At 60.5% G+C, this 51349-nt stretch carries 52 protein-coding genes and 1 pseudogene; 34 read left to right on the top strand and 19 right to left on the bottom strand.

Annotated elements, in window-relative coordinates:
• On the bottom strand, nt 1-432 hold a 432-nt coding region (locus A2J01_RS14520), incomplete at its 3' end, for a sulfatase-like hydrolase/transferase (protein WP_156519278.1).
• A gap of 177 nt (nt 433-609) precedes the next feature.
• Between A2J01_RS14520 and A2J01_RS14515 the strand changes: the two genes are divergently transcribed.
• The 3 genes from A2J01_RS14515 to A2J01_RS14505 are packed head-to-tail and all read left to right on the top strand — an operon-like array spanning nt 610 to nt 2953.
• Nucleotides 610-1587, top strand: a complete 978-nt coding sequence (locus A2J01_RS14515) for an HAD family hydrolase (protein WP_064112959.1) — start codon at nt 610-612, stop codon at nt 1585-1587.
• 12 nt (nt 1588-1599) lie between these two features.
• On the top strand, nt 1600-2466 hold the full coding sequence (locus tag A2J01_RS14510; RefSeq protein ID WP_064112956.1) for a hypothetical protein: 867 nt from the start codon (nt 1600-1602) through the stop codon (nt 2464-2466).
• Between the two features lie 55 nt (nt 2467-2521).
• Complete coding sequence (locus tag A2J01_RS14505) at nt 2522-2953, top strand: PPOX class F420-dependent oxidoreductase (protein ID WP_064112955.1); 432 nt, start codon at nt 2522-2524, stop codon at nt 2951-2953.
• On the opposite strand, the gene A2J01_RS14500 is transcribed toward A2J01_RS14505, so the two are convergent.
• Nucleotides 2954-4330, bottom strand: coding sequence for a WS/DGAT/MGAT family O-acyltransferase (locus A2J01_RS14500; RefSeq protein ID WP_003945789.1), 1377 nt, complete (start codon nt 4328-4330; stop codon nt 2954-2956).
• Nucleotides 4331-4699: 369 nt separating this feature from the next.
• Between A2J01_RS14500 and A2J01_RS14490 the strand changes: the two genes are divergently transcribed.
• The 3 genes from A2J01_RS14490 (at nt 4700) to A2J01_RS14480 (ending at nt 7095) form a co-directional block, all read left to right on the top strand.
• Entirely contained in the window at nt 4700-5572 is an 873-nt protein-coding gene (locus A2J01_RS14490) for a hypothetical protein (protein ID WP_003945649.1), read from the top strand.
• A 70-nt stretch (nt 5573-5642) separates the two neighbouring features.
• Nucleotides 5643-6431: a hypothetical protein gene (locus A2J01_RS14485; protein ID WP_064112954.1), complete on the top strand. Its 789-nt coding sequence runs from the start codon at nt 5643-5645 to the stop codon at nt 6429-6431.
• A 49-nt stretch (nt 6432-6480) separates the two neighbouring features.
• Nucleotides 6481-7095 carry a hypothetical protein gene (locus A2J01_RS14480; RefSeq protein ID WP_047269291.1) on the top strand — a complete coding sequence of 205 codons (615 nt, stop codon included), beginning with the start codon at nt 6481-6483 and terminating at the stop codon, nt 7093-7095.
• 125 nt (nt 7096-7220) lie between these two features.
• Here the strand turns inward: A2J01_RS14480 and A2J01_RS37455 are convergent, their stop codons facing one another.
• The gene (locus A2J01_RS37455; protein WP_197494225.1) at nt 7221-7679 is read right to left on the bottom strand and encodes a MarR family winged helix-turn-helix transcriptional regulator; all 459 of its coding nucleotides are present in this window, start codon (nt 7677-7679) and stop codon (nt 7221-7223) included.
• Between the two features lie 62 nt (nt 7680-7741).
• On the opposite strand from A2J01_RS37455, the gene A2J01_RS14470 reads away from it, so the two are divergent.
• Entirely contained in the window at nt 7742-8617 is an 876-nt protein-coding gene (locus tag A2J01_RS14470) for a haloalkane dehalogenase (protein WP_064112952.1), read from the top strand.
• Between the two features lie 168 nt (nt 8618-8785).
• On the top strand, nt 8786-9424 hold the full coding sequence (locus A2J01_RS14465; RefSeq protein ID WP_037132380.1) for a PAS and ANTAR domain-containing protein: 639 nt from the start codon (nt 8786-8788) through the stop codon (nt 9422-9424).
• Between the two features lie 139 nt (nt 9425-9563).
• Here the strand turns inward: A2J01_RS14465 and A2J01_RS36410 are convergent, their stop codons facing one another.
• Nucleotides 9564-9710 carry a hypothetical protein gene (locus tag A2J01_RS36410; protein WP_164490549.1) on the bottom strand — a complete coding sequence of 49 codons (147 nt, stop codon included), beginning with the start codon at nt 9708-9710 and terminating at the stop codon, nt 9564-9566.
• 181 nt (nt 9711-9891) lie between these two features.
• On the opposite strand from A2J01_RS36410, the gene A2J01_RS14460 reads away from it, so the two are divergent.
• The 4 genes from A2J01_RS14460 (at nt 9892) to A2J01_RS14445 (ending at nt 13125) form a co-directional block, all read left to right on the top strand.
• Entirely contained in the window at nt 9892-11079 is a 1188-nt protein-coding gene (locus tag A2J01_RS14460) for a zinc-dependent alcohol dehydrogenase (RefSeq protein ID WP_064112951.1), read from the top strand.
• Nucleotides 11080-11191: 112 nt separating this feature from the next.
• The gene (locus A2J01_RS14455; protein ID WP_007734657.1) at nt 11192-11719 is read left to right on the top strand and encodes an SRPBCC family protein; all 528 of its coding nucleotides are present in this window, start codon (nt 11192-11194) and stop codon (nt 11717-11719) included.
• Between the two features lie 51 nt (nt 11720-11770).
• The gene (locus tag A2J01_RS14450) at nt 11771-12358 is read left to right on the top strand and encodes a TetR/AcrR family transcriptional regulator (RefSeq protein ID WP_007734655.1); all 588 of its coding nucleotides are present in this window, start codon (nt 11771-11773) and stop codon (nt 12356-12358) included.
• The gene (locus A2J01_RS14445; RefSeq protein WP_064112950.1) at nt 12355-13125 is read left to right on the top strand and encodes a glucose 1-dehydrogenase; all 771 of its coding nucleotides are present in this window, start codon (nt 12355-12357) and stop codon (nt 13123-13125) included. The genes A2J01_RS14450 and A2J01_RS14445 overlap by 4 nt, the downstream gene beginning before the upstream one ends.
• 13 nt (nt 13126-13138) lie before the next feature.
• Here A2J01_RS14445 and A2J01_RS14440 read toward each other — a convergent pair whose 3' ends face one another.
• The 4 genes from A2J01_RS14440 to A2J01_RS14425 all read right to left on the bottom strand — a co-directional run bounded on the left by A2J01_RS14440 (nt 13139) and on the right by A2J01_RS14425 (nt 17647).
• The gene (locus A2J01_RS14440) at nt 13139-13888 is read right to left on the bottom strand and encodes an enoyl-CoA hydratase/isomerase family protein (protein WP_099696961.1); all 750 of its coding nucleotides are present in this window, start codon (nt 13886-13888) and stop codon (nt 13139-13141) included.
• 23 nt (nt 13889-13911) lie between these two features.
• Nucleotides 13912-15159, bottom strand: coding sequence for a CaiB/BaiF CoA transferase family protein (locus tag A2J01_RS14435; protein WP_007734649.1), 1248 nt, complete (start codon nt 15157-15159; stop codon nt 13912-13914).
• A 38-nt stretch (nt 15160-15197) separates the two neighbouring features.
• Nucleotides 15198-16796, bottom strand: coding sequence for a bifunctional 3-(3-hydroxy-phenyl)propionate/3-hydroxycinnamic acid hydroxylase MhpA (mhpA, locus tag A2J01_RS14430; protein WP_042920183.1), 1599 nt, complete (start codon nt 16794-16796; stop codon nt 15198-15200).
• A 161-nt stretch (nt 16797-16957) separates the two neighbouring features.
• Nucleotides 16958-17647, bottom strand: a complete 690-nt coding sequence (locus A2J01_RS14425; RefSeq protein WP_064112949.1) for a DAPG hydrolase family protein — start codon at nt 17645-17647, stop codon at nt 16958-16960.
• 182 nt (nt 17648-17829) lie between these two features.
• Between A2J01_RS14425 and A2J01_RS14420 the strand changes: the two genes are divergently transcribed.
• The gene (locus A2J01_RS14420) at nt 17830-19065 is read left to right on the top strand and encodes an MFS transporter (protein ID WP_042920185.1); all 1236 of its coding nucleotides are present in this window, start codon (nt 17830-17832) and stop codon (nt 19063-19065) included.
• 113 nt (nt 19066-19178) lie between these two features.
• Here A2J01_RS14420 and A2J01_RS14415 read toward each other — a convergent pair whose 3' ends face one another.
• From A2J01_RS14415 to A2J01_RS14400, 4 genes are all read right to left on the bottom strand, one after another.
• A complete protein-coding gene (locus A2J01_RS14415; protein ID WP_042452480.1) occupies nt 19179-19916 on the bottom strand; it encodes an IclR family transcriptional regulator in 738 nt (245 codons plus the stop codon).
• Between the two features lie 2 nt (nt 19917-19918).
• On the bottom strand, nt 19919-20326 hold the full coding sequence (locus A2J01_RS14410; RefSeq protein WP_042452483.1) for a nuclear transport factor 2 family protein: 408 nt from the start codon (nt 20324-20326) through the stop codon (nt 19919-19921).
• On the bottom strand, nt 20323-21330 hold the full coding sequence (locus A2J01_RS14405; protein ID WP_257216902.1) for a DUF3500 domain-containing protein: 1008 nt from the start codon (nt 21328-21330) through the stop codon (nt 20323-20325). Before A2J01_RS14405 ends, A2J01_RS14410 begins: the two co-directional genes overlap by 4 nt.
• A 251-nt stretch (nt 21331-21581) precedes the next feature.
• Nucleotides 21582-22301, bottom strand: coding sequence for a FadR/GntR family transcriptional regulator (locus A2J01_RS14400; protein ID WP_047269287.1), 720 nt, complete (start codon nt 22299-22301; stop codon nt 21582-21584).
• 99 nt (nt 22302-22400) lie between these two features.
• On the opposite strand from A2J01_RS14400, the gene A2J01_RS14395 reads away from it, so the two are divergent.
• Complete coding sequence (locus A2J01_RS14395) at nt 22401-23252, top strand: fumarylacetoacetate hydrolase family protein (RefSeq protein ID WP_064112948.1); 852 nt, start codon at nt 22401-22403, stop codon at nt 23250-23252.
• Nucleotides 23253-23283: 31 nt separating this feature from the next.
• Here A2J01_RS14395 and A2J01_RS14390 read toward each other — a convergent pair whose 3' ends face one another.
• The gene (locus tag A2J01_RS14390) at nt 23284-23838 is read right to left on the bottom strand and encodes an RNA polymerase subunit sigma (RefSeq protein ID WP_042920190.1); all 555 of its coding nucleotides are present in this window, start codon (nt 23836-23838) and stop codon (nt 23284-23286) included.
• A gap of 384 nt (nt 23839-24222) precedes the next feature.
• Here A2J01_RS14390 and A2J01_RS14385 point away from each other — a divergent pair, with 384 nt between their 5' ends.
• Both A2J01_RS14385 and A2J01_RS14380 read left to right on the top strand, forming a co-directional pair.
• Nucleotides 24223-25110, top strand: a complete 888-nt coding sequence (locus A2J01_RS14385) for a class I SAM-dependent methyltransferase (RefSeq protein ID WP_064112947.1) — start codon at nt 24223-24225, stop codon at nt 25108-25110.
• 184 nt (nt 25111-25294) lie between these two features.
• Nucleotides 25295-26701, top strand: coding sequence for a serine hydrolase (locus A2J01_RS14380; protein ID WP_064112946.1), 1407 nt, complete (start codon nt 25295-25297; stop codon nt 26699-26701).
• A gap of 100 nt (nt 26702-26801) precedes the next feature.
• Here the strand turns inward: A2J01_RS14380 and A2J01_RS14375 are convergent, their stop codons facing one another.
• Nucleotides 26802-27755 (bottom strand): ornithine cyclodeaminase family protein, encoded by a 954-nt coding sequence (locus tag A2J01_RS14375; RefSeq protein WP_051649480.1) that lies wholly within the window; start codon nt 27753-27755, stop codon nt 26802-26804.
• Between the two features lie 150 nt (nt 27756-27905).
• Between A2J01_RS14375 and A2J01_RS14370 the strand changes: the two genes are divergently transcribed.
• Genes A2J01_RS14370 through A2J01_RS14325 form a run of 10 tightly spaced genes read left to right on the top strand, consistent with a single transcriptional unit; the run spans nt 27906 to nt 38459 of the window.
• Nucleotides 27906-29492 (top strand): ABC transporter substrate-binding protein, encoded by a 1587-nt coding sequence (locus A2J01_RS14370; RefSeq protein WP_156519277.1) that lies wholly within the window; start codon nt 27906-27908, stop codon nt 29490-29492.
• Nucleotides 29489-30520, top strand: a complete 1032-nt coding sequence (locus tag A2J01_RS14365; RefSeq protein ID WP_003945487.1) for an ABC transporter permease — start codon at nt 29489-29491, stop codon at nt 30518-30520. The genes A2J01_RS14370 and A2J01_RS14365 overlap by 4 nt, the downstream gene beginning before the upstream one ends.
• Complete coding sequence (locus A2J01_RS14360) at nt 30513-31406, top strand: ABC transporter permease (RefSeq protein ID WP_064112944.1); 894 nt, start codon at nt 30513-30515, stop codon at nt 31404-31406. Before A2J01_RS14365 ends, A2J01_RS14360 begins: the two co-directional genes overlap by 8 nt.
• Complete coding sequence (locus tag A2J01_RS14355; RefSeq protein ID WP_051649482.1) at nt 31403-32401, top strand: ABC transporter ATP-binding protein; 999 nt, start codon at nt 31403-31405, stop codon at nt 32399-32401. Before A2J01_RS14360 ends, A2J01_RS14355 begins: the two co-directional genes overlap by 4 nt.
• Nucleotides 32398-33378 carry an oligopeptide/dipeptide ABC transporter ATP-binding protein gene (locus A2J01_RS14350; protein ID WP_037132368.1) on the top strand — a complete coding sequence of 327 codons (981 nt, stop codon included), beginning with the start codon at nt 32398-32400 and terminating at the stop codon, nt 33376-33378. The genes A2J01_RS14355 and A2J01_RS14350 overlap by 4 nt, the downstream gene beginning before the upstream one ends.
• A gap of 59 nt (nt 33379-33437) precedes the next feature.
• Complete coding sequence (locus tag A2J01_RS14345; RefSeq protein ID WP_003945892.1) at nt 33438-34397, top strand: serine hydrolase; 960 nt, start codon at nt 33438-33440, stop codon at nt 34395-34397.
• A complete protein-coding gene (locus A2J01_RS14340; protein WP_231915788.1) occupies nt 34397-35188 on the top strand; it encodes a creatininase family protein in 792 nt (263 codons plus the stop codon). The genes A2J01_RS14345 and A2J01_RS14340 overlap by 1 nt, the downstream gene beginning before the upstream one ends.
• A complete protein-coding gene (locus A2J01_RS14335; RefSeq protein ID WP_064112943.1) occupies nt 35185-36279 on the top strand; it encodes a serine hydrolase domain-containing protein in 1095 nt (364 codons plus the stop codon). Before A2J01_RS14340 ends, A2J01_RS14335 begins: the two co-directional genes overlap by 4 nt.
• Before the next feature lie 52 nt (nt 36280-36331).
• Entirely contained in the window at nt 36332-37177 is an 846-nt protein-coding gene (locus A2J01_RS14330) for a M55 family metallopeptidase (RefSeq protein ID WP_064112942.1), read from the top strand.
• 13 nt (nt 37178-37190) lie between these two features.
• Nucleotides 37191-38459 (top strand): NAD(P)/FAD-dependent oxidoreductase, encoded by a 1269-nt coding sequence (locus A2J01_RS14325; protein ID WP_064112941.1) that lies wholly within the window; start codon nt 37191-37193, stop codon nt 38457-38459.
• On the opposite strand, the gene A2J01_RS14320 is transcribed toward A2J01_RS14325, so the two are convergent.
• Complete coding sequence (locus tag A2J01_RS14320; RefSeq protein ID WP_081305440.1) at nt 38419-39144, bottom strand: GntR family transcriptional regulator; 726 nt, start codon at nt 39142-39144, stop codon at nt 38419-38421. The two genes, A2J01_RS14325 and A2J01_RS14320, sit on opposite strands and share 41 nt — an antisense overlap.
• A 1273-nt stretch (nt 39145-40417) precedes the next feature.
• Between A2J01_RS14320 and A2J01_RS14315 the strand changes: the two genes are divergently transcribed.
• Entirely contained in the window at nt 40418-41599 is a 1182-nt protein-coding gene (locus A2J01_RS14315; RefSeq protein WP_064112940.1) for a carboxylate-amine ligase, read from the top strand.
• Here the strand turns inward: A2J01_RS14315 and A2J01_RS36405 are convergent.
• Complete coding sequence (locus tag A2J01_RS36405) at nt 41590-41745, bottom strand: DUF6131 family protein (RefSeq protein WP_197494224.1); 156 nt, start codon at nt 41743-41745, stop codon at nt 41590-41592. The two genes, A2J01_RS14315 and A2J01_RS36405, sit on opposite strands and share 10 nt — an antisense overlap.
• A gap of 145 nt (nt 41746-41890) precedes the next feature.
• Here A2J01_RS36405 and A2J01_RS14305 point away from each other — a divergent pair, with 145 nt between their 5' ends.
• From A2J01_RS14305 to A2J01_RS14295, 3 genes are all read left to right on the top strand, one after another.
• The gene (locus tag A2J01_RS14305; protein ID WP_003945456.1) at nt 41891-42094 is read left to right on the top strand and encodes a hypothetical protein; all 204 of its coding nucleotides are present in this window, start codon (nt 41891-41893) and stop codon (nt 42092-42094) included.
• 77 nt (nt 42095-42171) lie between these two features.
• Entirely contained in the window at nt 42172-43254 is a 1083-nt protein-coding gene (locus A2J01_RS14300; RefSeq protein WP_042452503.1) for a M48 family metallopeptidase, read from the top strand.
• A gap of 201 nt (nt 43255-43455) precedes the next feature.
• Nucleotides 43456-44490, top strand: coding sequence for a baeRF2 domain-containing protein (locus A2J01_RS14295; protein ID WP_007734628.1), 1035 nt, complete (start codon nt 43456-43458; stop codon nt 44488-44490).
• Between the two features lie 40 nt (nt 44491-44530).
• On the opposite strand, the gene A2J01_RS14290 is transcribed toward A2J01_RS14295, so the two are convergent.
• Nucleotides 44531-45697 (bottom strand): MinD/ParA family ATP-binding protein, encoded by a 1167-nt coding sequence (locus tag A2J01_RS14290; RefSeq protein ID WP_003945525.1) that lies wholly within the window; start codon nt 45695-45697, stop codon nt 44531-44533.
• Nucleotides 45698-46006: 309 nt separating this feature from the next.
• Nucleotides 46007-46714, bottom strand: a complete 708-nt coding sequence (locus tag A2J01_RS14285) for a hypothetical protein (RefSeq protein ID WP_064112938.1) — start codon at nt 46712-46714, stop codon at nt 46007-46009.
• Between the two features lie 220 nt (nt 46715-46934).
• On the opposite strand from A2J01_RS14285, the gene A2J01_RS14280 reads away from it, so the two are divergent.
• From A2J01_RS14280 to A2J01_RS14265, 4 genes are all read left to right on the top strand, one after another.
• Nucleotides 46935-47465, top strand: a complete 531-nt coding sequence (locus A2J01_RS14280) for a hypothetical protein (protein WP_007734626.1) — start codon at nt 46935-46937, stop codon at nt 47463-47465.
• 108 nt (nt 47466-47573) lie between these two features.
• Complete coding sequence (locus A2J01_RS14275; protein WP_007734624.1) at nt 47574-49004, top strand: PepSY-associated TM helix domain-containing protein; 1431 nt, start codon at nt 47574-47576, stop codon at nt 49002-49004.
• Nucleotides 49005-49029: 25 nt separating this feature from the next.
• Nucleotides 49030-49530 (top strand): copper chaperone PCu(A)C, encoded by a 501-nt coding sequence (locus tag A2J01_RS14270; RefSeq protein WP_003945769.1) that lies wholly within the window; start codon nt 49030-49032, stop codon nt 49528-49530.
• Nucleotides 49523-50740 (top strand): Dyp-type peroxidase, encoded by a 1218-nt coding sequence (locus tag A2J01_RS14265; RefSeq protein WP_007734620.1) that lies wholly within the window; start codon nt 49523-49525, stop codon nt 50738-50740. The genes A2J01_RS14270 and A2J01_RS14265 overlap by 8 nt, the downstream gene beginning before the upstream one ends.
• An 81-nt stretch (nt 50741-50821) precedes the next feature.
• Here A2J01_RS14265 and A2J01_RS14260 read toward each other — a convergent pair.
• Nucleotides 50822-51349 (bottom strand): annotated as a pseudogene (locus A2J01_RS14260) (GIY-YIG nuclease family protein); the annotation flags it as partial.

The raw sequence follows: 51349 nt of genomic DNA, 5'->3' as shown, positions 1-51349 counted from the left end.
GTCTTCTGCGCACAGGTGCCACTTGCCGACCATCGCGGTGCTGAATCCCTGCTCGACCAGAACCTCGGCGAGCGTGGCACATTCGGGAGGGATGTGACCGTTTCCGCCGGGAAAACCGACCGCGCACTCGCTGATGCAGGCCATGCCGTTGGTCGTGTGGTTTCTCCCGGTGAGCAGACACGATCGCGTCGGGGAGCACAGCGCTGTGGTGTGCCACTGCCCGTACCGCAATCCGTTGCCCGCGATGCGGTCGATGTTCGGCGTCTCGATCGGTCCCCCGTAGCAACCCATGGCGCCGTATCCAACGTCGTCGAGAACGATGTAAAGAATATTCGGTGTGCCGGCGGCGGCCTTCGGCTGCTCGTAGGGGCTCCAGTCGGGAATCGAATCGCGAATATCGAGGTTGACGACGCCTTTGAATGCGTTGGCCATGATCTGGCTCCTTGTAGGTCATCTGATTTCCAGCCTCTACGGCCGCATGGTCAATCGCATACCCCGATTGTGCTCACCGAAGCGCTGTCGCCCGAAATGGGCGATGCCACTTTCGGCAGGAAGTCCGAGTATGAAAGTGCCGGGTCTGTCATCACCTCACTGGAAGCCAGGGACCACATGAGCAGTCAATTCGTTGAAGCCTCCACCTCCGATAACCCTGACCCGCTTCCGAGCTGGCAGGACGGCACGCCGAAACAGGCCGTCCGGCAATTCGTCGAACGCGCGACGACTGAGGGAAGTCCGGACGAAATCGCACCGGAAGACAGGATCGCAGTCTTCGACAACGACGGAACCCTGTGGTGTGAGAAGCCGATGCCGATCCAACTCGACTTCATCCTGCGCCGCCTCGTCGAGATGACCGCCCAGGATCCGTCTCTTCGCAACCGTCAACCGTGGCAGGCTGCGTTCGAAAAGGACTACGCCTGGTTGAACGAAGTGATCTCGAAGCACTATCGCGGCGACGACAGCGCACTGAAGGTGCTCGCGGCCGGTGTCCTGGCGGCATTCGCCGAAGTCACGGTCGACGAGTTCGAAACCCACGCCGATACCTACCTGCGCACTGCTTCGCACCCCACTCTCGATCGCGAGTATCTGCACTGCAGCTATGCACCCATGGTGGAGTTGCTCGATTACCTTGCAGCCAAGGGATTCTCGAACTACATAGTCTCTGGAGGCGGACGTGACTTCATGCGTCCGATCAGCCAGGAGGTCTACGGCATCCCCCGAGATCGCGTCATCGGCAGCGGCGTGGCCTTGACGTGGAAGGACGACGGGCACAGCGGCACAATTCTCCGTCAGCCCCAAACCGATGTCGCCGACGACGGGCCGGCCAAGCCCGTACAGATCTGGAACCGAATCGGCCGACGACCTGTCATCGCGGCCGGAAACAGCAACGGTGACCTACCTATGTTGAAGTTCGCCGAACACCCGAACGTTCCGGCACTTCGCCTTCTGGTGCTCCATGACGATCCGGAACGCGAGTTCGACTACGTGGACGGGGCCGAGCACGCACTCGACGTCTCGCGCGCAAACGGGTGGACGGTGGTGAGCATCAAGAAGGACTGGAAGACAGTCTTCGAACGATTCGCCGAATGACAGTATTGATACGTGACCCTCGATGATGTCGCCGACGAACTCTACGGCCTCGACCCCGGCGAGTTCGTAGAGGCGCGTACAAAGCATGTGAAGGCTGCCCGGGACGACAACGACCGCGCACTGGCCGCAGAGATCGGAAAACTTCGGAAGCCGACCACCGTGGGGTGGTTGGTCAATCTCATCTCGCGCGATGCACCAGAGGATCTGGATGCACTTCTCGCGCTTGGCGAATCGCTACGCGACGCTCAACGCCATCTCTCGGGCCCGGACTTGCGACGGCTGACGACACAGAGGCAGCAGGTGGTGCGGAGTCTCGCCCACAAATCCGGTGAGATCGCCGCTTCACGGGGAAAAAGCGTCGGCGAGGATTCGTTGCGCGATGTCGCGCAGACTCTCAATGCCGCCCTGGCCGATGAGGAGACTGCCGCGCAGGTTCGACTCGGACGGGTCGTGACCGCTGCGAGTTACAGCGGTTTCGGACCGGCGGGACTTGCTGTAGTGGAGGAGGATTCTGCACAAGACGCCCCTGCGATCCCCACCGAAGAACACACTCCGGCCAAGTCCACTGCTCCGGATCGCAAGGCCGAACAAGCCAAGGCGAAAGCAGAATTGAAGGAAGCCAGGGCAGGCGTCGAGAAGATCCGACGACGGGTCAAGGCCGAGACCGCCCAGTTCGAGGACGCCAGGTCAAAGCTGTCCGACCTCGACCGTCGCATCGAAGAACTCCGCGCCGATCTCGAACACGCAGAACAAGAACGACAGTTCGCCAAGAACACCGAGAAGGCTGCCCGCGTCGCAGTTCGAGAGTCCGAGGAGGAACTTCGCGAGGCCGAGTGGCGGGTCGACGAAGCCGAAGAGGCCCTCGACGAGATGGAATGAGTTGCACGTTCGGAGATCTTGACCTCTACAGCAGTTCAGGTTCTAGCGTGATTTCATGACATTCACCCGAATCGAACTCGACTACCTGGCCACACAGACTCTCGGTCGCCTCGCGACGGTTCAACGGAACGGAACGCTGCAAGTCAGTCCGGTCGGGTTCCACTACAACCCGGATACAGCCACGATCGACATCAGCGGTTACAACATGACGGGCAGCCGTAAGTTTCACAATGTCGCAGACAACGGTCCGGTCGCGTTCGTCGTGGACGACATCGCATCCGTAGATCCATGGCGGGTCAGGTGCGTCGAAATCCGTGGACGGGCAGAGGCTTTGGATGCTACAGGTGCTGCTGCGCATGGTCTCGACGCGCCGATCATCCGTATCCACCCCGAACGCATCATCAGCTTCGGCCTCGACGACAAGGAGCTGGACGTCCACCAGTTGGTCGTGAACGGACGTGACGTCGGAAGGCGCGAGTCGAATTGATCAGCCTGCGGCGGCTTCGAGCTCACTCAAGGATTCCTCGAGATGGCCGAGGAGCCGCTGCAAGTGCGGAACATTGCGGCGGCAGCCGACGAGCCCGAACTGCATGGTGTCCGCGTAGCCGATGACGGTGATGTTCATCGCCTGCCCGTCCAACGGAATCGATGCCGGGTAACAGCTCTCGAGTTTCGCGCCATTCCAATAGCGCGTCGTTGTCGGGCCGGGGACGTTGGAAATCACCAGATTGAAGACTGGACGCCCAGTGATCAGTCGGGATGAACCAGGGATCAGCGGCAGCCCGAGACCCGCGACGTTCAATGCACTGAGCGCCGTGATCTGCAGGGGCGTCAGGCCCGACATCAGGGACTTGGCGCTACTCATCGAGTCGTGAACTCTCTGAAGTCGGGCCGCCGGATCTGCCAATTCGGTTGCCAGATCACACAACACCGCACCCACGGCATTGCCGGAAGCCTCACCCTCTTCGCCTTTGCGAAGGGATACCGGCACCATCGCGATCAACGGTTTGTCCGGCAACTCGTCCAGTTCGATCAGGTATCGCCGTAGCGCACCCGCGCACATTGCCAACACCGCATCGTTGAGCGTCACGTCTGCAACGCAGCTGACCTTGCGCAGGCGCTCGATCGGCCACGACTGCGCGGCGACACGCCTCGCTCCGGTGATCGGGACGTTGAAGATCGATTTCGGGGCAGCAAACGGCAACGGTGCGACGTGGTCCTTCACTGCCGAGGCAGCGGCGTTCACTATCGCAGGGCCGACCCCGACCACATCTTGCACGGTCTCGATCACGGAGCCCACCCGCCTCTGCAGGTCCAGCCCGCGACCGGCACGAACCCGCCCCGAAGAAGGTCGTTGCGCCCACGGAGGCATCGAATGTCGATCGTGCGGATCCGACGAGAGGCTGCGGTACCACGCCTGAACAGCAGACACACCATCCATGAGCGCGTGGTGCGTCTTCATGTACACGGCAACTCGGCCGTCGGCGAGACCTTCGATCACGTACGCCTCCCACAGCGGCCGATGCCGATCGAGCAGCGTGCCGTGGAGCATGGAGGTCAGCTCGAGCAACTCGCGGACTCGACCCGGCTTGGGCAGCGCGAGCAACCGGACGTGATACTCGAGATCGACGTCTGCGTCCTCCGTCCAACGCACCGGCGCGAAGTTCGACAAGAACTGCACCGGCTTGCGGCGAAAGAGTGGCCGAATCGAGTCGACGTCGGTGAGCGAACGGTAGAGCGACCTGGCGAATTCGCCGTCGTCCCCTTCCGGCGGAACGAAAAGCGACAGGCCACCGACGTGCATGGGATGCTCCCGTGACTCCATCAGTAGGAACATCGAGTCGAGCGGCAGCATCAGCGTCATGGCGATCCGTTCTCTCGGGCAGCTGCCCGGAGTACCGATCAGCCGCTGTTCGACAAAGTTACTCGCCCTGACTTCCCTCATTGGCGACTCCGACAAAACATTGCCCCCTCGATTTCGACAGGAGTCCGATATTCCCGTCGACGAACGCCTTTTCGGGTCGAAGCACCTCACAGCGATTCGCGGGTGAATGACGAGACACAGAGCACTGCAACAAATTTCAATCCTCACAGCCACAAGTAGTAGCGGAGGCGATCGCAGTAATACTTTTGTCGGAATTGTTTCAAATTGTCTGTACATCCAAGTCACACGTGACTACCGTCACTCATCATCACAATCCCGACTGGTCGGTTGTACCCAAAGGAGAAATACATGTCCCGACGTTCGACGTCGCGTGGCCTTTTCGGCGCACTCGCCACCGCAACTGTGTTCGCCACCGCCGCTGCGGTGGGAAGCTTGTCAGCAAGCATTGCAGGAGCCGCCCCGGCAGCGGAGATCCCCTTCGGCGGTTGGGATTCATGTCCGATCGACAATCCCGAGACCAGCACCTGTATGGACGTCACGGTCACCGGTGGAAACATGAAGATCGGCAAGCTTTCCGTCAACATTCCCGCCGGGGCGATGCGCATCGCAGGCGGAGTTGCATACCGGGAGAATCCAGAGGCTGAATTCGGATTCGACCAAGTATTCATCCCACCCAACGACAACAGTCGGGGGATCTACGCCAAACCCATCGACATCCCCGGGGGCGCACTCGGAATCGACCTGCCATTCAACAATCTCTTCGGACTGAACAAGGCTTCGGCCACCGTAGAGTCGACGTCTGCACTCCCCACCGTGGATGCATTTCAGCTTGGTGTGAAGCTACCCGTCAAATTGAAGATCGCGAACCCTCTCCTCGGCGGCAAATGCTACCTGGGCTCGGACAACAACCCCGTCCAACTCAACTTGGATGTGACCGAATACGGTGTCCTCGAAGAGGTTCCAGGTTTCCCGGATACTGCCGTCGTTCGAAACACCGGGCACACCGGACAGCCCTTCGCGGTCCCGACAGCTTCCGGGTGTGGCCCGTTCGGCGTTCTGAATCCAATCGTCAACTGGCGCGCCGGGCTTCCCTCGTCCACCACGTCCAACTCCCTCGCCACGACGAGTGACGTCTACAACATCGGTGCCGACAGCCTCAGGCCCCAGCCGGCCGGCTCACCCGAACCCGCTGCCGTCGTTGCCGAACGTAGTGCCAACTAGCAATCCAACCCACTGCCACAGAACCGTCATCGACGACAGATTGCCACCTCGAAACGGAGTTCACTTGTCCATGCGCACAATACGATTCAGAGCCGCGCTCGCCGTCGTCGCAGCGGGAGTCCTCACTCTCGGGGCGGTGTCAACCGCGACGGCGGCCCCGCTGCCCAATGCGCCGTTCGGGGGCTGGGGAAAATGCCCGATAGCCAATCCGGAGACAAGCACCTGTGTCGATGTCGTCGTCAAAGGCGGCGAAATGAACATCAACGGGCTCAAAGTACCGATTCCTTCCGGCTCGTTGAATATCGCCGGCGGTGTCGCCTATCGCGAGAACCCCGACGCTGAATTCGGGTTCGACCAGATCTTCATTCCTCCCACTGACGGCACCAAAGGCGTCTATTCCACCCCCATCGAGGTACCAGGAGGAATCTTCGGGCTCGGTATACCGTTCCCCGGCGGCTTGACCACCATCAAGGCAACAGTCGAACCGGTCGCGTTGCCAACAGTCGACGCATTCCAACTCGGTGTCACACTTCCGGCAAGATTGAAGATCTCCAACCCCTTGCTGGGCGGCAACTGCTATCTGGGTTCTGCGAGCAACCCGATCATGTTCAAACTCGGAGTGTCCGGAAATGGTGTCCTGGAGGAAGTTCCAGGATTTCCGGATACCGCCGCCGTCAGAAACGTGACGCACGCCGACCAGACGTTCGCGGTACCGGGCGCATCTGGATGTGGACTGTTCGGCGCATTGAATTGGGCAGTCAATCTTCGCGCCAACGTTCCGTCTTCGAGTGGTCACAACTCGTTGACCACCACAAGCGATGTGTTCAACATCGGCGCCGACAGCCTGCGGACGCAGTAGAGCAAGCACCGGCGACTCACGAAGTATCACCGACAACAAGGAGATATCGATGACCCATGCAGTTCGCCGCACCACCATCGTCACAGCTGCCGCCGCAGCCGCGATTGCGGTCGCAGCCGGCACCGCTCTGGCTTCGACCGTCGTCACTCCAGCGGGTCAAGCCGTGACTGCTTCGAGCAGCAATCTCAGTATCAAGACAGGAACGATCACACTTACCTGCTCCAGTACGACGGGCTCCGGGACCATCCCATCCGCGCCGGGTAATTCCAACACCGGCACCGGCGGAGTCAACGTCAATATCGGCACCCCCAGCCTGACCGGGTGCAAGGCTAACGGCCTACCCGCTGTGGTCACGACCTCCGGCTCGTGGCTATTGAACGTCTCGGCAGACACCGGATCGGCTCAGGGATCCCTGGTCATTCCTGCAGGAGGCGCAGTCGTCACGATGCCCGGATCAACATGCACAGTCACCGTCGGGGCCAGCACTGTCGGACCGCTGCCATTCGATATTCCCAACCAGCGCGTCGTGGCCAGCAACACCGGCACCGTGAACTACACACGCACCGGCACCGGACCCGTCTGCCCCGCCGCAGCCACTGGGACGGCAACAATGTCGGGCACACTGCAGTTCGCATCGGCCACACCGATCAACGTGACACCGTGACGATCGACAGCTAGACAATAGGGCTCGTTGGGGGATCGACGCTTCCGTCGCTCCTCCAACGAACGTCCTGTGAACCGGGTCCGCACACGATCGCCTTCGGTTTCGCCGCGAAGCGGACCGGCGCATTATCCATCTGCTGCTTCGGTGGCATCGAGTAACGCGTCAAGGGCGCGGTGGAGCTCGGCGAGTTCCCGCCCTCCGGTTTCCGTCAGCACTTCCGTATTCTTTGCATCCAATTGGCGGACAATGTCTTTAGCGAGCTCTATGACTCGTTTGCCCTCGTCACTGAGATCGAGGCGAACGGCTCGCGCATCGCGTCTATCGCGTTCACTGACAACAAACCCGCTCTTCTCCAACGCTCGCACGAGCTTGGATATGTAGATTCGCTGCAATCCTGTGTGCGCTGAGAGTTCTCGCTGACTCGGCCTCTCCCCCGCACTCACCAGACCATGCAGAGACGCGAGCACTGAATACTGGGCGTGAGTCAACCCCAGGTGCGCGATCGCTCGGTCAACCCCCGCCCGCCAGCGCAAGCCAAGGTGCCACACCAGCGACCCTGTCGTCCATGTTTCTCGATCTTGCATACAAATAGAATACATGGCTACTATCTCAATTAGAGTATATGGAAACTATTTGAGGAGTCGCAATGCCCACAATTCCCGTGCTCGACTCGACCATGGCCTACCGCTCGCGCGGCGAAGGACCACCCTTCGTACTCATCCACGGAAACCCCACATCCTCGCACTTGTGGCGAAACATCCTGCCGCAGATAGGAAATCTGGGCCGCGCACTTGCCCCTGACCTCATCGGAATGGGGCGGTCAGGCAAACCGCCATTCAACTACGGCTTCCTCGACACCGCCCGCTACCTCGACGCCTGGTTCGACCAGATGGAACTCGACGACGTCGTACTCGTCGGACACGACTGGGGCGGGGCACTTGCACTGGACTGGGCTGCCCGCCACCCCGATCGCGTCCGAGGTGTGGCCTTCTTCGAAACGATCCTTCGTCCGATGACCTGGGACGAACACTTCCCGGGAGAGGCACGGGCACGGGTGGAAGCTCTGAGGGACTCCGACACAGGAGAGACGAAGGTACTCGACGAGAACTTCTTTCTCGAAATAGCGCTTCGCAAAACGGTTCTCGGTGAAATGACCGAAACCGATGCCGAGGCCTATCGCTCCCCTTATCCGTCACGAGAGAGTCGCCGACCCCTTCTCGAGTGGCCACGATCCTTCCCCATCGAAGGAACTCCCGGTGACGTGAATGCACGTGTGGCGGCGTACAGCGATTGGCTCGCAGAAAGCACCGACGTACCCAAACTTCTTCTCACCTTCAGCGGCCCCGCAGAACTTCTCATGATCGGACCTGACGAAGTCACGTGGAGCCGATCGAATATCGCAAATCTCGAGGTGGAACAGTGCGGTCCCGCAGGACATCTCGCCCCCGAGGATCAGCCTGCGGCCATCGCGGCGGCGATCACCGAATGGACACAGCGGCAACACTGTTTCAACCGCGAGTGACGTGGGACCGTCGCCAAGTACTCTGAGCGCCGGTTTCCCCGACCCATGCGGTAGCGATCCAGACGATGCTCCGAAATATGGGACCGACACCACCTCCGCCGGATTTGTCCGATATAACTAACTGGCGAGTACGCCGGTTGGGACGAGGTCGAGAACGAGGGGGCGTGTGTGGTGAACGAGGACGGGTTGGGGCGAACGTCAGGATCGGGGGCTCCACACCGGGTGGGCGGCTTTCTCTATCACCGCAACGGCGACCGGTGGGAGTGGTCGGACGAAGTTGCACGGATTCACGGATACGAACCCGACCAAGTAGCTCCGACGACAGAATTGATGCTCTCGCACAAGCATCCCGACGACCGAAGACACGTTGCCCAGACACTGCACGCCATCCGCACTTCAGGCGGACCGTTCAGCAGCCGCCACCGCATCATCGACACTGCAGGGGATACTCACTCGGTAATCGTCGTCGGCGACAGCGTCGTGGACGAGTCGGGTGCCGTGGTCGGCAGCTCAGGCTTCTACATCGACGTCACCGAAACCCTCGACAGCACGGTGAAAGCGTCTGTCGACGTGCTGGTCAACGAAATCACCGCTTCTCGCGGAGTAATCGAGCAAGCCAAAGGCATGCTCATGGTGATCTACGGCATTTCGGCCGATCGCGCCTTCGACATCCTCGTGTGGCGTTCTCAAGAGACCAACGTGAAACTCCGGGATGTTGCCGAGCAGTTGATAGTTCGAACGCTTGACGACTTCCGGGTCCCGACACTACTGCGGACCCGATTCGATCACGTGCTGTTACAGGGTTGAATGACAACAGGGTTGAGGGATCTGCTCAAGGCGGTTCCCGTGGCTGGCTGCTCAACCTCGAGGAACCTCGCCCGCATTGATTCCGGGACGGTCCGATGCGGCCTATCCCCGTTGTTACCCAACGCGGAGTAAAAGGAAACTACTCGTCGTCAGACTTCTCGCCGGAGGTCTCCTCGACCAGTTCAGGCGCCTGTTCTCGCGTTGCCATCCCCCCGTCGCCGCCCTTGTCCACGGGTCCTGGGTGCCCACCCTTGGGCGACTGGTCGTTGTCGTCTTTGTCGGTCATGCGATCGTCCTCATCATCTCGTCGTCTCGGTCCTGGAGCCGGTGCAAAGAGACCGGGACCCAGCTCCATCTCAATCTAACGCGCTCAGGACTTCTCGCAACCCTCACCGATTTTGTTTGCATTTCAGTGCTTTCGGGCAGGTGACTGCGAACAGCATTTCCACGATGAGAGGTCGATCCCAGTGCGCGCAGTGACTTGGCAAGGCAAACGGAAAGTAAGCGTCGATACGGTTCCGGACCCGAAGATCGTCGAACCCACCGACGCGATCATCAAGGTCACCACGACGAATATCTGCGGATCCGATCTGCACCTGTACGAGACTCTGGGTGCGTTCATGAATGCCGGCGACATTCTCGGCCATGAACCGATGGGCATCGTCGAAGAAGTCGGTTCGGAAGTCACGAATCTCGAGATAGGTGACCGCGTCGTGATTCCGTTCCAGATCTCGTGTGGCAACTGTTTCATGTGCGATTCGAGCCTCTACACACAGTGCGAGACGACGCAGGTCCGCGATCAGGGAACGGGCGCAGCATTGTTCGGCTTCTCCGAGCTCTACGGCTCGGTGCCCGGCGGGCAGGCTGAGTACCTCCGAGTACCGCAAGCACATTTCACACATATCAAAGTTCCCGAAGGTCCCGCGGATTCGCGATTCGTCTACCTCTCCGACGTGCTCCCCACCGCTTGGCAGTCGGTCGAATACGCCGACATTCCGCCGGGTGGTTCCGTGACAATCCTCGGCCTCGGACCGATCGGTGACATGGCGGCTCGTATCGCCCACCACAAGGGGTTTCGAGTAATCGGTGTGGACCGTGTACCCGAACGCCTTGCGCGCCTTGCCGAACGCGGTATCGAGACCCTCAACCTGGACGACTACGGCAGCAAGATCGGCGATGCCATCAGAGACGCGACAAACGGCCGCGGAACCGATTCGGTGATCGACGCTGTCGGTATGGAAGCGCACGGGTCTCCGATCGGAAAGCTCGCGCAGCAGTTCGTCGGACTCCTTCCCGACTCTCTTGCCTCGCCTGCGATGCGTAACGCAGGAATCGATCGCCTTGGCGCTGTCTATTCGGCCATCGACATCGTTCGGCGCGGCGGAACCATTTCTTTGATCGGTGTCTACGGCGGAATGGTTGATCCGCTGCCGCTGATGACCATGTTCGACAAGCAGATTCAGCTCAGGATGGGCCAGGCGAACGTCAAGAAGTGGGTAGAGGACATCATGCCCCTGCTCACTGACGACGACCCACTCGGTGTCGACACCTTTTCCACCCATCAGCTGCCGCTCGATCAGGCGCCACACGCCTACGAGATCTTCCAGAAGAAGCAGGAAGGCGCGGTCAAGATCCAACTGAAACCGCACCTGTAGTTCAACGCCGATCAGGTCGACGGTTCATCCGCCACGTCCGCATCTTGTTCGCGAAACCACCGATCGTCATACTCACCTCACACACGCTCGACAGAAAGAACCTGAAACCGAAATGGCTCGCGAACTTACCGTCTCCGACAGCATCGTCGTCAGCTCCGACGCGCTTTCCCTCTACGAGGTCATCAGCGATCCCACTCGTATGGGTGCCTGGAGTCCCGAAAACATAGGCGCAACCTTGCGGGGAGACCGCGAAAGCGCTTTCCTGGGCATGGAGTTCGACGGGCACAACAAGCGTGGGCGCGCGCAGTGGACCACGCGATGCACAGTCACCGCTGCCGAGGCCGGGAAGCTCTTCGAATTCCGTGTTCACAAGATCGGCCTCGGTACTCCCCGGATCCCCGCCTCTATCGCAACCTGGCAGTACCGATTCTCGCCGGTGCCCGACGGAACCCGAGTTACCGAAACGTGGACCGACGACAGGCGCGGCTGGCCGGACTTCGCCGCCGACATGTTCGACAAAATTGCCACCGGAGGAAAAACCTTCGCCGACTTTCAGCGCGGCAACATCCGCAAGACGCTCCTGAACCTCAAGAACGCAGTTGAGCAGGAGGTTTCCGGAATCGAAGGTAACGTCGGCTGACCGGCCGACACCATTTGTGGCAGTTTCTGCCACTTTTGGTACAGTGCGGATATGGCAACAGCCCGCCGCACTGCACTACTTCTCCGCGTCTCGCAGAGTTGTGCTGCCGCTTTCGTCGAACGCGGCGACACTTCGACGACCATCGCGGAGCTCGCCGAGCGGGCAGAAATCTCCGAACGAACGTTCTACCGTTGCTTCGCCACCAAAGAGGAGAGCATCTGGCCGATGCTCGACGAGGGAAACCGCAGTCTGGCCACGGCACTCAGCGCGCAAGCCCGCGAATTCGGGCTCGCAGCGGCTGTGAAGAATGCCTTTATCGCATCGGTCGGCGAGTCCTTCGAGCCGATGACCCGATCACTAATGCCCATCATCTTCGGTGATGCGGCACTCCGGAGAGTTTGGGAATCAGCAACTTTCGAGACGATGGAACTGATTCGCCCAGAAGTCGCACGCCTGATCGACCGTCCGGAAACCTCGCTCGACACCACAGCGGCTTCGGGCCAGGCAACACTTGCGGTAGTCGCCGCACTGCGTGAGATGGCAGACCTCCGGACGCCCGCACCCGAGGCCATCACCCGCGCGCTCGGGGCGTTCTCGAAGCCATATCTCGCAACACCAACAGGTAAGGAACAATCATGACTCAGGATCTCTCCGGAAAAGTCGTTCTCGTCACCGGCGGCGCACGCGGCCTGGGCGAGGCGTTTGCCCGCGGCATCGTCGCGGGCAACGGCCGCGTCGTCATCGGCGACCTACTCGACGACGACGGTCGAGCAGTGGCCGAATCTCTCGGCGACGCAGCGCGTTACGTTCCCCTCGACGTCACCGATCCAGCGTCTTGGAAGTCCGCCGCCGAGTACGCGGTATCCGAGTTCGGCGCGATCAACGGTTTGGTCAACAACGCCGGAATCTCGGCGTCCGGCCAGACAGTCGCCGAGGAACCACTCGAGACGTTCCAGCGCATCATCCAGATCAACCTGGTGTCCGTGCACACCGGTATCCACACGGTGGTGCCGTTCATGAAGGCAGCCGGCGGCGGATCCATCGTGAACATCTCCTCGGCCGCCGGCCTGATGGGCATGGCTCTGACCAGCGGTTACGGCGCAGCCAAGTGGGGCGTGCGTGGGCTGAGCAAGATCGCCGCCGTCGAACTCGGTCGCGACAAGATCCGGGTCAACTCGGTTCACCCCGGCATGGTCCTGACGCCCATGACTGCACCGACGGGTATCAGCCTCGAGGAGGGCGCATTCCCCAACAATCCGTATCGCCGTGTCGGTCGCCCGGAGGAGTTGGTCGGCGCGGTCACCTACCTGCTTTCCGACGATGCCTCGTACACAACGGGTTCCGAGATCGCCGTCGACGGCGGTTGGACTGCCGGCCCGTCGATCGAATACATCGCCGGCCAGTAACAGCCTTGCAGACTCACGTATGCAGAATTTGCGCGATGCCAAGTTGGAGGTCGCGCAAATTCACGGCCGGACCGAGGGTGTGGTGAGGAGGAGGGCCGGTAACAGCAATCAATGCCTCCTTCGCCGCACGCACGGCTGATGTCGGCTGGCGAACAATCTCCTCTACCAAATCCCGAACAGTCGACGCGAGGAGCTCGCCGTACACACACCGATTCGCCAAACCTGTTGTTACCGCGTCCGGTCCCTTCACCAGCCGTCCGGTGTAGTGCAGTTCAGCGGCCACAGCCGGTCCCACAACACGGACAAGGCGCGCCGCGAATGCCGGACTGGGTCGAATCCCGAGACGCGCAATAGGCATTCCGATTCTGGCGGAAGTCGCCACGACTCGAATATCGCACGCGAGTGCCAACTGACACCCTGCTCCAGCTGCTACGCCGGAAATCTGTGCGATGACAGGAACGGGACAAATTTCGATAGCGCGGAAGGCTGCCTCCATTTGCGCGAACGACTCCTCCACGTCCTCGGCACAGGCACCAACCCACTCGGTGACATCGGACCCGGCGCAGAAGGTATCGCCGACGCCGCGAAGGACGACAACACCGAGCGATGCGTGGGTCGAGACGCCAATGATCTGATGCGCGAGATCTTTCCAAGCATCACCGTTCAAAGCGTTTCGACGACGGCCTGTGCCGATCGTCACCGTCGCGATTGGGCCGTCGAACGTCACATCGACCATGCCGGAGTCGCGCCGGCTCGGCCTCATAGCAGAAACCATCGATGTCTGTCTCATCGGCGTGCTTCGCTGAGCCAACCGGTGATAACAGCGTTGTCTGCACCGAGAAGCGGTGGAGCCGAGTGACAGTTCTTCGTGACCTCCATGCCGTCCACAGAGAAGAACCGGAGTGGGGGCCCAGGAAGCGTTATCCGACCTAGGCTTTCGTGTTCGACTTCGACCATCAACCCCTGCGAACGAGTCTGTTCCCAGCGGTACACCTCGTCGATTCCACGAACACGTCCCGCCGGAATACCCGTACGGTCCAGCTCGAGCAGCAGCTCGTCCGTGCCATACTTCGAAAAAATGCTTTCGATAAGCTGGCGGACCGCCTTACTGTTTCGAACTCGTTCGGAGTTGTCTTCCATCCCGGGGGCATCTGGGGCCAACCCGAAGCCCGAGCAGAACCGCTTCCAAAGTCCTTCACTACCAACCGCAATCTGAACTACGCCGTCAGCTGTCGGAAAGAGCCCGTAGGGGCAGATCGACGGATGGTGATTCCCTTGTGCCTTACCAGTTTCACCAGCGACGGTAAATCGAGTTCCTTGGAAGGCGTGGATACCTACTATGCCGGCCAGCAAAGAGGTTCGTACCGTCTGCCCAACGCCGGTTCGCGCTCGCTCCTGCAGTGCCGCGAGTACACCGAATGCGCCGTACATCCCTGCCAGTAGGTCGGCTATCGGAGTTCCGACCTTTTGGAAGTCGTTGGGACCCGAACCTGTCAGCGACATCAGACCCGCCTCCCCTTGTGCGATTTGGTCGTACCCCGCACGTCCGCCTTCCGGTCCGTCGTGACCGAATCCGCTGATGGACAGCACGACGAGCCGCGGATTCAGCTCCGAAAGTCGTTCGGCGGTAAGCCCCAAACGATCGAGGACGCCGGTCCGAAAATTCTCCATCAGAACGTCGGCGCGTGAGACAAGGGATTCCAGTAGTGCAAGACCCTCTTCAGATTTCAGATCGAGTACGACTGACTTCTTGTTTCGATTCGTGGACAAGAAGTATGTCGATTCTCGCTGTGCACCTGCAGGTTCCATGAAAGGTGGCCCCCAGCCGCGCGTATCGTCGCCGGTACCGGGTGTCTCGATCTTGATGACCGTCGCCCCCAGGTCGCCGAACATCATTGAAGCGTGAGGTCCCGCGAGTGCGCGCGTGAGGTCTGCAACGACTATGCCTGCCAAGGGCCCTCTTCGAACATCGGATCCGGATTGTTCCGAAGATGATTCGACCGAATCGATGTCGTCGGTCACTGAGTTGAACATGTAACTTCCTGTCGATAGTCGATGTGGCGGTCGCGCTGTCAGGCAAGCGTCCGAGCAGGTTCCGGCACACGCAACCTGTGTAGAAAACCTGCTGCCAGCTCGGTTGCCTGGTGCGTTCCAGCAACGCCGTAGACGTGAAAATCCGGTCTGACCAGAACGACATCTGCGTCCTGATCGTCGAGCCAGCGCGTGTAGGTGAGGTCGACGTCGTCGACAACGGTCACGCCCGCCGATTCGGCACCTCCGAGCGCTACGAGGTCGATCCCCAACGTCGCCAAAGCTGTTCGCGTCGCCTCCGGAACTTCTCGCAGCGCGGCCGATGTGCGTGAAATCAAAGCCCCTGGCCCATCGAACGCATCGTCGAACTTGGCAACTTCGCCATCTCCGACTCGAACCTGACCTTGTAAAGCCAGACTGCCACCGGCAGTCCCGACATGTATCCCTGGGCCGAGCCCTGGTCGTGGCGGAGCAGGAGGCTTCATTCCCGCAGTCCAGTTCGCCACCATGCGGGCATCACGTTCAGCAGCTTGCTGCGGGTCGGACATGCAGATGACTTGACCTAGTTCGGTCGAGAACTGCACAAAAGCTTGTGCGTGCCTTAGTCGTTCTGTTCCATATGTATCGAGCAGGTGGTCGTCCGCTGCCGAACGCAACACCGCATCGAGCTTCCACGACAAATTCATCACGTCACGGACACCAGCACCCAGGCCTTGTCCGGCGAACGGCGGCATAAGATGCGCGGAATCGCCGGCGAGCAACACGCGTCCTTGTCGCCATCGCGTCGCCCAGCAAGCCTGAAACGTGTACACGGAATGCCGTTCAAGGATTGCATTGTCAGGGGTCAGCCCATACGGCTCGAGCAGTTCCCATGCCGTGTCTTCGCGCTGAAGGGATTCTCGACTCTCTTCCGGCAGTCGCATGAACTCCCAGCGACGGCGGCCCGGACCACCGGGAACCATCGTGGAAGGGCGTCGGTAGTCGCAATTCTGCGCGGCAACGTTCGGAAAACTGGTTCCGCCCGAAGGTTTGACGTCCACAACCAACCAATCGTAGAAGTACCCCTCGTCGTGCCAGTCGATTTCGGCCCATTGACGAACGCGACTGTTCGCCCCGTCTGCACCGACAATCCACTGCGCATCGACGGCGACACACCTACCGCTGTCCACGGATTGGACGACTACTGTTGCCAGTGCCGAATTCTGCGTCAATGCCACCGCTTCCCACCCCCTCATCACCCGAATATTGGACAACCCGGCGACAATGGCGTCCAAGGCCTCTTCCAATGCGGGCTGGCTGAAGAAATAGGTGTTGTACCAACCGGATTCACCTTTACCACTCCAGTCGACCTCCACCAGTGTCCGCCCGTCACCGTTTCGCCACACATACATGTCGTCATAAGGTTCGGTTATCTCGGGAATGGTGTCCGGCGCCAGCCCGACCGACTGCAGGATTCGCGCGAAATCGGCGCAATGGGTTACTGCACGCGGCAGAGGGTATCCGACTTCATTTCGATCCACGACGACGACATCGTGGCCCTTCCGAGCGAGTTTGACGGCGAGAAGCTTCCCCACCGGCCCGAAACCGACGATCATCACGTCAGCAGCTATCCTCGTTGCTTCGGCGTTGACACTCTGCACAGCGAATTCCGTTCTGGTGAAATAGCTTTGATGTTGAGAACAAGGATCGGTTCGTTAATTCCTTTTGTCACGGATCAGGTCCCGGAAATCGGGACGAGCCGAAATTCTCGGTGCCGCCGGAAACGGGTGCACGACCCTGGCGGGCACCGAGACAACTGCCGTCACCACGGTGCTCGCGGCGGAGATACGTCCCGGTTTTCGGCTACGTAGAGCGACGGCAGGAAACGAGACAAAAATGTGAACTCGTCGTACGCGTGCTGCAGGAGTCCTTGACCGAACTCCACAGTTGCTTGTGCCGCAATCTGTTCCGCGGTTTGCCCGAGTGTCTCGAGATCGTGTCCGATGAAGAAGTGACTTCGCAGGGCCATCCCCCACTCGGTATCGCGAGCGATGTGCAGCAGCCTGCCGCCGAGCACGCGCCCGTCCAGGAGACGAGGTGGATTGTGGGTGACCCCCAATCGTCCGACAATCACTCCGGACACAGCGCCGGATTCTCTTGCTCTGGAATAGGCGTCTTCGTCGAAGAACTCGGACGGATCCCGAAATTGGATGACCAGATCATCGGCCGGCTGCCCCGAGAAGTATTCGGTGACGACGTGCTCGCTGCCGATATGAGTGTCGTCCGAGAGATTACCCTGCCAACTGCTGTACGTGTGGTCGATGGGATGCCACCAGATGTATTTCTGTGTGTCGCAACGCCAGCGGACCCACCATTCGAGCATCTCGCCGGTGCAACCGTGCATATCCGTACGGACTGCGACGTGCAGCCCTCCAGATGGCAGTCGCTCGTATCCCATCTCCAATTGCAGAGGCTTCGGATCTAGTAGAGCGGTGACTTCTGACAGGTCCATTGATTCAGCTCCTCGGATCGAGTTTTTCCAACGAGCTGAAGGTATGAGCCAGATGTGCTGCGCGTCACCCCATTTGTCCCGGTTTCCGGGACTAAACGGTTACGCCCGAGAAGTCGACATCGGACGATGGCACGCATCACATCGACCGCCCGAATCGGGCTCACTGTCTGGAGAGACAACACATGCATCTCAATGCACCCGCGCGAACCGATGAACGTGGGGAGACTCGATCCCACCCCGCAGTCATCGGGTTGTGCATGGTTATCACCGTGATCGAGGGATTCAACCTGATCGTCTACGGATCTGTTATTCCGTTGCTGTTGGAAGACTCGTACCTGCGCATAACCGATCAACAAGCAGGGCTGGTCGGCGGGCTCGTCTATATCGGAGCCATCGCCGGATCTGTACTGGCCCCTCTCGCTGCCGAGCGCTCCGGTCGAAAGTGGGTTCTCATTGTTGCCATCGCACTGTTCGCTTTCGGAGCCGTGATCACCGGAGCGTCGATCAGCATCGTCATGCTCGCAGTGGGTCGATTTGTCACTGGATTCGGCGTGGGCGGCGCGCTCACCACCGCGATGACAGTCGCTCGCAACAGTGCGGCATCGTCACGGGCGTCGTTGGTCGTCACGATCACAATGGCAGGTATCCCACTCGGCGGCGTCGTCGCGTCACTGCTCGCGATTCCAGTGCTTCCTGCGCTCGGATGGCGCCCGATGTTCTTCATCGGTGCATGTACGGCTCTGGTGATCCTCGCCGCCGTCGTGATAATCGACATCCCGACCGACACTCCCCAGGAGGTGGCGGGGCGTTTATGGTCTGGTCGGCAAAAGATTGCCGCACTGTTCACCGGCCGCGGGTCCACAATCGCACTGGTTGTCGCGGTATGCGCAATCTCCAACATGGTTGCGTGGCAGGGACTCAACGTGTGGGCAGCGCAGTCGATTATTGACTTGGGGTACACGCTGAACACTGCTCTTGTGATCACCTTTACTCTGACCGGTGCCGCAGTAATCGGTTCCTTTGCCAGTGCGTGGGCGGCCGACCGCCGCGGGGCCTCAGTTGTAGCGGTAGCCACCAGCGCGTGCACGCTCGTCGGACTTCTCGGAATGGTCTATCTGCCGACATCGTTGACGGGGACCATGATTTGTGTGGCACTGATGGGCATCGGCGGCCATTCCACGATGAATCTGGTGCACACGACCACAGCCGATGTCTACCCGTTGCCTGCACGAGCAACTGCCCTTGGTTGGTCGAACGGGACATCATTCGTCGGGGCGTTCTTAGGCCCGGTAATCGGCGGTACCTCCATTGCGTCGGGTGGAGCCGTCGGATTGTTCAGTACGTTCGCGGGTGCCGCGGCAGTGTGCATGGTCGCGGTCTGTGCACTCTGTTTTGCAGACAGACGACTCAGACGGTAGGGATACCACTGATCACGAATCAGTTCCCGACCTCCCAGTAGGAGCCGGGAACTGATTCGCGCGATCTGCAGAAGTCACGGGAGCACACAGAAGAAGCTCTCAGACAGTCGCATTCAGAATTGCGCTCGCGACAAACCCAGATCCACCTGACTGTTCACCACTTTGAGACCTTCGACCGCGAGTTCCTTCTTCGCTTTGAACCGCCCGGACGGAATGACGATGGCGATCGCTTGAAGCGCGCCAGTCGGTCCGATCATTGCAGTAGCCACGGCGCAGATCCCTACGTCGTGCTCCTCGATGTCGACGGAGACGTGGGAGCGACGCACCTCCGCCAGTTCCGCCAGCAGCGCCGCCCGTTCGGTGATCGTCTTATCCGTAAATCGCGGTAGAACCGGTGACAACAACGCAACTGCCTGCTCCTCCGGCAACTGAGCAAGCATGGCCTTCCCGATACAACTCGCATGCAGCGAAAAGCTCTTGCCGACCTTGGTGACGCCTCTGAGCCTTTCCGGTGAGGCAATCTGATCGACGACGACAACCTCGCGACCACTGAAGATCGCCAACTCCACGTTCTCGTTGACGGTACGAGCCAACGTCGCCAGCTGAGATCGATTGGCCGAGAGGAGCCGTAGGTGAGCATTCATCCCGAACTTGAGTAAGCCGGGGCCCAAGATGTATCCGGATCTGTCCGGAACTCGGACCACGTACAACTCACGTTCGAGAGCTTGAATAACTCGGTGCACCGTCGAACGTGGAAGTCCGGTGCGGGTTGCGAGGTCTGTCAGCGTCATTGGCCAGCGACTCTCGGCGATCGAATCCAGAATCACCGTGGCCCTGCCTATGTTCGCCACGACTAACTCCTCGTCCAGGTCCTGGTTACCGCAAGTTCGATGATGCTCCAGTCTCGTTCGTCGACAACCATCGTGTATTCACCGAGGGTGTGCACCGAGGGATCGGGTTCGAACACCCACCGAGTGTAGTGCGCGTGAGCTTTCCACACTCGGGGGCCAGACCCGGCGAGCACCACGAGGTTGCTGACGTCATGGCGATGTGCGACAGGTGATTTCCACAATTCTGCGAAGAACTTCTCCGCATCGTCCGGATGATCGAAACCCGTCCCGGGGAAGCTAACCCGGGCAGAAGCCAGGAGCCCCACAGCACCGTCGACGTCTTTGCGGTCCGCAAAGTCGACGTACGTGTGAAGTAGGTTCGAAATCCAGTGTCTGGCCGAGACGACTCCCTGGAGCTGACTGCAGGTCACGATTCCGTCTGCTCTTGCCACTGTCGAACGTAGGAACGTCCGTAATCGTTGCCATGCGGAGTGCGCATCACCGTGTGAATATGGAAGGGCTGAGGAGTGTCGTAGTCGAGGAAGACACCGCAGTGGTGATCCAGTTCAGCTATCAAGACCGGGGATTGGATGCGGTAGTAGAAGACGTCTCCAGGGCGGTGCCCGCCGATCCAGCAGAACCATGTCCGGTCCAGGTGCTCTTCGATCTCGCGCAGACGAGCAGTCCGAGGTCCCGCGGGCAACAATGCCACGAACTGTTCGGCGATCGCGAGCACTAGTTGTCTGGCACGCGTGTCCATCTGATCGACGGGAATGCCTTCGAAGGGAATCACTCGGTTGTCCTGAAACGCTCCGGCGAGGTGCCGCTCATCCCCGGGGTGTACTCGCCCGGGAGGCATGGCCGGATCGTTCATCAGCCCGTATACAGTGGCCTCACGCCGCTGGTCGTCAGTGAGTGCGGCCATCAGTTCTATACCGAGTTCGATTCGACCAGTGAATGATTCGATGCCGGCGTGGGGACCATCGTCTATCTCGTTGGGTTCCGCGCCGAGAAAGACCGGACTCACAACCATCCGCCCGCCGATGATCAGACAGTTGACCGCGCAGTGGTGACCGTACAATTGCCATCCCCACGGCGAGAGGACACTCGGTTCACCGTACAGAGCGACGTTGTAACTGAATTCGTTGAGTATCGTCTCCAATCCGACAACCTCGCCGAGAAAACCATTGATCAACATCATGTTTCGGACGATTCGGAAACCTTCGGGGCTCAGCGAGGCCTCGACCAATCGCAAAGCCAACTGTCGAACACGTTGCGATTGGAACTCGAGTCGTACTCCGGTGTCGAACTGCATGAACTCGGGGTTCGCCCACGTCTGCCACTCGACAGCATCGATCGGATAACTGATCCTGGAGCGATCGACGTCACTCAACTCCGCAAGTAGATCTCTCGCAGCATCCACCATTTCATCCACCGGAGCCTCTTCACCGTGCGTGACGGCTGTCAAAGGGTAAAGCCCGTCCGTGATCGTGCCGTTTTCGGTGACTCCTCGAAATTCGTTGAGATATAGCGGCTTCCATCCCTCAACGAGATCACCGGTAAAGGTCCCAGGCCGCCTTGACACATCGCGATAGGCGTAGGGATCCAAACCTCGAACACTCGATAGTCGGCGATGGTCGTGAGGAAACAGATGTGAGCGGAACTCACCGGACATGAATCGTCCTTTCAGACTGGAGTGTTGTGCCGTACGACGGCCGCACGTACTGCAGCCACATCGCCGGCGGAGATTGCGTCGACAAGTTCGACGTGGATGTGAAACCTCTCGGTGCGGTAGCCCGCTGCGTCACGCTCGTTGTCGAACTCGGTGGCCGTGCCGTGCAGCGGGCCCAGAGTGCCGATATAGACCGATCGCGCAAGGTCATTGGGAACGATCGTCGCGATTCGCTCGTGCAAGGCCCAGTTCGCTCGGAGGAAGGTGTCCCAGTCGGGGGCGGATTCCATCCGCTTCAGGTGTGCCCCCAAGTCGGCGATGTCGGCCCGGCTTCGATGCCGAGCCGCAGCAGTGTCGATCAAGATTTCGAGGTGATCACGCAACTCGATGGCATCCGCGACGACCGAGGCCCCCTCGCTGACACTCAGCAACGTATGGCGCAAGCGAACCGCCGGGCTTTTCTCTGCGACAAATAAGCCGCCACCTCGCCCCTGGCGGATCTCCAGCACTCCCCGATCACGAAGCAGTCGAACCGCTTCGCTGACAGTCGAATATGCAAATCCGGTCTCGCCGCGAAGCGATTCCAGCGTGCCGATTGGCGCACCGGGCTCCAGGTTCTGCTCCCGAATCCGGCTGTCGATCGCCGCCGCCAACTGCTCGGCTCGGGTCCCCCTCCCCACCGCTTTGGACAGCACAGAAATCGGGTCACTCGGCGCAACAGAAATCCGGGGCATGCGTCCGCCTTGTCCATCTGGGGTGTCGTGAGGCATAGTCCTATGAAACCATAAACCTCCGAAGGTTTATAGGTTTAATTCGAACCTGAAAGGCAACTGATGAAAATCGTTGGGATTCAGCAACCCGATCGCGGAGTTCAGGTGGCTCAACTGTCCGAGGACGGCTCCCACGTGAGTGTCGTGTGCACTCTCGAAGAGTTCTGGTCGGATCCCGCCGGCAAGCTCGCGACGACTCCGACCGGGCCACACCTGCCGGTAGCCGACATCGAGTTCGTTCCACCGGTCCTGCCGGGCGCGAGGGTGGTCTGCATCGGACTGAACTATCTTGCCCACGTCGCAGAGGGGAGCTACCGCGCAGATCCTCTACCCGCCTATCCGACTCTGTTCGCCCGGTGGCCCAACTCCCTCACTGTCGGCGACACCGATGTCCCCGTTCCAGCCAACGAGCAGGGTCTCGACTGGGAAGGAGAGGGGGTCGCCTGGGTTGGGCAAAAGCTTGCCGACGCCACTCCCGACCAGGCCCTTGCAGCTGTCGTCGGATACTCGACGTTCAACGATCTCACCTGCAGGCGAGCACAGAAACTCACCTCGCAGTGGATACTCGGAAAGAACGGTGACCGATCCGGCCCACTAGGACCGATGGTTCCTGCGAGCGAAGTCGGCGACCTGCGCGACGGCCTGCGAATACAAACCCGCGTCAACGGCGAAATCGTTCAGGACGCCCGCACCGACGAAATGGTCTATACAGTCGGCGACACCCTCTCTCACATCTCTCAGACCTTCACACTGCACCCCGGCGATCTCCTCGCTACGGGCACACCGTCGGGAGTCGGCTACGCACGCTCACCCCAATGGCTACTACAACCAGGCGATCAGGTCGAGGTCGAAGTCGAAAAGCTTGGTACTCTTCGAAATACATTGGTATCCAGGAATACTCGATTCGAAGGCTGAGCAAGAACGAGGCACCATGTCACGAGAGCCATCAGTCCGAGATGGGCGATCCCCCAGATCGCCCTCGACAGACGCCAGAGTGCCAACCTTCGCCGACCTCACGGGTGACCGTCAATACTTTTCTGATTGCATTCGGAGAAGACAACTTTCGCAGTCGCTGCAGCGCCCGATGCAGGTCGAGTGAAACCTCGTCTGTCGTACGGGCAAGCGACGTTGCGGTCGCCTTTGTATCGAGCCCGACGATCAGCCGCAACACCAAGACATCGCGTTCGACAACCGGGAGCGTTGTCGGAGGCGGGAGCGATCCACCGCTGAACCCGTCGGATGCCGCCCGAGCAATCGCGATGCTTGTACTCGCGTACAGCACGCGTAGAAAAGGCTGATACGTCTCCGATCCGTCGCACACTGCCGTGAGAACGGCGACGCACGCGGCATCCGCGGCGGAATCGGAAACGGCCTGATCAAGCTCGGCGCGGCACCGCAGCACAACCATCGGACGAAACGCCGCATACAAACTGGCCATGGACTCACGGCTACCGCTCCGCGCCGCGGCGGCCAATACATCCAGCGAGCCTTCCTGCAACATGGGCTCACATCTCTCTTTCTCGACGGGACATTCGTTGTGCGGTCCGAGAGATCAGCTGGAACCGAACGGTCCCACGAAGTGGTTCCGGCGGATGGTCATGCCACGATCAATCCCCTGCCCGAAGGATTCTCGAGGCTCTCTCTCAGCCCTGAGGCACACCCCAGTGAAGTCCTGCATCCTTGCCGCCCACTGGCATTGACCTGGCAAATTCCTGGCAGGATGCTGATTCAAACCGAACGCCTTGCACTGCAGAATTTTTCGATCCGGTCAGCGTGTATTTGCTGCTCCAAGTCCGACCGTTCCGTTCCAGGCGACGAGGGGTCACACGGGCGTAGGGTCGAGAGAGTTCGGCTCAGTCGTCAAGAGCGGAAGGACACCCAGACAATGCGGAGCGATGGAGATACGTGGGACATCGTCAGTAGCGTCGGACTTACCGCGCTGGCAGTGGCAACGTTCCGAGCACTGGAGAGCACCCGTCCGGACGCGATCATCGAGGACAAGTTCGCATCGTGGTTCGTAGAAGCTGCAGCCGAGCCGCATTTCACAGCTCTTCTGAAAGATCCCACACTCCTCGAGGACACCCCCTTCGGCGGTTTCATGGGGTTGCGAACCAGGTTCTTCGACGAATTCTTCTCGTCGTCAACCGAATCCGGAGTAAGGCAGGCGGTAATCGTTGCAGCAGGGTTGGATTCGCGTGCGTACCGGCTGGATTGGAGCTCAGGATCGACGGTATTCGAAGTGGATCAGCCAAAGGTGCTGGAGTGCAAAGCCGAAGTGCTCGCGGCGCACGACGCCCAGCCGAAGACCAATAGACGCACTGTGCCTACTGATCTGCGAAACGACTGGCCGGCCGCACTCGAGGAGGCTGGTTTCGACCCGAACGAACCCACAGCCTGGTCGGCGGAAGGCCTGCTCGCCTATCTCCCCGGCCCGGCCCACGACGCCCTGTTCGAGCGGATCGACGAACTCTCGGCCACCGGTAGTCGCTTGGCGGTGAACGACTTTCCGGCCGGAACCGACCCGAGCAAGCTTGCGGCCATCAGATCCAAGTACTTCGCCAAGGACCCGTTCGGAGACCTGGACATTTCGCAACTGTTCTACAGCGACAAGCGATCCGATCCGGGCCAGTGGTTGGCTGAACACAATTGGACTGTCCGACGCTTCAGCTCGGTCGAGTTGGCAGAACTGTACGATCGCCGGATCCCCGAACTCCCCGAAGAAATCGCAGCGCTGTCAACGCAACCGTCCTTTTTGGCCGCGACCAAGAACTAGCTCTCGCAGTCATCACGAAAGTTCTTCGAGTGCAGCCTTTCTCCCATTTGTCCAGCTGCAAGGTGCGTGTCACCACTACACGCAGTTGACGGTACTCGAGGATGAACCGATTCAGTACCTCAGGCTGAGTATGTCTACACCTCAGACGGACGCGCGCCGAAGAAGATGCTGATGAAATAAGTCCATGAAACTCGAACACACACGCAGGAAAGGCCGCCCGCTCGCGCTGGTAGCACTTGCCTCCGCAGCGGTATTCGCCCTCGCCGCATGTACTTCCGGGACTGATTCCGCACAAACCTCTGAAAACAGCACAAAGACCTCCCCCACCGCGGCACCCACTACGGTCACGATCCCTGACAGCTCCGTCGGCAAGCAGATCACCTGGCTTCTCAGTGCGTTCAACACGAGCACGCCGTTGACCCAGGAAGAAATCGCCGAACACTTCGGGCCCACTGCACCCGTCGTCCTGACACCTCCGGACTTCGACTCCATCCGAGCCGGACAGCCTTGGACAACAGTGAAGTACAAGGGAGGCGACTCCGACGGCACAGTTTCCATCACCAGCACCACCGGCGGTGCGTTCGACGTCAACGTCGTCGTCGACGGCAACGGGCTGATCCTCGGAATGGCGATCACACCGACCAAGGACGTTCATGTGCCGGCCGCGTCTTGGCAAGAACTCGAGGCAGCTGTCAAAGCGCTTCCCGCGCCGACCAATCTGACCGTCACCGAGGTCACCGAAGGAAAGAACGCCGAAGTCTTCAGTGTCGGCGACACCTCACCACAGCCCACAGGGTCAACGATCAAGCTGTACGTTCTCGGCGCGGTCGCGACGGCCGTCCAGAACGGGACACTCTCCTGGGATCAGAAGCTCACCATCACCGACGACCTCAAATCGATGCCCGGCGGGACCATGCAGGACCTGCCATCGGGAACTGAAGTCACGGTCCGAGATACCGCTGGCAAGATGATCTCGATCAGCGACAACACCGCCACCGACATGCTGATCGCTGCTGTCGGGCGCGAGCAGGTAGAAGCCGAATTCGCCCCGATGGGCATGGCAAATACTTCGCTCAACATCCCGCTCAAGCCGACCCGCGCACTGTTCCAACTCGGCTGGGGGGACCAAGGCGCACAACGTATCGCTTGGCGCGACGGAACTCTGGACGAGCGTCGAGCGATACTCGCGGCACTACTTGGCGGCCTGGTGGACATCCCGGCGTCAGCATTCACCACCCCCGCATGGCCTTTCGACATCGATTGGTTCGCCTCGCCCGCCGACCTGCGTGCCGCGTTGGTCACGTTGCAAGAGAAGGCGAAGACCGAGAGCGGCGCACCGGTTCGAGACATTCTCGCCGAGGATCCGGCGCTCAGTGACGAGTCCGCGAAATGGTTCACTTACGGCGGATTCAAGGGCGGCAGTTCCATCGGGGTTCTCGCGGGTGCCTATTACGTGGAACACGACGATCGTGCCTGGGTTGTCACCATGCAAACTCATGGTGACGACGCTGCACTGGTTGCCGACCCGGCTCTGTACTTCGATCCGGTCGACGACGCGATGCTCTTGATCCAGAAGGATGCGACCAGCTAAAGCGCACTCCCCAACTCGAGCGCACGTCCCAACTCGCGCAAGTTTCACCGAAAGGCCCGTCCCGACAAAGGGATCCGTTGGGGCAGGCCCTTGTGATCGGTCAGGAAAGTACGACGCGCTCGAGCCTGTCGGCGATCGCTTTGCCGACGCCCCAGTCGAGTGCTGCACACCCGACCGACTTGAACACCGTGCGACCGTGACGCTCCACGCCGGATTCCATTACCGCGCCCAGTGATCGGAGGTCGGAGATGGGGAACTCTCGCTCGATTGCCGACCTGACTTCGCCCGATCCCTCCAGACATCCGGCTACGTCGTCGAGGACGGTGACCGTCGAAGCATTGATGAGCCCGGCAGGGAGTTCCGTCATCGACGGACGGAAGGATCCGACTGCATTGACGTGGACGTTTGCCGGCAGTGCTTCCAGGTCGAACAACGGTGACGTGGCGCCGGTCGCGCAACACACCACGTCAGCATTTCCGACGCATTCGTTTGCCGATCCTGCTACCGAGAGCCGGAGTCCTGGATGCCTCACTTTTGCTTCGTCGACAAAGCGTTGTGCATGCGCGAGAGTCCGGCTGTATACCGAAATCTCCTCGAATTCCCGTACTGCGCAGCAGGAATCAAGTTGTGTCGCGGCCTGGGCGCCGGAGCCGAGGATCGCCAGACGCCGGACCTTTTCGGGCGCCAGCACGTCCGTTGCCACACCGGAGACCGCACCGGTTCGCAGCGCGGTGAACCGGTGGGCCTCCACGCTGAACCGCGGAAGTCCGGTGGCTCCGTCGTACCAGAGCACAGTTCCTTCGATGCGCCTGCTTCCGTCGATGTCGTAGATCGTCAGCGTCTTGACAACGGCGTCTCGGGTGGTCCGATGCAGTGCGGACATCACGAGCAGCTGGCCGTCCGCCACGACCGTTCGCGGTGGTTGTTCGAGCCGCCCCTCGTGAAGTTCGGTGATGGCACTGGCCACCGCTGCGACGGCGACCCCGACGGGAATCAGCGAGTCGAGCCTGGCGAGGGCGATGTGTGGAGCCACTGCATGATCTTCGATTTCCATCGTTTTCCGATTCCGTTTCTCGGGGTGTACTTCAGGGCTAGTTCACTGAAATTCCTTGACATCCAATCGGTAAGGTATTACACCTAATGCATCCTCGCAAGGCTCCGTACGAACCCGCCGTTCCGAACGAACGGCCCGAAGGTGGATCTGATGGACAAGACAATGACGCGGTTCTCGAGGCGTACCGCTCTGGTGGGAACTGCAACTGCACTCGCACTGGTTCTCCGTGGTTGTTCAGGCGCAGCTCAAGACGCCGGCGCCTCGTCCGAGCCCGCCGGCGAGCCGCAGCGGGGCGGTGAACTGCGAGTTTCGATCGGCGCAGAACCGATTGCACCTGCGTTCGACATGGGAACAATGGCCGTCACCTCGGTGGGCACAGCATCGATCGCTACCCTCGCGTACAACGGTCTGGTCGACTTCAAGGACGGTCAACCGGTACCCGAACTCGCTACGTCCTGGAAGCAGACCTCCCCCACGCAGTACGTCTTCACCCTCCGCGATGGTGTGAAGTTCACTGACGGAACGCCGTTCGATGCCGAAGCAGTCAAATTCAATCTCGATCGATTGCTCGACCCGAATGGAACCGGTGCGAACCTGCCGCCGTCTTTGGAATCGGTTGAGGTCAGCGCACCCCATGAAGTAACCATGAATCTCTCGACCCCCGCCGGTGGATTTGTCGCCTCGTTGCGCCGTGGACGGGTGATGATGATGTCCCCAACCGCCGTGACGCAGTACGCCAAGACCGACCCGTTCAAAGCTTCGGTGGGCACCGGTCCGTACAAGTTCGAGGAGTACAAGACCGGTCAGTACATCAGGCTCGTCCGCAACGACGATTACTGGGCTGACGACAACTACCTGGATTCGATCAAGATCTCGATCCTTCCCGACCCGACCACCTCGATGCAGGCATTCGTCAACGGGGAACTCGATGTTCTCGGTGTGACACCGGCCCAACTCGCACAAGTCAAAAGCCGAGGCAACTCGGTCATCAAGACGTCGATCAGCAACACGTTCAACTACGTCAGTTTCAACCAGGCGGTCAAGCCTTTCGACAACGTCGACGTACGCCGCGGGTTCTCTGCAGCGATCAACCGTGACGGTATCGCACAGGGCATTTACCAGGGATACGCCGATCCGGCGAGCGGGCCCCTCAGCCCGAAAATCGGCGATGCCTACTCGGACCTCTCCGGTCTTGCCTCACAGACGTTTTCAACAGACAAGGCAAAGGAATTCCTGAAGAACGGAAACTTCGACCTCGGTACGACGGTTCCGTTCAGCACCTTCACCCAGACTCCGTTCTCGACAGAAGCCGATGCGGTTGCCGAACAGCTCCAGAACGTCGGCATCAAGGTCGACCTGAGCAAAGAGGAGTTCGGATCCTGGGCTCAGAAGACCTACACAGCAAAGAATTTCACGGTCATGAACAGCGGTCAGACCACGGCCACCGTCGATCCCGACGAGATTCTCTACCCCTTGTTCCACAGTAAGGGCGATCTGAACGCCTCTTCGATCAACGATCCCGAACTCGACAAACTGCTCGACGCTGCTCGCGCCGAACAGGATCCGCAGCAACGGGCACAGATGTACCAGCAGGCATCCAAGCTGATCGCGGACAATGCCTACGCAGCGTTCACCGTGTACCCGCAGAAGATCGCCGCAACCAGCCCATCGGTCGGCGGATACGAATTCACGGAGGGTGGCACCAATCCACTCTCGAGGGTTTGGCTCGCCAAGTGAGCGTGATCGAAGCGGTACCTGATTCCGACATGCCGCCGAAGGAGCGAGAGCCCGCGCCCTCGTCCGGCCGGCTGCGTCGAATCGCGCGCACCCTGTTGGTCAATGCCGCACAACTGGGAATCGTCGGACTCGCCGCAACATTCCTGATGTTCGTACTCCTTCGGACGATCCCCGGGGACCCCGCTCGCACAGTGAGCGGGCCGGGCGGGTCTGTCAGTCCTGAGCAGATCGCACGTATTCGTTCCGAACTCGGTCTCGACAAGCCGGTGGTGGTCCAGTATTTCGACTGGCTGTCCGCCGCCGCTCGCGGCGACCTCGGAAAGTCGTTGGTGCTCAACGACTCGGTGACGACCTTACTGTCCGACCGCATCGTCGTAACACTTCAACTGGGCATGTATGCGCTTGGCTTCGCATTGTTGGTCGCGGTACCACTGAGCGTCCTCGCTTCAAGGTTCACCAGCGATCGCGCGAACCGGAGTGTCCGACTGGTCGGAACGCTGGGTATCGCAGTACCCAGCTTCTGGTTGGCTCTCCTGTTGATCATCGCGTTCCAGAACGTCTTGCCGACGTTTGGATACTCGTCGATCAGTGACGGTATCGGTGCGCATTTCCAACACATGATTCTTCCGACCATCGCGCTGGGTGTCGGTATGTCGACTCTGCTCTTCGAGACCACGCGTGCATCCTTGATCGGCACACTCAACTCCGATTACGTCCGGACGGCAAGGTCATTCGGGATCCCCGAGCGTCGCGTTTACTCTCGATACGCACTACGGAACGCACTACTTCCCACTGTGACGATCGCCGGACTGGAGATGGGCGCGCTGATGGGCGGAGCACTCCTCGTCGAAAATGCTTTTGCCGTTCCCGGTATGGGCCGACTCCTCGTTCAATCCGTCTTGGCTCGCGACTACACAGTGGTGCAGGGTTGCATCCTCGTGCTGGTCATCGTTGTCGTATCTGTCAATCTTCTGATGGATGTCGTCTATTCCCTCATCGATCCCAGAGTCAGGACCGACAATGACTGAGTCATTCGGAGCTGCGCTTTCCCCGTCTTCCCCAATCGCGCCGAGCACCCGTCAGCGGCGTCGATTCACGGCCCGCATTCTCTCCTTGCCTGGTCAGAAGGTGGCATGGAGCATTCTGTTCGTACTGGTGTCGGCGGCCGTGCTCGCGCCTCTTCTCGCGCCGCACTCCCCCAACGTCCAAGATCTCACGTCGACTCTCGCCCCACCCAACGGTGAGCATCTCCTCGGCACCGATGATCTGGGTCGAGATCAGTTGAGCCGTCTACTGTTCGGACTCCGCACCTCACTCGCCATCAGTGCTGCAGTGACATTGGGCGTCATGATCATCGGGCTACCACTCGGAATGCTGGCAGGCTTCACCCGTGGAATTGCGAATACCGTCATTGCCCGGGTCATCGACGTCGGGCTGGCTTTGCCTTCATTGCTGCTCGCACTGGCGCTCATCGCCGCAATGGGAGCGGGGGTCACCAGTACGGTCATCGCTCTCGTTGCGGGCTACACGCCGTATCTCGCACGGGTTACACGCAGTGTCGTACTCAAGATTCGTGAAGAGGAATACATCGACAGCGCAGCCGTGAGCGGAGTTCCGACCTGGCGCATCATCGTTCGGCACGTCACGCCGAACATGATCGAATCAGTGTCGGTTCAGCTGACCCTGATCTTCGCCTTCACCGTTATCGCCGAAGCCGGGCTCAGCTTCGTCGGCCTCGGTATCCAGCCACCGACCTCGTCTCTGGGCAACATGCTCGCCCTCGGGTCGACCCACAGCATCGACCTGCCTTTGATGTCGATAGTCCCCGGATGCACCATCGCCCTCGTCGTCATCACTCTGCTGGTCTGTGGAGACGGCCTTCGCCACGCGCTCGACCCGAGGAGCAACCGATGACGATACCGCTGCTGTCGATCACGGATCTCCGTGTAGCACTGGCAGACAATCCCGCACTGCGACCAGTGGACGGAGTCAGCTTCCACATAAATTCGGGTGAGAGCGTCGCACTGGTCGGTGAGAGCGGCTGCGGCAAATCAGTGACGTCGTACTCCGTACTCGGCCTCCTCGAAGGCTCCCTAGCGGCACATGGAGAGATGGTCTTCGACGGCCGGCAATTCGACATGTCCGACCGTGGTGCGCTGGCCCCGCTTCGAGGCACCGACATTGCGATGATCCCCCAGGACCCCGGAACCTCGCTGAACCCAGTGGTGAGCATCGAACGACAACTCGGCGATCTCGTACGTATACATCACAAGGTCACCAAACGCATTGCAGCCAAACGAGTACGCGAACTGCTTGCCCGAGTCGGGATTCCGGCCCCGGATCGGGTCGCCGGTGCCTTTCCTTTCGAATTGTCCGGTGGGATGCGCCAACGTGTACTCATCGCAATGGCTCTGGCCTGCGAACCGACGATGCTCATCGCCGACGAGCCGACCACCGCATTGGACACAACAGTGCAAGCGCAGATCATGGATCTGTTGCACAGTCTCATCGAAGACGAGGGGATGTCCATGATGTTCATCTCGCACGATCTCGGGCTGGTTGCACAACACTGCAACCGGGCGTACGTGATGTACGCGGGCAAGATCGTCGAATCCGGATCCGTCGACAACGTACTGCGTGAACCGGAGCATCCGTACACGCACGCACTGGTCGACTGTTTGGAAAGCATGAACTCGGGTGCTCGGCGTTTGAAGACGGTACGAGGGATCGTGCCGCCGTTGTCTGACCGAAACCACGGTTGCCACTTCGCCCCACGCTGCGACCGTGCGGGCAACGAATGTCTTTCAGGCTCGCCCGAACTCGAAAGAAGTGGACACAATCTCGCGGCCTGTCTGCACCCGATGACCGGCTCACATCAGCGCGTCTTGGCAAGTGAGGTGGCTCGATGACCAAACACCAGTTAGTTTCCACACACGAAGTGGCCCGCTTGGAAGGGATCACCCATTCCTTCCGGACACGTCTGGGCGGCCGCGCCGTGCAGGCGCTTCGGGGCGTCGACCTGTCGATCCCGGCAGGGCGGTCTCTCGGACTGGTCGGTGAAAGCGGAAGCGGCAAGTCCACTCTCGGTCGAGTTGTGACCGGCCTGCTCGAGCCGTCCGGTGGCAACCTGGAAATACTGGGGCAGCGTGTCACCGGCAAGTCCTCTCGCAAGCGAACCCCGGGATCGGTGCAGATGATCTTCCAGAACCCGCGCGCATCGATAGATCCGAAGCTGCCGATCTGGCGTGCCGTCGCCGAACCACTACGCATAGGCGGGCATTCGGCGCGTCGCCAGGACGTCGACGATTTGCTCGACCGTGCCGGACTGAGCGCTTCGTACGGAGACATGTACGCACACCAACTTTCGGGTGGGCAGTGCCAGCGAGTGGCGATCGCACGCGCCGTCGCAGCGAAACCGAAACTCATCGTCGCCGACGAACCTGTCTCCGCCCTGGACGTTTCGGTGCAGGCGCAGATTCTCAACCTCCTCAAGGACATTCAAGAGGACTCCGGAACATCCTTCCTTTTCATCAGTCATGATCTTGGAGTCGTTCGATTCTTCTGCGACGAGGTTGCCGTCCTGTATCTGGGTCAGGTGCAGGAGTACGGTTCGACCGAGAGCATTCTGACCGACCCCGCACACCCGTACACACGCGCATTGGCCTCGGCATCGCCGACACTGTTCTCCGAAGCTGCGCGAGAGCGAATCATCCTCACCGGCGAGCCCCCGAAGCCTGACAACCCGCCGGGCGGCTGTGTCTTTCACGAGAGATGTCACCTACGCATCGGCGCGATCTGCGACACGGTTTCGCCCCCGACCTATTCCACGCCGTCAGGTGAGGCGCGTTGTCATCTTTACGCCCCGCCTAATTCCGCGAGTTCATGAACACGTCACTGCCTTGACCGAAACATTCTCCTTCACACCAACCCCCGGAACGGAATACCATGAGCACCAATCCCCTCAGGATCCTCGCCTCCATCGCCGACGTGTGTGACGACGCAAACGCCACCGTTGCGTTTCACGTCCGCAGCCTCGACGGAAACCTCGAAATCGGTTCCGGCGCCGATGCACGTTCGGTGACCGCCTCGACCTACAAAGTCCCCGTCATGCTCGAGGTCGCCGCCCAAGCATCCGAAGGACGCATACAACTGGCCGACCGAATCAAGGTCCCTGCAGACAGGCGCACCATCGGGCCCTCCGGGATTTCAGCGATGACGGACGACGTGGAAGTATCCATCCGGGACTTGGCCCTGCTCATGATGCAGGTCAGCGACAACACCGCCACTGACATTCTGCAAGAGATGGTAGGTACCGAGAACATCATGAGCCGACTCCGCGCGCTCGGATTGAACTCGACCTCCATCACCACCGATTGCGAAGGCATCATTTCGCTTGCTCTCCAGGAACTCTCGACCGATGAATACGCAACTTTGCAGAACACCTCCACCGGCAACCCGTTCGGGCTTCCCGAGGACGAGTTCGTCGCGGCCATCGCAGCAGGCGAGTCGTTGAACGCGCGCGGCGGTAACACCAGTACCCCTCGTGAGATGACCGAACTGCTCAGCCTCATCTGGACGGACAAGGCTGCAGACGCCGAAGCCTGCGCAGAAGTACGCCGAGTGATGGGCCTGCAGTTCGCGCCTCACCGCCTCTCCTCCGCGTACGTCGACGGACCGACGATCTCCGGCAAAACCGGCACGTTCCTTGCCGGGGTTCGCAACGAGGTGGGCGTCGTCGACTTCGGCGACGAGGATCTCTACGTTGTAGCGATCTTCCTGAGGGACAAGAACAACTACATGCGTAACAGCAAGGTGGACGCGGCAATCGGGAAGATCGCCGCACTTGCGATCGACAGCCTTCGGAACGCAAGCCGCGACGCCGCTGCGACGGCGGTAACAGCCTGATGAGCCCTACGCTCGGCGCACCCCCCTCGATGGCGGAGATGACGTGGACCCAGATGCAGGAGGCGATGAACGACGGGATCCGCAACGTCATCTTCGCGGTGGGAGCGACCGAACAACACGGCCCGCACCTGCCTCTGTCCACGGACACCCTGATCGGCACTGCCACTTCGCTTGCCGTCGCCACACGGATCGGGGCGACAATGGTGGCGCCCACCATCGCGTTCGGAGTTTCCCCGCACCACATGTCGTTTCCCGGAACGGTCTCTCTGCGCGAGGCGACGTTTCTCGACGTAGTCGAAGATTACGTTCGCAGTCTCGCCGCTCATGGGTTCGACAATATCCTCGTCATCTCGAGCCACGGCGGCAACTTCGAACCCCTCGCGCATCTGATCGAGAGAGTCGGACCCCGGATCGGCGAGACACGGATTCATGCGCACACCGATCTTCTCCAGTTGCTCGCAGCTTTCGAAGCAGTGGCTGAGGAGGATTCGATCTCTCCCGAGGCCTGCGGTTCTCATGCCGGCGATTTCGAAACATCGATAGTCCTCGCACTGCGACCCGACCTCGTCGACATGAACGCCGCCGAGCCCGGATTCCTTGGACGCTTCGACAAGGACACTGCCACCGCGTTGTTCGACGGCGGGACAAAAGCATTGTCGGTGAACGGTATCTTGGGCGACCCCGTCGCCGCACTGGAGTCACGCGGCGAACGGTACCTCGAATCACTGACCACCGTTGTCTCGGAGTACTTTCGTACCGAGATCGCCCAGCACGAGGGACGCAAAAGATGACTGTCGACGTACAGCGGGTGGTTCAGGCCGAACTCGACGCAATGGTCGCCGCAGACACCCAACTCGGCATCCAGGTTGCGGTGTACCAGCACGGTCAGTTGATCGTAGATGCCTGGTCCGGGCACACCGAACCCACTCGAATTGCGCCCGTCCGAAGTGACACCTTGTTCCCGATCTTCTCGTGCAGCAAAGGTCTCATGTATACGACGGTGCATCTGCTTGCCGAACGCGGCGAACTCGACTACGACGCACGGGTCAGCGACTATTGGCCGGAGTTTGGACAGAACGGCAAGGGAGAGGCGACTATTCGACAGGTCCTCGTCCACACGTCCGGAGTCCAGGACATAACACACGACTTTCACCTCGACAACTGGGACGGCACCTGCGCTCGCCTGGCCGAGTCCGAGGCGATGTGGACTCCGGGTAGCGAGACCGCGTACCGCGGACTGTCTTCCGGATTCGTTCTCGGCGAGGTAGCAAGTCGCGTGTACGGGAAGCCCTTCGGCCAGATCGTCGCCGAACTGATCTGCGAGCCTTTGGGTATCACGGATCTGTTCTTCGGCGTCCCTCCTTCGGTTAGGGACCGCATCGCGGTTCTCGCGAACGACGAATCAGTTCTGACCGGTCCCGCGTCGAGCCCTGATACTCGGATCATGGCGGAGCTCTTCAACACTCCGTCGATTCAGGCATCAGCTGTCCCTGCCGGAGGTGCCATCACCTCCGCTCGATCCTTGGCCAAACACTATGCGTCGTTGATCGGCGATGGTGTGGACGGAGTGCGTCTACTCCCGCCAGCGCGGACCACTCTGGCAACGACGCTGGAAACCGATGCGTACGATCAAACGCACAAGGCGCCGGTCCGCAAGGGTTTGGGTTATCTACTGGGCGACAAAGGGATTGCAATGGGCGGACGGTCGAATTCATTCGGCCACAGCGGGTTCGGCGGTTCGTACGGGTTTGCCGATCCGGACTACGGTTTGAGTTTCGCGCTCACGAAGAATCGACTGGTTGCCACGACGCCTCTCGAGGTGCCGGCCTCGGTCGTCCTGGCGAATACGGTACGAGAAGCTTTGTCCATCCCGAACGGTTGACCGCCCCGGACCGAGTCGTCACGAAGACAATCGACAAACGGAGAGTCTCACTATGCACGTTTATATTTCGGTGGACATGGAAGGCATCGCAGGAATTGCGACGCTCGACCAGATAGTTCGTGGAGGTCACGGATACCAACGTGCGCAAGCACTGATGACGGCCGAGGCCAACGCGGCAATCGCCGGAGCATTCGACGCGGGCGCGCAATCGGTGCTCGTCAACGACAGTCATGGAACGATGGACAATCTGCTGCACGCCGAACTGGATCCGCGGGCGCGGGTTCTGTTCGGATCGCCGAAACTGCAGTGCATGGCAGAGGGTCTCACCGCTGAACACGACGTGGCCCTTTTCGTCGGCTACCACGCTCCTGCGGGTGGTCCGGGTGTGCTGGCACATACGTTCTCGGCTCTGTTCACGGATGTTCGTCTCGACGGCAGGACCGTGTCGGAAAGCGATGTGAACTCGCTCTACGCGGCTACTCACGGCGTGCCGGTCGGCTTGGTCACTGGAGATGACGTGATCTGCGGGTTGGTCAGCGCTACGTCTCCTTCGACCGAAACCGTCGTGGTGAAGCAGGCGCACGGGTGGTCTGCTACCAACTCGCTTCCGCCGAGTCTGGCGTGCGCAGCCATTCGCGATGCATCCAGACGAGTTGTGCAACAGTGCGACTCGCTGAAGCCGACGGAGTTACGCGACGAGTGGGTCCTCGAAATCGTTCACCCGACAACAACTGCTGCGGAGATGGCGGAGGGTGTCCCCGGTTCTCGGCGAACGTCAGATCGAACCATCGAGCATCGCTTGAACACCGTCGACGACATCATCGGACTGATCACCGTCAACTATCAATTGGCATCTGCCGGCCTCCGCGGACAGATGACGATCGCCAACCGTCAGTAGAGGGCAAATTTCCATGAGAGTGACCGTTATCGGTGCCGGTTCGATCGGGTTGTGTTCGGCGCTGGCTTTGGCTGCCGAGGGAGCCGACGTGTGTGTAGTCGACGCGAGGGATGCGGGAACCGGCGCGTCGAGCCATAACGCCGGGTGGGTCGTCCCGAGCATGTCGGCCCCCGTCCCTGCCCCCGGAGTACTGACCCAATCGTTGAAGTGGATGCTGCGTCCTGACAGCCCGCTGTACATCAGCCCCAGCCGCGACCCTCGCCTTGCCTCCTTCTTGATTGCGATGCTTCGCAACTGCACCACAACGAGATTCGAATCCGGTCTGCGAAATCTGATGGCACTCAATCATCGGACTTTCGAGCTTTTCGACGAACTCGAGCGCACTGGGCTTCAGTTCGAAAACCACCGATCCGGATTGGTGCAGCTGTTTCGCACACAGAAGTCGCTCGACTCCCACGCCGAAGAAATGACGCTGGTGCGAGCACTCGGCGGTGACGAATTCGACGTACACACCAGTGCCCGAACGGCTCAGCTGATGCCGGGACTCTCGAGCTCGGTCGTCGGTGGGATCGTCTGTCCCCACGAGAGATTCCTCGACCCCGCAGCCTTCGTCGAAAGCTTGATCACACAATGCGAGAGCCTCGGGGTCGAGATCGTGGAAGGCACCGAACTCACACTGTCAGCAGACTCCGCCGGCAACGTGACAGCTTCTGGAGTAGAACGGCCGATGACGTCCGATCATTTTGTGGTCGCGGCGGGCACCTGGAGCGCCGATGTGGTGCGAGCACTCGGGTACACACTCCCCGTCCAATCCGGCAAAGGCTACGGTTTCGACGTTCCACCGATTTTCCCCGTCGGTACTCGGGCGTCGTATCTGTCGGAAGCCAAAGTTGCCGTCACGCCGTTGTCCGGTGCGACTCGACTGGCCGGCACCATGGGATTCGGAGGCCGAAGTGAACACATCGACAAGCGAAGGGCCGGAGGCATACTGACCTCGGCAGCCGACTATTTCGACACCTGGGAACCTCCGCAGAATGCAGTCCCGTGGACAGGGCTACGCCCGATGACACCCGACGGGATGCCCATCATCGGTCGCTTACCTCACCATCCGAATGTCACTGTCGCCACCGGCCACGCGATGCTCGGCATAACCCTCGGCCCCGTCACCGGAGAGTTGGTCGCTCGCAGCGTGTTCGGCCGAAGCTTCCCGGCCTATGCCGGCGTGTTCGGGCCAGACCGCTTCAGTCGGACTTTTCGGAGCGTCCGGCCCACAACCCGCTGACGTGGTGGAGGTGTGCAGTCATGACAGCTTCGGCCGCAACCGGATCTCGTGATTCCAACGCCTGCAGGAGTTGATCGTGCTCCCGAGCCGACCCGACCAAGTCCTTGCTGCCTGCAATGCCTTTCAGCCCGGACAGGCGAGTCTGATCGCGCAACTGCTCCACCACCTTGACCAGCCGTGCGTTACCCAGTGCAGCCAAAAGTTCCAGGTGGAAGTCCTTGTCCAGGGTCAGGAATGAGACCAGATCCCCCTCGGCCGCGGCGTTCTCGACGCGCTTGCTCAGCTTCCAGAGATCGGTGAGATCCAGCGGGGGTTCGAGCACGGCAACCTTCGCCATTGCAGGTGGCTCGAGCATCAGCCGGACTTCGACGATGTCCGCGAGTTCGTCATCCGTCAGTTCGACGATGCGAAAGCCGCGGTTCCTCACCATCTCGATGAGCCCTTGGCTCTTCAGATCGAGTAGAGCCTCACGCACCGGGGTGGGCGAGACCTCGAGTTGCGCTGCGATGTCGCCAATCGCGTAGAGCCGGCCGGACTCCAGTTCACCGCTCGAGATCCGGGCCCGAAGCAGTCTCGTGGCATCGCTGCGCAAGCTGGTCCGTGCCAGTGGTTGGAATACGGCACTCTGCTTTTCGTCGCGGATACTACGATCTGCGCTTGAACCGGCCGGCTGCTTCGTCCCCATACCTGCACCCTAATACTCATCGATGTCCAATATGTAATACCTAACATTTTATGTGACAAAGATCGTTCCAGCTCGCACCGATGTGCAAGCTGAGTCCGCCCCGGCCGAGATACCGAGCTCAGTTCCCGGCTGGGTTGACAGATCCGGCTGGGCTGACAGATGGGGTCCTGATACAAAGAAGCCGCTGCGCATCCAGTGTCATCCGGATGCACAGCGGCTTCGCTAAGTCTTAGCCCGTGGGGGTCTCGGTCTCGTCCGACGAGAATCCGTCGAAGAATGCGATGACCTTCTGAAGAAGTGCCGCGATGTCGAAATCTTCCAAGCTACCCATTGCGTTCGTCCTTTCGTTTAACACTGAGGATGAAACGTGCATCTTGCAATTTCCAATGTAAAGCATGAAAAGCATTATTTCTCGACCGCGCGACACTTCGGTCGCAAATACGCCACTCAGCAAGATATGGGCAAATCACCGGAAATAACAGCTCCCACCCGCAATATTTCAGTCTTCTGCAACCCGCTGAATTCCCCAATTAGCAAGTGGGTAAATCTTGAGAAAAATTTCCCGGCGCGTCGATCACGAAAGATATTCCTGGTGAAACTCTCAATCCAAGAACACAAAGACAGAGGAAGCTCCGACACAGCTGACACGCAGTTTTGCCCGCCTTCAAGAGTCGTCATCCACGCACATAGTGGACATTCGTCTGCGATAACGAACCGGTAGCAACACAATCCCAGGCACTTTCTCCCATCTTCTGACTTTTACCCATGACCACTGAAGATTTGCGCTGGTGAAACGCAATACCAGTTCGAAAGTTCCACAACTTCTCCGGATGCTGTGCACGCGATTAACTGATCAAATATCTGTTGACTCACCGAACCCACACACTCCGCCAGAACGCCACATCCGAATGCTGGACGTTAGTTTAGATGGGTTCGCATTCTCGGAATCTGCTCGATAACGGCGGCCCCACGGATAAAGCCGAGACTGCACCACCGCAGGCCGCCAGGTCATGATCCGCGACTCGGCGAAGGGCGTGCGGACAAGTCCACACGAGGGTGAAATAGGGGGTGAGACATGCCTTGGGGTCTCGTTTTACCGAGTCCGACACAGTACGTTTTCCCAGGCACGCCAGTCCCCAGATTCATACGGTGTGCAAGGACTCGTTGACGCTTCCGAGATGTTGGCAAGGCCGACCACAGGCCCCGTTCTCCCGACGAGAACGGGGCTTCCTCGGGTCGGTTTCCGCCTTCGACCGACCGGGTAGACGCGAGCATGGGCGCCACCTGCTCGACCGAATCCACCGCTGGCCGCCACGAATCGACGACCCCGACTGTCGGCGTCGAAGAAGAATTCATCCTCGTCGACCCGACCTCCTGGTTGCCGTCCACCGACAATGTTGCGGTTGCGGAAACCGCGTCGACACTGGGGTTGGATCTTCAGCTCGAGTTGTCCCGCTGCCAAGTCGAGACCAACTCTCCCGTGTGCCATGGCATCGACGAACTCCGAACCCACTTGATCGACATGCGTCGGCTCGCGGCAAAAGCTGCCGAGTTGAACGGCTGCAGGCTGTTGGCCGTCGGCGCACCGCTTTCGGGGCCTTCGCGTTTCGAGATCAGCGACTCGCCTCGCTACCGCCGGATGGGCGAACGCTTCGGCGCCCTCGCTGCCGAACAAAGCATCTGCGGTTGCCACATACATGTGGGCGTCGCTGATCAAGTACAGGCCGTGCAGGTCTGCAATCACGTGCGCATCTGGTTGCCCGCCTTGTTGGCACTGAGCGCCAATTCCCGTGTCCACCAAGGAGTCGACACCGACTTCGCGAGTTGGCGGGCGATCCAATGGTCCAGGTGGCCAGTCGCCGGGCCGCCGCCGTACTTCGAGACCACCGGGGACTTCGACACCGCGGTTGCGAAGATGGTGGATTGCGGCGTGATGCTCGACAAGCGGATGGCCTACTGGGATATCCGACCTTCCTGCCACCTACCGACCGTCGAGATCCGAGTCTGCGACGTTCAGCCGACAGCAGAGGATGCAGCGCTACTTGCAACCCTTGGACGAGCTCTGGTGGCAACTGCGTTACGCGCGATAGACCGGGGCATCGAGGCTCCGAACATTTCCCTCGAGAGCCTCCGCCTCGCAACCTGGGTGTCCGCGAAGGAAGGCGTCCTGGGAGCGTCGATCGATCCGATTACCTCACAAAGAATTTCAGCCACGGAACTGTTGCACCGGCTCCTGATCCATGTCCGTGACTCCCTCGACGAGGGAGGCGAGTACTCGAGCGTGGAGTCGGCGCTGCAGCTCAAGTCAGTCACAGGCAACGGCAGCGACTGGCAACAGCGAACGCTGCGCCAGGTCTGCCTTCGGGAACTGATTGCGCGTGCCGTTCAGCGCACCGTACCGACCGCGCCGACTGGCACGGATACGCACGACGAGCCGACAACGGATCAGAAGTAATGCCGCTGACCACCGATGGCGTGCCCGGCCGCGCCCAGCGCGTACAGGATGATTCCGATCACCAGCAAGACGACACCAATCGTCCACAGGATCGGAATGTTCACCACGAAACCGATTATCAGCAGGATCACGCCGAGGATGATCATCACAAGCTCCTTCAGTGCGTTCACTCGGGCGGATACGCCCGCCTCGAGCCGCATACACCGCGGATACCCGTCGGCAGAGCGTTTCATACCCACTCTGACCGGGTATTTCGCTGGGCACCATAATATTTGAAGAATCGAGCCCGCCATGATGAGAATTGTGACTCTGATCGTTCTGATCTGGCTGATAGTCGGGGCCGTCGCGGCCGGCCAACGCGGCTACTACAGCAGTTCGCCGACCAACTGCGCCGGCGTCGGGACCATCGCGCTCACGGTCATCGCGGGTCCGCTGAACTACTTCGGCGTCAACCCCAAAGTCACCGACTGCACGCTCCCCCAGCCCACCGAGTGAGCTGCCGGAAATCCACGCTAAACCGACTAGTCGTTACCCTGGAGGTGAGTCGACACACATCGAAGTGAGGGGCCACCATGACCACTGCACCAGATCGCACCCGAATCGAGTTCCCAGACATCAGCTCGCGTGCGTGGGAACACCCAGCCGATCGGGCTGCATTGGTGACGCTCCGGACGCTTCGGGGGTTCGACACTGTCCTGCGGACGCTGTCCGGACTGCTCCAAGAACGTCAGCACCGCCTCATGTACCTGGCCACGTCGGTGCGAGTCGACGAACGCCAGTTCAGCGACCTGAACGACCTGCGCCGTGACTGCGTCGACATCCTGCAGGCCGACGAGACACCCGAGCTGTTCGTACTCCAGACCCCGATGGTCAACGCCTTCACCATCGGCATGGACAAGCCGTTCATGGTGGTCACTACCGGCCTATTGGACGTGATGAACTACGAGGAACAGCGGTTCATCATCGGCCACGAACTTGGCCACGCGCTGTCCGGTCATGCTGTGTATCGGACCATCCTGATGCATTTGATGCGACTGGCCGGAACCATCGGATGGCTGCCCGTCGGCGGGTGGGCATTGCGCGCGATCATCGCCGCCCTCATGGAATGGCAGCGCAAGTCAGAACTGTCCGGTGATCGTGCCGGACTGTTGTGCGGGCAGGACGTACACACCGCGATTCGCGTCCAGATGAAATTGGCGGGCGGATCCCGAGTCAGTGAAATCGACATCGACGCGTTTCTTGCCCAGGCCGCCGAGTACGACGCCAGCGGCGACCTCCGCGACGGTGTACTCAAGCTCCTCAACATCGAACTGCTCTCTCACCCGTTCTCGGTGCTTCGCGCCGCCGAGCTCAAGAAGTGGGTGGACAGCGGAGACTACGCCGCGATTCTGCGCGGAAACTACCCCCGTCGCGGCGATGACGACGGAGCGAAGATCAGCGACGAGTTCAAGAATGCAGCCAAGACCTACAAGCAGAACTTCGACGAGTCGGAGGACCCTTTGATCCGCATGGTGCGCGACATCGGTAGCGGATTGGGCGGTGCGGTGGGCGCCGTGGGGAATGGCGTCGGCGATGTAGCGTCGGACATCAAGGAACGATTCACCCACTGGCGCAAGAGTTCCGACAGGTCGAAGGGCACTGACGACGCCGAGTAAGCAGAATCGGGACCTGCCGCCGAAGGCAGTCGGCGGCAGGTCCCGGGCTCTTGGCGTGAAGGTGATGCAGGCTTCCCTCTGCACCACCCTCACGTTCACAGACAGTACCAGCAGTCGAACAAACGTGCGAACTGAAAGCGGTCGTGTCGAATCACCGGTTGTCGGGTACGCGGCATAGGACCACTACAGAAGGGAGCCGACATGCATGCTGGGCGACTGAAGAAGGTCGGTTCGAGTGACGGCCCGTTTGCCTCCGTGTACTTCGAAGACGTCCGTAACCGGGAAGATGCGCGCGAGCGCTTCGAACTCGAATGGCGCTCGATGCGCAATCAACTCACGAAACAGGGAGCATCGGAATCGCTGATCGCACGACTGGACGAGGTGAAGGACAACCATCACGGCATCTCAGGTCGCGCCGGACGCGCGATCGTCGCCACTTCCGAGGCAGTGCTGATCGACGATATTCTGCTCGAACCTGCCGGCTCCACTATCGCGACCTTGGGCGAACTGCCCTACCTGATTCCACTGATCGCACACGGATACGACACCGAACCGTTCCTCATCGCCAAGGTCGACCACACTGGCGCGGACCTGTGCGTGCGCGATGCTCGCGGGCGTGACGTGTACGGCGAAACGGTAGACGGAGACGGCTTCCCGGTCCACAAGGCACACGTGGGCGGTCAGGAGCGATACACCGACAGCCAAAGCCTCGTGGAGGAGAATATCCGGAAGAACCTGACTCAGGCTGTGGAGCGCGCGGCGGCGCTCGCCCGTGAACACAAGGTCGCGCTGGTAGTTGTCATCGGAGAAGTACAATCCCGCAAAGCTTTTGCACAGCTTTTGCCGTCGACGCTACGGGTGGTGGACGTCGAAAAGGGTTCGCGTTCAGTCGGTTCGACACCCGCCGAGGTGTCCAAGTCGATTCGTGAACTGATCGACACGCAGCGACTGCGCAGAATGGATGTGGAAACCGAACGCTACGTCGCGGAGCAGGGCCGGGACTCCGGCCTCTCCATCGACGGGACCGCACGCGTCCTCGACGCCCTCGAACAGGGCAAGGTCGAGACGCTGCTGCTCACCGATCCTGACGACAAGGAAGTCACCAGTGGAGAGTTGATCGGGCCCGCCGATCGCGTACTCCCCTACATCGCAATCGGGACCGGCACCGAGTTGGTACAGATCGACGAACGCCTCGTTCTCGCCGACGGATACGGCGCGATACTTCGGCACCCTTGAACGCCGGAGCCTGCTGATCAGATTCGGTGGCGAGCACGTTCTATCGAGAAGCGTGCTTGCCCACCGAGTCCGGGAAACCATCGGCAATTGCTGCGACGAGTTCCAGATATGCCCGTGCCGTGCGCTTGTTCAACAACTTCAAGTCGATCGGACCGCCTTCGCCCAGGTGATCGTCGTAGGGCAACGTCTTGACCGCTCGCACTCCACGCTGAGCGAAAACGTCCTCGAGTTGATCGAGGTCGAGCGAAGACGAACCCGGCCGCGTCGAATTGATCGCCACGACCGACCTGCTCACCAGATCTGCGTATCCGTGCTTGGTCAGCCAACTGAGCGTTGCTGCAGCACTACGGGCACCATCCTGAGCTGTCGGGCTGACGACAACCAAGGCATCTGCTTCGTCGAGAATTCCGTACATGGCCGAGTGCATGATTCCGGTGCCACAGTCGGTGATGACGATGTTGTAATGCACCTCGAGAATTCGGAGAGTATCGAGGTAGTCCTGCTCGTTGAACGACTCCGAAGTTTCCGGATCTGCCTCACTCGCAAGGATTTCGAGTCGGCTGTCGCCTTGCGAGGTGTAGTAACGAACATCGCTGTACGTACGAATGTCACCGTCGGCCAACAGATCACGAACGGTCAGGTGATGTTCACGTCGTTCGCGATCAGCCAGAGTCCCCAGGTCGGGATTGGCGTCGATGGCTACGATTCGATCCCCACGGATCGATGCGAACGTCGAACCGACAGTTTTGGCCGCCGTGGTTTTCCCCACTCCACCCTTGAGTGAGATGAAAGCAATCTTGTACACGCCGCGCACCGTTCGGTTGGCACGGCGCACGAGAGCCTGGTGTTCGAGTTCGGCAGCCGACTGCCCGGTGTTGATCCGGCCCCCGGTGAGTTTGAACAACACACTGCCCAAACCGCGTTCGGGTGGACGCTTCGCCCGCTTGATGATGTCCAGGTCGTCGACGGAGGTCATAGGCCTGGGCGTCGAGGTCCGGAAATCGGTCGGCTCTTCACGACGTTGCTGGCGCATCCGCTGACTGGGCAACGGTTTTGCTGCAGGCTCGTCGAATTGTGGTGTGAAGGTGACGGTTCGAATCGACGTTGCATAGCCGTCGTCGGACGCGTCGAAATGGCCGTCGCCCTGAGTCGTTCCGGAGTTGTTCCCCAGGACTCCGTTATTCGAACCGTTGTTATCGCTGCGCACCGTTTTCCTAGGTCGAGTTCGGAATCATTTCGGACATAGCCTCTCGGACGCTATCACTCTGGCGGGCTTGCCGTTCTCTGCTCAATACCGTCGTGGCACAACAGACCGTTACACCCGCACTTCGATGACTTTGGTCCCCAAGCTTGTGCCGATCTCAGCAAATACGAACGTCGTAACGATATGCGGCACAGATATCTTCATCTGCCGCTAGAAACAGCCTTCCGCAATGTCAGGGCAAATCCCTTGGTAACAAACGAGAAAAGGGAGGGCGATCGCCTCGGCGATCGCCCTCCCTTCATGGACAAGTGTTCAGCTGCTGCAGAATTCCGAACTGCCGAGACTTCCGAAAATCGTCGACAGATCCACACTTCCGAACGAACTGCCCGTATCGCAGCCGTCGGCAGTGAGCGCGAAGTCGACACCGGTGACGTCATTCGTGCTCAGATTCACCGGAATTACTGCTGGATCGGCACCGCATCCGCTGCCGGGAACCACTTCTACGGAATAGCCGTCCTTGGCCGGCTTGTACTGAAAGAAGTAGTCACCGGAATCATCCGTCGTTGTCGTCGCGATTTGCGTGCCGGCATCGAGGAGATTCAACGTCACGTCAGACGCGCCGACCCCGTCAGCACCCGGACACCCAGTGACAGTTCCGACGATGCTGAACACCTTCACCAACTCGAAGTCGATCCCGGTCGCGTCGGACGTCGTCAGATCTACCGCCGTCCTGTCGGGTACGGATCCGCATCCAGCCGGCGAGTATGGACTGACCGTGTAATTGCCCGGAGGAACGTTCGTGATCGTGTATCCGCCACCCACCCCGACAGTGGCCGAGGATATCTGCGTCGAGCCATCCCATACGACCATCCATATCCCGACCGGATCGCCAGTATCGCTACACGAGTTGACAAGGGTGCCCGACACGGAGCGTGTGACCGGGTCCGCCGAGGCCACCGAAGACAGGAAGAGACCGAACGCACCCATCAGGGCGAATATCGCAAAGAATCGACGCCTCATGAAACTCTCCTATGTGTTTGCCCTGCCGTCGACCCGTTGCCGGCGACCAGAGCCAAGTCTGGCACCGGAAAATGACCGTCACGTTTGTTTCACCCGGTCCTCGGCAAAGTTTGGCGAATCGGACAAATCCCCCACCTAATGCGTTCGTCGGTCGGCCACCGAAACGATCCCGACCGATCACCTACTAAGCCCGGTAGTAGGCGCCTGTATCCTTTCGCGTATGACGCCGGGTCCGAAAGATGTCGCGCAGCTGCGCGGTGCTTTCGTGGGCGGCACCTCCGGCGCGGTTTCCGTCGCAGCCCACGCGCTCGGTGGCGGCGGCATGGCCCCGTCCGAAAGCGCTGTCGTGTTGCTGATCCTCGCCTGCGCGAGCGTCGGCGCGGTGGTCACGTCCATCGACACCCGTCGCTCCCCCGCGCTCTTGCTCGCCCTCATGCTCGCTGCGGGTCAGGCCATCGGTCACGCGACGTTGACCATCGCTTCGGATCATCAACACGGCCTGCTCCTGTCCCTTCCGATGCTCGCAGCACACATCGCTGCCGTCGGAGTGTGCGCAGTGCTGATCCGCGGCGCAGAACGCGGATACGTCGTGGCCGCATCGACGGTAGCGGCAATCGTCGCCGTTCTATTGCGCCCGTGGGCAGCTGAACCGTCACCGTTCGCTGCACGTACTCGATACCGCGCCAAAGTTGTTCTACGTCAACTTCTCACCTCAGGCCTGGGCACTCGCGGCCCACCGGCATTCGTGTAACTCACCTCCCCTTTCCTTTCACGCACGTGATTACGTGCGCCACTTTGCTGTGCGCCTTTATTAACCGCCCGCGGTTAACAAAGGCGCACAGCGGGATCGAGTACACGCATGTCCGCACCCGAATTGGAGCGCGCACAAACGCGCGCGTCCAACGACAGTTCTCCCCCGAAGAAGCAGGTTGGCGGGGCCAGACCACTGATCCTGCGTCTGCACTTCTACGCCGGCGTCCTGATCGGACCGTTCATCCTCATCGCCGCATTGAGCGGCGGCCTCTACGCGATGGCACCCACCATCGAGAAGTTCGTTTACAGCGACTACCTCCAGACCGACACCACCGGACAGATCGCGTCACTGAACGACCAGATCCGTTCCGCTCAGCAGTACCGCCCCGACTTGACGGTCTCGGCAGTACGTCCGTCCCCTGCTGCCGGCGAAACCACCCGAGTCCTGTTCACCGATCCGTCACTGGGCGAATCGGAGAGACTCGCCGTCTTCGTCGATCCGGTGCTCGCACAGCCGGTCGGCGAGCTGGCGGTCTACGGAAGCAGTGGTTCGCTGCCGCTGCGAACCTGGATCTCCCAACTGCATCGCCACCTTCATCTCGGCGAACCCGGCCGCCTCTACAGCGAATTGGCCGCGTCGTGGATGTGGGTGGTCGCACTCGGCGGTGTCTACCTCTGGTTCCGTCGTTACCGCACCGCCCGGAACGCTCGACTGCTCACGATCGACCGAGCATCCACCGGACGAAGCCGGACCCTGAACTGGCACGGTGTCGTCGGCATCTGGATAGCAGTTGCATTGGTCTTCCTCTCGGCGACCGGCCTCACGTGGTCGACCTACGCCGGAGAGAACGTCAGCAATCTGAGAACCGCGTTGAGTTGGACGACGCCCTCAGTTGTGAAAACTCTCGGCGACGCTCCCCCTCCGGCGACAGGCGGGCACGAGGGTCACGACATGGCCCCCGCCGCCACCGGCACGCTGACGGACACCAACGTCGGACGCGTCGACACCGTCCTCGGTATCGCCAGGTACAACGGGATCACCGGTCCTGTCGAAGTATCGATACCCGCGAACGCCGAGACGGCGTTCACCGTCGCCCAGACACGTCAGCCCTGGGTGTACAGCAACAACACCATCGCAATCGACGGAGCGACGCAAAAGGTCACCGACGAGTTGTGGTTCTCGGATTGGCCACTCGCAGCCAAACTTTCGGCCTGGGGAATCCAACTCCACATGGGCCTGCTGTTCGGTCTTGCCAACCAGATCGCACTCGCCGCACTGGCACTCGCACTGGTCAGCGTGGTCATTCGGGGCTACATCATGTGGTGGCGCCGACGCCCCACTCGTGGCTCCGACTGGGCAGTCGGCCGGGTTCCTGCCCGCGGCGGAATCCGCAACCTCTCCCCGGTCGGCCTCGTTGCTCTCGTCGCGATCACGGCGTTGGTCGGCTGGTTCGTTCCGCTACTCGGCATCAGCCTTCTCGCATTCCTGCTGATCGACCTGTGCATTGCGGCGTTCAAACGCCGTGCCACCACCTGACACTTCACGAATTACGGAGACACACATGACTGTTCGCACAAAGATATTCGCAGCTGTTGCACTGTCCGCAGCTCTCGCCCTGACCGGCTGTTCTTCCAACTCCGACAAGGAAACCGAAGCTGCACAATCCATCACAGTTCAGGATCAATGGGTCAAGGCCGCGCCGGAAGGAATGAGCGCGGCGTTCGCCGAACTCGTCAACTCCAGTGACAAGGACGTACGCGTGGTCTCGGCCACCAGCCCCGCGTCGTCTCGACTCGAACTGCACGAAGTCGTGACCGGCGACGGCGGAACGATGACGATGCGTCCCAAGGACGGCGGTTTCCTGGTCCCTGCCAACGGGTCCGCCTCCCTCACCCCGGGCGGTGACCACCTCATGTTCATGGACCTGTCCGCGCCGCTGCTCCCAGGCGCAGAAACCGACCTCACCTTGATCTACGACGACGGTTCCAGCACCACGTTCACAGCCCAGATTCGCGACTTCTCCGGTAATCAGGAGAACTACGACCCGAATCACGGTGGCTGAGAACACGAACCCGCCCAGCCGAGCAGTCAGTCGGCGGCGCCTTCTCGGAGGAGGCGCCGCCGCGCTCGGCGTGGCGGGAATAACCTGGGGCGCAACCACAGTGGTCGAGCGCAGCGAACAGGAGCAGCAAGCAGGCAAGCTGGTGGAACCGTTCTACGGAGTCCACCAAGCCGGCATCGACACCACGCCGCAAGCGCACGGCACCTTCATCGGGTTCGACCTCTTGCCTGGAACCGATCGAGCAGTCGTCGTCGGAATCATGAAGATGTGGTCCGAGGATGCGTCACGGCTCACCGCGGGCAACCCGGCGTTGGCGGACACCGAACGGGAACTGGCTGTGGATCCGGCACGCTTGACAGTGACCGTCGGCTACGGCCCTGGCCTGTTCACCAAGCTGGGATTGCAAGCACGTCAACCGGACTGGTTCGAGCCGTTGCCGAGCTACGCGATCGACCGACTTGACGATCGATGGGGCGGATCGGACCTGTTGCTGCAGATTTGTGGCGACGATCCGGTGACCATTGCTCATGCTGTGCGAGTTCTGACCAAGAACGTCCGATCACTGACAACCATCCGGTGGACGCAAAAGGGATTCCGCAACGCTCGCGGCACCACGCCTGAGGGAACCACGATGCGCAATCTCATGGGCCAAGTGGACGGGACCGTCAATCCTGCTCCGGGAACAGTGGATTTCGATTCACTGATCTGGCACGACGGCGCGGGTCAGTCGTGGCTGGCGGGCGGAACCTCGTTGGTACTGCGACGCATTCGCATGGAAATGGATACCTGGGACGAACTCGACCGTTCGGGGCGCGAACTCACGATGGGGCGCACGTTGTCCAATGGCGCTCCGCTCAACGGAACCAACGAATTCGACGAAGCGGATTTCACACTCACGGACAAGTTCGGGATTCCGGTGATCCCGCCAGGATCACACATCGCGCGAGCCCACCAGACGCATGAGAAGGAGCAGTTCTTCCGTCGGGCATACAACTACGACGACGCACCCGAGAGCGGGCAGACCTCGAATTCGGGATTGATCTTCGCAGCATTCCAACGGGACATCGCCGAGCAATATCTACCGGTCCAACAGCGATTGAGTGACTTCGACGCACTCAACGAGTGGACGACGCCGATCGGTTCTGCGGTGTATCTCATTCCGCCGGGATGCACCGAGAACGACTATCTGGGAAGCGGATTGCTCGGCTGACAACCCCCGGGCAACGATATTGTGGGGGCTGGATCCGAACGGATCCCGCCCCCACAATTCCTTCTACCTGAAGTTGTTGCGTTACTTGGACTTACGAGGTCCCGGCATGACCGCACCTGGACGGGCGGTAGTCAACCTCGTGACCCAACCACTGACGGGCCACTTCTTCAGTCCGACGTTGTGTGGGGTGACCTCGGTTCCGACGTACTTGGCAGCAAGCTCGTCGTCGACGGTTCCGTTGAACCGCCACAGTTGGCTTCCGTCGGCATTGCGGGTGGACACCTCCCATGACTGAGCACGGAAGGCACCACGAATGATGCTGTCGGCAAACACCAGAACGGGAATTCCGATCTCGGCACGAACAGCCGCACCGGCAGACCACTCGGCGCGCGCGAGTTCGTAGATCTCTTCCGGCGTTGCTCCCGGACGGGCGGAGGCCGGTACGTGGAGGACGATGCTCGGCGTCGGGAGTTCCGGCGCGGGATCAGCCGAGTAGCGCAATGCGAGTTCCTCGACGCGGGTCGCTCGGGCGTCCTTGTCCGAGGTATCGCCTGCGAGATTGGTCAGACCCTCTCCCGCGTCGGTGATCCGCAAGGCTTCCACGATGCC

This window comes from Rhodococcus sp. EPR-134 (assembly GCF_001647205.1).
Taxonomy (GTDB): domain Bacteria; phylum Actinomycetota; class Actinomycetes; order Mycobacteriales; family Mycobacteriaceae; genus Rhodococcus_F; species Rhodococcus_F qingshengii.
This window is presented reverse-complemented; position numbering and strand designations above follow the sequence as displayed.

Bases quoted from the DNA above. Each gene is read 5' to 3' on its own strand.
- A2J01_RS14435 (WP_007734649.1), bottom strand. From the start codon at position 15,159: ATGTTCAACTCAGTGACCGACGACATCGATTCGGTCGAATCATCTTCG.
- A2J01_RS14370 (WP_156519277.1), top strand. From the start codon at position 27,906: ATGGACAAGACAATGACGCGGTTCTCGAGGCGTACCGCTCTGGTGGGA.
- A2J01_RS14360 (WP_064112944.1), top strand. From the start codon at position 30,513: ATGACTGAGTCATTCGGAGCTGCGCTTTCCCCGTCTTCCCCAATCGCG.
- A2J01_RS14390 (WP_042920190.1), bottom strand. From the start codon at position 23,838: ATGTTGCAGGAAGGCTCGCTGGATGTATTGGCCGCCGCGGCGCGGAGC.
- A2J01_RS14275 (WP_007734624.1), top strand. From the start codon at position 47,574: ATGTCCGCACCCGAATTGGAGCGCGCACAAACGCGCGCGTCCAACGAC.
- A2J01_RS14335 (WP_064112943.1), top strand. From the start codon at position 35,185: ATGACTGTCGACGTACAGCGGGTGGTTCAGGCCGAACTCGACGCAATG.
- A2J01_RS14445 (WP_064112950.1), top strand. From the start codon at position 12,355: ATGACTCAGGATCTCTCCGGAAAAGTCGTTCTCGTCACCGGCGGCGCA.
- A2J01_RS14295 (WP_007734628.1), top strand. From the start codon at position 43,456: ATGCATGCTGGGCGACTGAAGAAGGTCGGTTCGAGTGACGGCCCGTTT.
- A2J01_RS14320 (WP_081305440.1), bottom strand. From the start codon at position 39,144: ATGGGGACGAAGCAGCCGGCCGGTTCAAGCGCAGATCGTAGTATCCGC.
- A2J01_RS14305 (WP_003945456.1), top strand. From the start codon at position 41,891: ATGATGAGAATTGTGACTCTGATCGTTCTGATCTGGCTGATAGTCGGG.
- A2J01_RS14485 (WP_064112954.1), top strand. From the start codon at position 5,643: ATGCGCACAATACGATTCAGAGCCGCGCTCGCCGTCGTCGCAGCGGGA.
- A2J01_RS14455 (WP_007734657.1), top strand. From the start codon at position 11,192: ATGGCTCGCGAACTTACCGTCTCCGACAGCATCGTCGTCAGCTCCGAC.
- A2J01_RS14490 (WP_003945649.1), top strand. From the start codon at position 4,700: ATGTCCCGACGTTCGACGTCGCGTGGCCTTTTCGGCGCACTCGCCACC.
- A2J01_RS14470 (WP_064112952.1), top strand. From the start codon at position 7,742: ATGCCCACAATTCCCGTGCTCGACTCGACCATGGCCTACCGCTCGCGC.
- A2J01_RS36410 (WP_164490549.1), bottom strand. From the start codon at position 9,710: ATGACCGACAAAGACGACAACGACCAGTCGCCCAAGGGTGGGCACCCA.
- A2J01_RS14350 (WP_037132368.1), top strand. From the start codon at position 32,398: ATGACCAAACACCAGTTAGTTTCCACACACGAAGTGGCCCGCTTGGAA.
- A2J01_RS14285 (WP_064112938.1), bottom strand. From the start codon at position 46,714: ATGAGGCGTCGATTCTTTGCGATATTCGCCCTGATGGGTGCGTTCGGT.
- A2J01_RS14400 (WP_047269287.1), bottom strand. From the start codon at position 22,301: ATGCCCCGGATTTCTGTTGCGCCGAGTGACCCGATTTCTGTGCTGTCC.
- A2J01_RS14280 (WP_007734626.1), top strand. From the start codon at position 46,935: ATGACGCCGGGTCCGAAAGATGTCGCGCAGCTGCGCGGTGCTTTCGTG.
- A2J01_RS14340 (WP_231915788.1), top strand. From the start codon at position 34,397: ATGAGCCCTACGCTCGGCGCACCCCCCTCGATGGCGGAGATGACGTGG.
- A2J01_RS14425 (WP_064112949.1), bottom strand. From the start codon at position 17,647: ATGGACCTGTCAGAAGTCACCGCTCTACTAGATCCGAAGCCTCTGCAA.
- A2J01_RS14385 (WP_064112947.1), top strand. From the start codon at position 24,223: ATGCGGAGCGATGGAGATACGTGGGACATCGTCAGTAGCGTCGGACTT.
- A2J01_RS14395 (WP_064112948.1), top strand. From the start codon at position 22,401: ATGAAAATCGTTGGGATTCAGCAACCCGATCGCGGAGTTCAGGTGGCT.
- A2J01_RS14505 (WP_064112955.1), top strand. From the start codon at position 2,522: ATGACATTCACCCGAATCGAACTCGACTACCTGGCCACACAGACTCTC.
- A2J01_RS14325 (WP_064112941.1), top strand. From the start codon at position 37,191: ATGAGAGTGACCGTTATCGGTGCCGGTTCGATCGGGTTGTGTTCGGCG.
- A2J01_RS14315 (WP_064112940.1), top strand. From the start codon at position 40,418: ATGGGCGCCACCTGCTCGACCGAATCCACCGCTGGCCGCCACGAATCG.
- A2J01_RS14375 (WP_051649480.1), bottom strand. From the start codon at position 27,755: ATGGAAATCGAAGATCATGCAGTGGCTCCACACATCGCCCTCGCCAGG.
- A2J01_RS37455 (WP_197494225.1), bottom strand. From the start codon at position 7,679: ATGCAAGATCGAGAAACATGGACGACAGGGTCGCTGGTGTGGCACCTT.
- A2J01_RS14440 (WP_099696961.1), bottom strand. From the start codon at position 13,888: ATGAGGCCGAGCCGGCGCGACTCCGGCATGGTCGATGTGACGTTCGAC.
- A2J01_RS14515 (WP_064112959.1), top strand. From the start codon at position 610: ATGAGCAGTCAATTCGTTGAAGCCTCCACCTCCGATAACCCTGACCCG.
- A2J01_RS14480 (WP_047269291.1), top strand. From the start codon at position 6,481: ATGACCCATGCAGTTCGCCGCACCACCATCGTCACAGCTGCCGCCGCA.
- A2J01_RS14450 (WP_007734655.1), top strand. From the start codon at position 11,771: ATGGCAACAGCCCGCCGCACTGCACTACTTCTCCGCGTCTCGCAGAGT.
- A2J01_RS14345 (WP_003945892.1), top strand. From the start codon at position 33,438: ATGAGCACCAATCCCCTCAGGATCCTCGCCTCCATCGCCGACGTGTGT.
- A2J01_RS14380 (WP_064112946.1), top strand. From the start codon at position 25,295: ATGAAACTCGAACACACACGCAGGAAAGGCCGCCCGCTCGCGCTGGTA.
- A2J01_RS14270 (WP_003945769.1), top strand. From the start codon at position 49,030: ATGACTGTTCGCACAAAGATATTCGCAGCTGTTGCACTGTCCGCAGCT.
- A2J01_RS14420 (WP_042920185.1), top strand. From the start codon at position 17,830: ATGCATCTCAATGCACCCGCGCGAACCGATGAACGTGGGGAGACTCGA.
- A2J01_RS14300 (WP_042452503.1), top strand. From the start codon at position 42,172: ATGACCACTGCACCAGATCGCACCCGAATCGAGTTCCCAGACATCAGC.
- A2J01_RS14330 (WP_064112942.1), top strand. From the start codon at position 36,332: ATGCACGTTTATATTTCGGTGGACATGGAAGGCATCGCAGGAATTGCG.
- A2J01_RS14500 (WP_003945789.1), bottom strand. From the start codon at position 4,330: ATGACGCTGATGCTGCCGCTCGACTCGATGTTCCTACTGATGGAGTCA.
- A2J01_RS14355 (WP_051649482.1), top strand. From the start codon at position 31,403: ATGACGATACCGCTGCTGTCGATCACGGATCTCCGTGTAGCACTGGCA.
- A2J01_RS36405 (WP_197494224.1), bottom strand. From the start codon at position 41,745: ATGATCATCCTCGGCGTGATCCTGCTGATAATCGGTTTCGTGGTGAAC.